This is a genomic window from Mucilaginibacter sp. P2_D11, from assembly GCF_056404435.1.
Genome location: NZ_JBFUEA010000023.1, coordinates 1 through 57,671 on the forward strand (window position 1 = coordinate 1; position 57,671 = coordinate 57,671).

The following is a 57,671-nucleotide window of genomic DNA, read 5'->3' on the forward strand; positions in this document are numbered from 1 at the left end:
TCCCTTTAAAAGTGGACCTCAACCAAGGCATAGTCAGTGTGTGCACCAGGCCTGGGCAACTCTTTTACAGTTACTATCAAGGAATGATCAATAATAATATTGAACACCTTTCTATATTGAACCGGATAAAAAACGTTTTGCTAAAGATTGTATTCAAACTTATTCATTCGGACACCCTGTTTAACCAGGAAATCTTCATGAAAAACAAAGTCTCATGGCAAAAACATTTGCATATGTCATAGTAATCAGAATGACGACTATGATTTTTTATGCTTTCCCCCCAATTCCGGTGTCCTCACCGGAATTACTTCGGCTGATGCATAATCAACTCGTTGATGATTGCCTCCACCTCTTTAGCCGGCATTTTCTCTACCAAATAAGAATGCCCATCGCCGTTATCGTCCCAGGTGTTGTTGCCGGCATCGGCTACTTTTATGCGGCCCAACATCAGGCTGTAATAGAGTCCGAAGCCGCGTACGGCTACTAAAACTGCTGTTTCGTCCCAGCTTTTGCGGCCGATGCTGTCTTCTTTGGCCATAGGGATACAGATGCGGAACGCATCCTTTACCGGCGAGTTCATGATGGATTGGTTATGTATCAGCGGCAGGCCCACCTTTATTTTTTCGCCAATTTCAAAGCCGCTTAAAATTACAGGTGTTGGCCAGTTATCGAAGGTATTCTGGCTGGCGGCGGCATCTTTCATTACATTGAATTCCCATCCCTCGGGGAACCTGCCGGCCATGCTTACCAGCCGTTTTACTTTTTTAGCTACCAGTTCGCGACCGTTAAGTTTGGAAAACTGGTCGGGGCCGGATTTTAGTAAATCGCTCATATTGGTTAAAAAACCAACGGTTACTATGGTTACCGTTTTATCAGATTGTGAGGCCAATATTTTGCGGTAAAGTTTTACGGCATCCCAGGCTTCGGTATTGGTTTTCAGTTTGTGGGGGTATTTGGCCAATACGGTATCTGTCCAGTGCTGCCAGTCGCGCAGGTCCAGGGCTTTGCCTTTAGGTACGCCGATGGGGATATCAGGGCGTTTGAAATAGGTGTTGAATACGTTTAGCACTCCCGCTACGCCGGGGTAATTGGTGCTGGCCATGGTAGCTAGTATGTTGGCCTCGCCGTTGTCGGCAAAGGCATGCAGCATGGTTAGGGCGCCCACGTCGTCATAATCGGGTCCCATATCGCTGTCGAAGATAATAGCTTCGGGTATCTGGGCAACGTTTTGGGCCTTTGCAAACGTGGCAAGGCCGAAAATAAGGGCGATAAACAGGATGATACGGCGCATATCGGTTTTTTACTGGTATATTGGTTCGATAATTATTCAGGACAGAACACCTGCAATTTAACGATATCCTATCCCTTAAATCAATGAAACCCGATTTAAAATTCCTTAGGGCCTTTACCTGGCTGGCCTGGTTTTATTTGCTGTGCGTAGTGGCATATGATATAGTGGATTTCAGTTATATCGATGCCGATGAGGGAAATCCCAAAACGTTGGAACCGTTAAAAGAAATACTCTTTCTAATCCTCCTTATGTATCTTGCCTACATATTGCTTTATTACAAGGAAAGGCGAATCATAATCGTTTCGTTTTATTTTTATGGCGCAACGGTGCTCGTCAGTCTGTGCAGTTCTTTTATAACAGGCCAGTATAAAATTTCTAACTATTTAGAAATAATTGGTTTCGCCATCATTATTTCGTTTATCAACTTTGCCATACAGGTTTTCAAAACGCACAACCCGCGTTTAAAAAAGCCATATAAGAATTTCGCGCGGGCCCTGATAATCTTTTTATCAGCCAAAGCGGCGGTGGGTTTGTACACGGGCGTTAAGGGGGCGTTTGATATCTTAAGCTACCGCAAAATTAGCGCTTGCATCAATCTTACAGAACTACTTATCCCCGTCGCGGTCATCGGGATACTCAACGCTACCAAAGCGCTGCAGGAGAATCCGGAAGATAGCAGCGGGCCTAATACAGTTTATGTGTAACAAAAGGGCACTGCGCCCATCTAAAATAAAATCAAAACCAACCCACCACATATGCTAAGCATACGCAACATTGTTAAGCAATACGCCGGCCACCGCGCGTTAGACGATGTGAGTTTAGAAGTAGAAAGCGGCAAGATATTCGGGCTGCTTGGCCCCAATGGCGCCGGTAAAACTTCCCTCATCCGCATTATCAACCAGATTACCGCGCCCGATTCGGGCGAGATCTACTTCAACGGGCAAAAGTTGGATCAATCGCACATCAACCGCATCGGCTACCTGCCCGAAGAACGCGGCCTGTATAAAAAGATGGAGATAGGCGAGCAGATGATATACCTGGCCCGACTGAAGGGGTTGAGCCGCGCAGAGGCGACTGCCAAACTAAAATTCTGGTTTGAGAAACTGGGGATGGAAACCTGGTGGAAGAAGAAGATAGAAGAACTATCCAAGGGAATGTCGCAAAAAGCGCAGTTCGTGGCAACGGTGCTGCACGAGCCTGATTTGATCATACTGGATGAGCCCTTCAGCGGTTTTGACCCCGTTGCGGCCGAACTGATCAAAGACGAGATACTGCAGCTGAACAAAAAAGGCGCAACCATCCTTTTCTCCACCCACCGCATGGAATCGGTAGAGGAGCTTTGCGATGCCATTGCGCTTATCCATAAATCGCGCAAGATACTGGATGGAAGAGTAAAAACCATTCGCAACTCCTACAAAAACGATACTTACCTGGTAGAGTACACCGGCGAGCATTTAGCGTTCGACGGTGCACAGCCATTCGACCTGTTGAGCGATGTGCCCGGCGATGATAACAGCCACACCATCAAACTAAAGCTGAACGGTACTACCGCCAACGATGTGCTGCAGTACCTGCTGCCAAAAACCAAGATCAACATGCTGCAGGAGGTTATCCCCAGCATGAACGAGATATTCATCGAAAAAGTAAACCTCATCAAATAAGCCATGAATAAAGTATTACTCATTATACAGCGCGAATACGTAACCCGCGTGCGCAAGAAAGCCTTTATCGTGATGATTTTTGTGGTACCTGCGCTTATTTTGGGCATGTCGGCTCTGATTGGCTTCATAGCAAAAAATAACCAGGAGTTAAGCAACGACCAATTGGTAAAGGTAATCGACGAAAGCGGTGCCTTCGCCGGAAAATTACACAATGCGAAGCATATCAAATTCGAGGATGCGACGCAGCCCGTTGCAGAAGCTAAAACAGGCCTGCAACAAGATGAAAATCTTTCCTTATTGCTGATACCGAAAGATTACGCGAAAAAACCGGTGCAGATATTATCAAAAAAGAAGCCGACATATCAGGTTACCGGAGAAGTAGAAAGGCAAATGAATGCCATCGCATCGGCAAAAAGCCTGGTCGACCATCACATCGACACTGCGCTTTTAAATGCACTTAGTAAAAACAGGATATCTGTTAATGCCATGGAGGTTACCGCTACCGGCGCCAAGGATGCCAACCTGGGTGCTACTATGGGCGTGGGCATTGCCTGTGCTATATTGATTTACCTGTCCTTATTCATTTACGGCGCACAGGTAATGCGCGGCGTTATCGAAGAAAAAACCAGCCGCATCATCGAGGTGATCATCTCCTCGGTAAAACCATTCCAGTTGATGCTGGGCAAAATCATTGGCGTGGGCCTTGTTGGCCTAACCCAGTTCGGGGCCTGGATAATACTTTCGGTAGTAACATCAAAAATTGCCGGGCATGCGTTTTCGGGGCCGGGCAGCCCAATGGCGGGGGCTATAGCGGTGTTGAGCACCATACCTTTCGGCTATATCTTAGGCTGTTTTATCTTTTATTTCCTTACGGGATACCTGCTTTATAGCGCATTATTCGCGGCGGTAGGCTCGGCGGTTGATAGCGAGACCGAAACGCAGCAATTTATGTTCCCCATTACGTTGCCGTTATTATTCACCTATATTCTATCCGTATCGGTACTATTTCAGGCGCCGGATAGTCCATTGGCGGTATGGCTTTCTATGATACCTTTTACGGCACCTGTAGCCATGATGGTGAGGATACCTTTCGGAGGCGTACCTGATTGGCAATTAGGTTTGTCGATGTTTTTTATGGTGGTAGGCTTCCTGTTCACCACTTATGTTGCCGCCCGTATTTACCGCGTTGGCGTGCTGATGTACGGCAAAAAAGCCAGCTTTAAAGAACTGGCTAAATGGTTCTTTTATAAAGAGTAATATATCTTCTGCGAGGGCGGGGGGCGTGCGATTCCCCTCTTGAGAGGGGTGGAGGGGTGTGTATAGCGTAAATGCATAACCGACACACCCCTGCAGCCGCGCTCGTCCAGCCCGCCCCCTCTCAAGAGGGGAATGGAAAATAAAAGCCGTTCTTCACCCAAACCACATCATAAATTCAAAAATCCCTGCGAAAGACCTACTTTTGCTGGGATTTTTAATTCCTACCCATGCCCGAACAAACTAACGCCCCTGCCAAACGCATCGCCGTGATGGACCTTGGTACCAACACTTTCCACCTGCTGATAGCCGAGGCCGGCGTGGATGGCTTCCACGTTATCCATCACCAATCCGAACCTGTGAAAATTGGCGAAGGAGGCATCAACAAGGGCATCATTCAACAGGCGGCTTTTACCCGTGGTATAAAAGCCATGCAGGGTTTCAAGCAGCATATCGACGAGCACGGCGCAACAGCTGTGCGGGCCATAGCCACATCGGCCTTACGCAACGCAGCCAACGGCAACGATTTTATTGCCGAAGTAAGAACGCAGGCAGGCATCGAAATAGAGATCATCGACGGCGAGCAGGAAGCGGCATTTATTTACGAAGGGATAAAAGCCAGCGGCGTGCTTACGGATAAGAACGCGCTCATTGTAGATATCGGCGGCGGCAGCGTGGAATTCATCATCGGCAATAAAAATAAAGTGCTTTGGAAACAGAGTTTCGAGATAGGGGCGGCCCGACTGATGGATAAGTTCCACAAGGTGGACCCGATACCCGTTATCTCCATCAAAGCCATGACGGCGTACCTCAACCAGCAACTGGCCCCGCTGTTTATCGCAGCAATGGAACACAAACCTGCCTTGCTTATCGGCTCCTCCGGCTCATTCGAGAGCTTTGCCGAGGTGATAGAACTGGGTAAAGGCAACCCCTTCGATCTGAAGAAGACCAAAAGCTACGAATTCGATTTCGACGATTTGTTGGGACTGATAGAACGCCTCATTAAATCAACGCATGCCAAACGCGCGGCAACCAAAGGCATCATCCCCGTGCGGGTGGATATGATCGTAACCGCCAGCCTGCTCACCATCTACGTAATGCAGAAACTGGGCTTGGATGATATCTGGATGTCTACCTATTCTTTAAAAGAAGGCGTAATGGCGGGAATGCTTGCATAGCCAATTCCTTAACAGCATAGAATCCTCTTTTATAAAGTGGCTGTTTTTGGTAGATGATGTCGAACATGCCGCTCCACGCCATTTCTAAAATTGGGTTAAGCACCAGCACCTGCTTGCCCGCAGTCTTGCGGATGCGTATCTCCTGGGTTTGGTAGCCCAAAAAACTCACCACGATGCGTTTTGCTGATGTAGGAACACGTAAGGTAAATGTGCCGTCTTTTAAAGTTTGCGTGCCAATTTTTGTACCCTTTACAACTACGGTTGCGGCTGGTACAGGCAACTTATCGTCTTTAGCCCTTACTACGCCGGTAATGGTGATGTGAGCAACGGTATCTCGTGCTACCAACCCTGCGGTCACTATTTGCCTGTCGGCGAACTGCTCGGTTTTGGGCTGAGCTTGGGCTTCTGCTTTTAATATTGGGAACAGTACGCTGAGCGATGCCGTAGCAACCAATCCTTTCCACGAGAATTGCTTCCTGTTTTGCATATCAAGCTGGTTGTTGATAGCCGTAAGTTTAGGACCGCTTATCCTTCCGCAGGTATTGCTGTGCGTGATGATGTAGCCGATGATATCGGCATTACTCATCATAGTAAAATCCATGACGGTTTTGCAGCAGCTTTGGCAATGGCGGCCTTGCGCTACGGGTGTCATCTGCTGCCAGTCTTCATGGCAGGGGGTAGGGATGCTGATGTGTTTGAGGGGCTGCATAGTTTTTTTTAATTGGTAAATGCTGAATCGATTAGAACAAGTGTTTGATTTTATACCACCAGCGTTTGTAAAAAGGGGCCTTACGCACAACCATATAACCGACTGTAACCACCTGGTTTTCTGTGAACATCTGCGGATCTAAAGCTGCATCGTAGCGCAATAGAAGTGGATTGAATTTAGCTCGGCTTGTTATATAACCTAAAAAGCTCAGTTCTATCGTATCGGTATTGGCCGGTATTTCAAGTGTGTACGCACCGTTAACAGACGCGGTTGTTTTGATGCTTGTGCCTTTGACGGCGATTGTTGCTCCCGGTATGGGCAGACCATCATCTTTGGCAGTTATTATCCCTTTTATAGTAATAAGCCTCGCGGTAACGGCCGCAGCAATCTTGCCTAACATTGCCGGTGCAACAGGCCCTTGTTCGGTACTGGGTTGCGATTGTGCCTTGGCATGAATGGCAGGGAACAGCACGCTGAGGGATGCCGCAGCAATCAATCCTTTCCACGAGAATTGCTTCCGGTTTTGTATATGAAGCTGATTATTGATAGTGGCAAGTTTAGTATCGTCAATCCTCCCGCAGGTATTGCTGTGCGTGGCGAGGTAGCCGATGATATCGGCATTGCTCATGGCCGTAAAGTCCATAACGGTTTTACAGCAGCTTTGGCAATGGCGGCCTTGCGCTACGGGTGTCATCTGCTGCCAATCTTCATGGCAGGGGGTAGGGATGCTGATGTGTTTGATGCCTTGCATGAGGTCGTGGTTTGTAATTTGATGAATCCGTTCACTTAAAATGGGTTGATGGCTGCGATGATATGTTTGGCCTTATGCACCAGCCAATACCACCAGCGCAGGTAAAAGGGTATTTTCTTACCGTTAATGTTTTTGCCATTAATGGTAAAAATTGCCCCTCCGGTAATAGATTGTTTCCTTATTGGTTGATAGCCAGCTATATGTATGTCGTCTAGCACAGTGGGTGCTATTTCCAGGTTAATATCGAGGGTTTTTGTCTCCCGGCCGATAACGATTTCTACCGATTTGTAGCCTACAGATGATATCCTGAGCGTATCCGCGCTATTGAGCTTTTTTAATTTAAAGCTGCCGTCGGTCGCAGTTTGTGTGCCTGTTGATGTGCCCTTCATCATAATGCTGACACCCGGAATGGCTTGCCCATCTTCCATTCCGGTTACTCTACCTTCGACGGTAACGGAGCCTGATTTATTACCTCCTGTCAACTTGCCACTAGGGAATGAGGCATAAGGCAACGGCACGTTATTCGCCAGAGTTTGCGCCCGGGCATCCATTGCCGGGAATAGCATACTAAGCGAAGCGGCTGCAAGCAAGCCTTTCCATGTGAATTGCCTGTTATCTTCAGCCTGCAATTGATAATTTATGCCGGCCAGTTGGGTATCGTCAATCCGTCCGCAGGTATTCTTATGCATAGCCAGATAGGCAATAATCTCGGCATTGCTCATCACGGTAAAATCCATAACGGTTTTACAGCAACTTTGGCAATGCCTGCCTTGCGCTACTGGTGTCATCTGCTGCCAGTCCTGGTGGCAGGGGGTAGGGATGCTGATGCTTTTGATGGGCTGCATAATGTTCCGGGTTCAGGCTAAATTAAAATACTCGTTTTATGGCATGCCACCAGCGTTTGTAGAAAGGCACATGAAGGTGTGTAACTACCACATCGCCCGTCAACGTTCTCGGTTCTAACGCAATCTCTATTGGTTGTTGACTTAGCGAACTGATTGCCATTTCGATGTTTTGATAGCCGATATAGCTGATTACCATTGTTTTGGAAAGCAGCGCGCCGCGTAAAATAAAGGTGCCGTCGACAGCAGTTTGTACCCCCTCGCTCGAACCCTTTATCCTCACGTTAACGCCGGGCAGAGGCAGCTTGTCATCTTTATCTATAATCCGGCCTTTTACGGTCATTATCTGCGAAGAATCAGCTACCAGCAAGTCATCCTTCTTCTCCCGCAAAAGCGGGCCATGTTCGGTTTTGTGAGGTTGCTTTGCCTGTGCTTTCATATTAGGAAGCATACAGATGATTGATGCTGCCGCAATGATACCTTTCCAGGAAAAACGCGAAGTTGTTTGGTTAACAGGCGCGCTATTTAATGCCGTCAGTTGTGATGCCGCGAACCTGCCGCAGGTTTTTCCATATGTGCTAAAATAAGAAAGGATGTCTTCGATAGGCATCGCGGTAAAATCCGTAACCGTTTTACAGCAACTTTGGCAATGCCTGCCTTGCGCTACGGGCGACATCTGTTGCCACTCTTCATGGCAGGGGGTAGGGATGCTGATGCTTTTGATGGACTGCATATCTGCTGGTTTTAAAGCAGGATGCAGCAGGAGCTACTTTTCCATAAATTTTTTATAGATTTTTTGCGGCAAACAAATTCATCAAGTGCTAAAATGCCAGCATGCAGGTTGAAAAGCCAATTATCAGCACCAAGCCCGCGCTAAGCAAAAACTCTTTATGGTAAATAAATATGGCAAGTATCAAACACAACGCCACGTGTATGGCGATCAGGAAGGCCAGGCCAATAACATTGTATTGCCCTTGAGCTACAAACCTTAGGTAAATAGTGTAACCAATTAGCACGGCGATGTTGAGGCCAGCAATTACCATACTTGGCTTTCCTGATGGTTCTTCTATTTCTTCCATATCATATTCCACTCATTTTACTTAACACGCCTGCACAAGTAGAAAAACCAATAACTAATACCAAAACACCACTTAATAACCACTGCATTCGCTTTGGCCCGGTTAGGGTTAATATCATGCAAACAATAACATGGACAACAATCGCGAAAGCATCAAAAATGATTCCTCCGGGAGATAAGGCCGACATCAAGGTATATGCTATCAACACACCTAAATTGATGCCGACTATTTTATAGCTTAATTCTTGTTTGGGTATAAGGTCTTTCTCTTCCATATCATTAAAAAGTTGCTGCCATTTCTGTCCTTAGTTGCTCGAGGTATTCGCGCTTATCGTCGCGGTAAAAAATATTCATGGTTTCGAAGGGGATGATCTGCATGTCCTTGTTTACAATGTGCACGCAGGATTTTTTGATGGCGCGCACATCAAAGTTCTGCGCATCTATAAAATTCATGATAATCACCCTAAAGAGGTTATCGTAACCCAGTTGCGGTGCATCAATCTCGGGCAGGCAGCACATTATGGAGTGCAGGTGTTCCTTAGCCTTATCTACCGAATTACCTGTGCTGAACATATTAAGCAGGTGCCCTTTCAGTTGCTCGTCCTGCTCGTAAACGATGGTGTTTTTGGAGTTGTCCAGCAAATCATCAGGGTTTATCATCCGCGTAAGCGGGAAAACCTGTCCGCCCAGCTTTAGTGCATAGCCCATTACCAGCGCATCCGGGTTGCAGGGTACGGGTATCAAATCATTCGCGTTGAAAACATTGGTTTGTTCCAGTATGGCGCTGCGCACCTCGGTCATGGTGTAGCGGTCGGTCGCGGGGTTAAAGTTCTCCAGGCGGCCTGCTTGTTGCGTCGGCTGGAAAGTTACGCCGCGGATGCAAGGCTGCTGCAAAGCGTATTCTATAATTTTGCCAATCTCGTGGGTGTTCAATCCCTTTTGCAAAGTGACCACCAGCGTAGTAGACAGGTTATGTTTATTGAGGTTTTCGATGGCTTTTGCCCGTACATCGCGCAGATCCTCGCCGCGTAATTTGATCAGGGCTTCCGCCTCGAACGAATCGAATTGCAGGTATATCTCAAAATCGGGCTGGTAGGTGGCAAGGCGTTTTACGAATGCCTCGTCTTTAGCTATGCGGATGCCGTTGGTGTTCAGCATCAGGTGTTTAATAGGCTTGGTTTTGGCAATATCCAGTATCTCGAAGAATTGCGGGTGTACGGTTGGCTCGCCGCCACTTATCTGTACCACATCGGGCTGACCCTCGTTGGCTACCACTACATCCAGCATCTGCTCAATCTCTTGTAGGGTACGGTGCCTGCCATAGTGGGGCGACGACATAGCGTAGCAGGTAGGGCAGGCAAGGTTGCATCGGTCGGTAACCTCAATAACGGTTAAGCAGGAGTGCTGCTCGTGATCGCGGCACAGGCCGCAATCGTATGGGCAACCATAATGCGTTTCGGCGTTGAACTTTAAAGGCATCTCGCTGCGCTTGGCGTAATTGCGGCAGTTTTTATAGTACTCTATATCGGTAGCTATCAGCACCTTTTCGAAACCGTGCTGCCGACAGTTTTTTAGCATATAAACGTTGCTATCCTCAAAAACAATCTTGGCATCAACCCGGCGCAGGCAGGTTGAGCAGATGCTCAGCGTAAAATCATAATAAATATACGGGCGTTCAGGCATAGGTGCTTACGAGTTTTGAGGGATGCAGAAATACTTTATAATAATACAAAATCCCGCCGATACATGCCAACTGAATTACAGAGAGTCCAAAGTTGAAAAAATAAGCAGGCTTAATAAATTCTATCAACAACCTGAACACCAGGTAGCTGGCCATAAATACTTTGAAGCGCGCGCCGTTGGCGAACTGTTGCCTGCGCTCGATTAGTCTCAATACCAGCCACAGCATCAGCCAGAATAATATCTCGTATAGGTTGGTAGGGTGCCTGCGTATGCCATCACCAAAGTTGATGGCCCAGGGCAGCCCGCTGGCAATGCCGTAGGTGCCATCTTCCAGTCCCGCAAAAAAGCAGCCCGTGCGCCCGATAAGCATGGCCAGTATGAGCGGGTACACCATCAAATCGCCGGAGGATACTGTAACGCCAATTTGCTTTTTGGTGAGCTCAACGCCAATCAACCCGCCCAGCATGCCGCCTACGATGGTTTTGTTGCCCATGAAATAAATGAGGCTAAAGTGCGATAGCAGCGCGGGGTTCTCCAGCACGCCTATGATATGGCTGCCCAAAAACGCACCGAAAGCTGCCCCAATGAAAATGATGAGCCGGTTATTGGCGCTGATGGCATCCTGCGTATGCTTACGTAGATGAGCGTAATACCGGTAACCGATAAAATAGGCCAGCGTTTCGCATACAAAATGGACGGGGATATGAGCGGAACCGAGGGGGATATTGACAGGGAAGTGCAAATCGGATAACGTTTAGCGTTTTTTAAAGGTAGCAATTACCCAAATATCAAACTAAAATTAATTTTACTGCCTGCGCTTTGTATATTGCTGTGCTTTTTACGTAGCCCAAATGAAAATCACCATTATCTCCGCTGCATTGCTATCCGTAGCCGTGCTTTCCGCGCAAGCGCAAAAAAAATCGCCTTACGATACCGTTGCCACCAACTACCAGCCGGCAGCTATTTTTTCTACGCTGCCTTATACCCAAAATGGCAATGAGGTACATTCGCCCAATGGCGAGCCGGGACCTAAATACTGGCAAAACCGGGTTGATTACCAGTTGGATGTGAAGCTGGATACCGTGGCCAAAACCATCAGCGGATCGGCCAATATCAGCTATACCAATAACAGTCCCGATGCGCTGCAATACCTATGGCTGCACCTCGATCAGAATACCTACCGCAAAGAGGCCCGCTCTAACTTTGTGGTTACGGCTTTTGCCGCGCCGGGCCATACCGAGGGCTACCAAATCGAATCGGTATCGATGCTGCAAAACGGCAAGCTTACTAAACTGGCTTATGTAATTACGGATACGCGGATGCAGGTGCGCCTGCCATCGGCGGTTACCCCGAAGGGAGGCAAGATAAATTTCGTGGTGAAATACCATTATACCATCCCCGGCAGTTTTGGCGGGAGGACGGATTACGTGGATACCAAAAACGGCAAGATATACGAGATAGCCCAGTTTTACCCACGCATGTGCGTGTACGATGATATGCGCGGCTGGGATACCGCGCCTTTTTTGGGCAGCGGCGAGTTTTACCTGGAATATGGCGACATAGACTATAAAGTAACCCTGCCTGCGGATATGATCGTAGCCGGCAGCGGGGAGTTGCAGAACCCTGCCGAAGTACTGACCGCAAAGCAGATAAGCCGCCTTACTGCCGCGAAAAACAGCGACAAAACTGTGATGATACGCACCGCTGCCGAGGTTACCGACCCGGCTTCGAGGCCCGCCGTTAAAGGCAACCTTACCTGGCATTTTAAGATGCTGAACACCCGCGATGTGGCCTTCGGTGCCTCCAAAGCTTATATATGGGATGCCGCAAGGGTGAATTTGCCGGGCGGGAAAAAATCATTGGCCATGTCGGTTTACCCTGTGGAGAGCGCAGGCAAGGAAGCCTGGGACAGGGCGACCGAATACCTCAAAAAATCGATAGAATATTTTTCCGAAAAATGGTTCGTTTACCCGTACCCCGTTGCCGTGAACGAGGCGGGCATAGCGGGAGGCATGGAATACCCCGGCATAGTGTTCGATGGCATTACCGATAGGGGGAAGGACCTGTTCTGGATAACCGCCCATGAGATTGGCCACAACTGGTTCCCGATGATCGTTGGAAGCGATGAACGCCGCTTTGCTTGGATGGATGAGGGTTTTAACACCTTTATCGATGTGTATGCCTCCGACGTGGTGAACAACGGCGAGTTCGGGCCAAAACGCGACAGCGAATATGCCGAGAACGGTGGCAACCCGGCGGATGAGATCATCCCCTTCATCAGTGACCCCGGAGCACCAACCCTGATGGCGCAGCCGGATGCCATTGCCGAGAAGTACCGCCACCCGTTTACTTACTTCAAACCGGCCTTCGGTTTGATTTTGCTACGCGAACAGATACTGGGCAAAGACAGGTTCGATTACGCTTTCAGGAATTACATCCACAAATGGGCCTATAAGCACCCGCAGCCCGATGATTTCTTCCGCTCGATGGAAAACGGGGCGGGGGAGGACTTATCCTGGTTTTGGAAAGGCTGGTTTTACAATAACTACCTGCTTGATATTGCGTTGATAGATGCCAGATATGCCGATAAAGACCATAGCAAAGGCATCAAAGTGACCGTTGCCAATAAAGAGCTAATGGTAATGCCGTTTACGGTTGAAGTGAAGTTTACCGACGGCAGCAAACAGCGCACCTATTTCCCGGTAGAAACCTGGCTGCAGCAAAAGGTAGCCACCCTTACCATACCAACCACGCAAGATGTAGAAAGCGTTACGGTAGACCCGGATAACGCTCTGCCGGATGTAAACAGGAAAAACAATTCGAAGAAGTTTTAATTGAAACAAGCGCTGGTTATGAGCAGGGGAGAAGCTGCCCCGCCGATTGTCAAAAAGCTAACGTGGCTTCAAAATCCGAAATTATTACCTATGTTTGAGCATAATATCTTAAAACAGGCATGAGCAAATTCTGGGCTTATTTAAAAACAAGGCAATTTAGAAATACCGTACTATTGGTGATATCCAGCATCATCGGGATTGTTTTAATAGCCTTTTTCGGCCTGAGTTATTACACCCGGCATGGCAGTGGTATCCCTGTACCCCAGCTTAAAGGGCTTAATGTTGATAAAGCGATGGCCACGCTGAAAGAGCAAGGCTTCAACTTTAAGATAGATTCTGTTTACGTTCCGGATCAGGAGCCCGGCACTATAGTAGAGCAGGACCCCGATGCCGGTACCAACGTAAAAGAGGGCCGTACCATATACCTCACTATGATTACCCAACAAGCGCCGGATGTTGCCCTCCCGGATATTATTAGTGATGAGAGTATCTATCGCGAAGCAGTAGCTATACTCTCTAACTACGGGCTGAAGGTTGGAGATACCACCTATCGTGACGATATTGCGCGCGACCGGGTGTTAGAGGTGAGATTTAACGGGCAGGTAATAAAACCGGGTACCAAGCTGCCAAAAGGCTCCAGGCTGGATTTGGTGCTAGGCAATGGCGAGGGCCAGGACGAAGTGGACATCCCCGAACTCATTAACCTTGACCTTGACGCAGCAAGATTTGCAATTAGCGGTGCCGGTTTAACCGTGGGCGTTATCACTTACGAAGGCTCCATTACCGATTCTACCAGCGTAGTGGTGGTATCGCAATCACCTATGAAATCTGATTCGCTAACGCAGGTGAGCAGGCATACCCCCATAAACCTTACCGTTAAACAAGGGCAAAAAACCAATGACCCAAATTGATGCGGCTACCCTGCAGCAGCGTTTACGTCACCACGAAAAATTGAACCTGCTTGATGTGCGGGAAAAAATAGAATATGCTACCTACAACCTGGGTGGGCAAAATATACCTGTAGCAAAGCTTGCAGCCCAAATCAATACGCTTGTTTACAACAAAACCGATGAGATAATCGTTATCTGTAGCGCAGGCATCCGCAGCGAAAACGCACAGCGCATTTTAACAGGCCTGGGCTACCAAAATGTTGTAAATTTAAAAGGTGGATTGATAGCTTTGCAAAAAATAAACAACCAATAAAAGAATAAACATCTCCCCAAATATCCCATGTCGAAACAGCAAAAATCTTCGGACGGCACGTTCAAAAAATTCATCATCGCGCTGGTGGTCATCATCGTCTTATCGCTGGCGGGTACAGGCGTATTCTACTACCTGCGTTATTTTGGCCCCAACGTGAGCGATAAGCAGGAGTACCTGTACATCCATACCGGGGCGGGCTTTGATGAGGTGTATAAAACCATACGCGACCAAGGCATCGTAAACGATACCACAGCCTTTGTCAAGGCAGCCCACGACATGAATTACACCACCCGTGTAAAACCGGGCAAATACCGCCTTACCGCGGGCATGAGCAACCGCAATTTTATCAATATGCTGAAGGCCGGCAACCAGGAACCGGTAAAACTGGCTATCCATAACATCAGGTTAAAGGCCCAGTTCGCGGGTTTTCTGGCCAAAAAGCTCGAACCGGATTCGGTAAGCTTCCTGCGTCTGTTGGATTCTGCCTCCTTTGTAGAGAAATACGGCTTTACCACCGAGAACGTGTACACCATGTTCATCCCCAATTCGTACGAATCCTATTGGAACACCACGCCGGATAAATTCTTTACGAAAATGTACGCCAACTACCAGAAATTCTGGACTGCTGAACGTAAGGCAAAAGCCGATGCGCTTAACCTCACACCTGCGCAGGTATCGGTATTGGCATCCATAGTAGACTCGGAGGCCTTGCACGACGACGAAATGCCCGCTATTGCCGGCCTTTACCTCAACCGCCTTAAAAAAGGGATGAAATTGCAGGCCGATCCCACTGTTATTTTCGCGGTGAACGACTTTACCATTAAACGTGTCTTAGGGCGCGACCTGATGAAAGATTCGCCCTACAATACCTATATGTATGCAGGATTGCCTCCCGGCCCAATCATGATGCCATCGGTGAACGCCATCAATTCGGTATTGGATTTTAAACCGAGCAGCTATATTTACATGTGCGCCAAGGAAGATTTCTCCGGCTACCACAATTTTGCCGATAACGAAGCCCAGCACAGGATTAATGCACATAAATTCCAGCAGGCCTTGAACGACAGGAATATCCTTCGCTAATGTTTCAGCATACCACCAAACTAAGGGTGCGCTACGGCGAAACCGACCAGATGGGCTATATGTACTACGGCAACTACGCAGAGTTCTTCGAGGTGGGCCGTGTAGAGATGCTGCGCAGCCTTGGGCTTACGTATGCAGGCATGGAAGCATCGGGCATTATGATGCCTGTGCTGGAGCTGAATTGCAAATACCTTAAACCCGCCCGGTACGACGAGGAAATTACCATCGTAGTCACCATGGCCAAAATGCCCGGCGTAAAAATCCACTTCAAATACGAATTGTATAACGAAAAGGATGAGCTGATACACATCGGCGAAACGCTTCTGGCCTTCATTAATATGAAAACAAACCGGCCCTGCCTGCCATCGCCCGAATTTATTGATAAATTGAAGCCTTTTTTTGAGTAATTTTATCCATAATGAAATGGATACACCGCTTTTTAAGCCATTTTAAGTTTTACCACTACATAACCGATTGGGCAAAATCTGTTTACATACCCGGTTTCAGGCCGTTGCCGCTTTACACGGTGGTTGTTTTTTTTATAGAAGAGATACAGCAAACATCGCTCACCAACCGCGCTGCAGCCCTTGCCTATAATTTTATGCTGGCGCTTTTCCCGGCAATCATTTTTCTGTTTACGCTGATAGCCTATATACCTGTAAGCAATTTCCAGGAGTATCTGCTCAGTTTGTTTGCCGTTATTATGCCTACCAATGCCTACCTGGCGTTCCAGTCTACCATTGTAGATATCGTGAGCATACAAAATGGCAAGTTGCTTTCTTTGGGTTTTGCCACCGCACTTTACTTTGCCACAAACGGCGTAAGCAACCTGATGCAGGCTTTCAATAAATCATCGTTGATATTAGAGACACGTACCTGGCTCAAACGGCGCGTTATAGCGCTTCTGCTCACAGTTATCATCAGTATAGCGTTGTTGATCGCTATCGTTATTATGATAGCAGGGCAGGCCGTAATAGCCTTCATACAGCATCAACTGCATAGCGAGTCGCATTTTTGGTTTTACCTTATCGCCCTTTCGCGCTGGATAATCATCCTGGCTATATTCTTCGTGAGTATCTGCATATTGTACCGTTACGGCCCATCTAACAAGCAACGCTGGAAATTTGTGAACCCCGGCTCTATCCTGGCCACCTCGCTGGCTGTTTTAACCTCTATAGGGTTTACGTATTATACCAACAATTTCTCGTCGTACAATAAGGTTTATGGTTCTATAGGTACGCTTATCGTGGTGATGATATACCTGTACCTAAATTCGCTCATCCTGCTTATCGGTTTCGAGCTTAATGCCAGCGTTGACCTTTCCAAGCGAAATATCCGCATTGTTAAGCCGCGGTACAACAGCTTCCGTGCCCCCAAAACGGCGCCTACACCCGCAAAAACTAATGCGCCGCGCAAATAAATCAATGGCGTACAGGAGTTTACAAGTAATTTAAAAAAAGTTAACATCGGGTTTGGCAATTCGGCCCGGATTTGTACTTTTGTCCCCGGAGAGCTGGCAGAGTGGTCGATTGCGGCAGTCTTGAAAACTGTTGACTGTAACAGGTCCTGGGGTTCGAATCCCTAGCTCTCCGCACTTAATATATCAAACGATTCAAAACGCCTTAAATGCATCATTTAAGGCGTTTTTTGTTTCCGGGCGCCTCCAAATTATTCAATAAATCGCATTCTTCTGGTGACCTATCAGGCAGCAAGGGCAACAGGTCACCAGAAAGTTTATAAGTCTTAACGGCAAACCGATCCGGCTAAATGGAGCACATCTGCACAAAAACTAAATGGTGTGTGATCTTACTCGTCCCTTTCAATAACAAGCGATTTATTTTAATGATTTATAAATGCCGGCCAGTATTAGTCTGCGCGTGATGAGATTTTTTTCAGGATAAGAAATTTTAAGCCCTGACAGTTTTTTCCACAACAGGAGCTGCTTGCTATCAATAGGTGCATCTAAACGCGCCTCCCATTCTGGTAAATAGCCTTTTAAACCCATAAATTGCACCATCTTAAAATCGGAAGATGAAGGGTCAATATCTTTAAAATATATCAGGGTTACTTTTTGATCTATCAGCTTATCCTGTAGCTGGCTGTTATTTACATCGCTGATACGGCTGTGCCCGTCAATGGCTAATGATGCCGCTACGCCTGCCGCCTGGCCAAGTGCCATCCAGCAGGGTTCCATCCTGATGGTAGAAAACCCGATATGGCTGCCCGATACCGGCACCGGCAAAATTAAATTACTAACCTGGCGCGGAACCATTACACCTAACGGCACGGTATAAACGGATGTAGGGTAACTAATAAATCCATCAAGATGAATTTTGCCGGGTTCGCGTTTTCTTACAGCGTGCGAATCGAGGGCGTAATGACTTGCCGTAACACTTGAGGAATGCACAGGCGGGCGTTTACCGGGCGACACTGCGGTAGCATCCTTTGCTGTAAAAAAATACATTGCTTCAAAACGGCGCCCTTCCCTTATATAAACCTGGCGTGGAAAATTGCCATTATCAATATATTCATCTTTAGCAAGCCCCCATTGCCTTGTAGCTTTGCGAAAGCTCTCCGGCAGTTCTGTGTCATTTTGGGCAAAGTAAATAAGCCCAAGTGTATAGTCTTTTAGCCGCTCGGCAAAAGCGTCCCTCCAGTTCCAGCTTGAGGTAGGCCAGGGCCAGTTTTCTTCGGGCAAATCTGTAGATATAAATGCCATGTGTTGGTTGTTACCATCTGTTTTACGGTTTGGCAGGGTCACCATATTAGTGATCTTACCAATTCCCCATCTATCTCCCGGTATCTGTGTAACACCACCGCTTGCAAGTGTTTTGCGGTTATCTGCCATCATAGCAGCGGTTACCTGCTGCATTTGGTAGCCGGTATTTCTGCCCGTCCAAACATCCTCTATTAAAGATACATACTCGTCCCGATTGTACTTAGCAGGCTTTTTGATAGTTACGCTGTTAGCCGAGTCGTTAGTAAGGCAAATTCTGTAATTATACGATTGTACCGCATTATCTGCCTGATAGGTGCTACCTTCACCTTCACCGCCCTGCCAGTGTTTGTAAACCCGGCCTGCGCCGGGCTCATTAAATTCATCCTTGCCTTCGCGGCCAACCCTAAAAGGTATTTTTGCCGCCGCGCCTAAATCGCCTTCATACGTAGCGTCTATGAACACACTCCCAATAAATTCTTCATTACTTTTTGTCTCCCTGTTCAATACAGTTATGCGGGTTATTTTGCCATTTGCCACCTCAATATTTTGTGGTTCTGCATCAAACTGACGCATTGTTAGCACTGTAATTTTTTTACTGTACTCCGCTAGCATCTCTCCAAATATTTTCTCCGCAACTGATGGTTCAAAATGATAACCATCGCTGCAAGCTTTAACCTGTTCAGATTCAGCGCCGTACCTATCTGTATAATACTTTTTAACGCGAGTTACAAACTCGGTAAACAAACCCGTGGTTACGCCACGGGTAGCAATATCGGTTGCCCCCAGCCCATTGGCAGGCAGGCCGCCAACATGAGCTGTACGCTCTAGTATAACGGATGTTTTCCCCAGCCTGGCGGAAGATATAGCAGCCATGATGCCGGCAGGTGTACCGCCAACAATTACCAGGTCGTATTTTTGGCTTTTAATGGCAGCTACGCTTAACTTTGCCTTAGTGGCCAGATTAAAACCCAAAAAGATAACCAGTAAAAGCCTTATTTTAAAATTTAGTATATACATGATGCCGAATGTTATTTAGAGGTTTTTTTTACAGGAATAAACAAAATTGCATCGGCAATGATAGCCCCATCCGCATTTTGATTTGATATCTGCACGTAAGCCTTTTTCCCGCGCGGCAGTTGATACTCACCCAACGATACCCATTCGCCGGATGTTTGGCCCTGCACTTGTATATCCGCCTGGTTTATAACTTTTTCTATCTCCTTTTCCCCATCATAAATAACTATCATCGTTTTAGCCGCAGCGTTTTTAACCTTCGGAAAATAAGAATAGACATGATAAGTTCCACCTTTAACGATTATTGGCATAAACCGCACAGAGGCGGCCGAAGCAGCTTTAGAGGTGTCTAAAAGGAATGATGGGCCGTAACCGCCATTTTTACCCATTTTCCAATCGCCGGTTATTTGCACTTGATTGGAATCCTCATTATCAACTAACAATTCCGGCACACTTTTATCTGCAAGGGGGTCGGCTTTTAGCATGCGCTGTACCGCCGCAATGTTTACACGCTGCACGGGTATCTTTTTATCGATCGCCTGGCAAGCGGCTACCGCAGCAGATTGCGCGAGTACCATAAATACGGGTTCCATCCTGATAGAGCCGTAAGCAATATGAGTAGCCGATAAACATACCGGCACAAATAAATTATCGGCCTCTTTTTCTTTTGGAATTATTGCCCTGTAGGAAATTGGATATGGCCCAAAACCACCTACCTCCACATTGCCTTCGTTTTTCACCTCCCCATTTACAACTAGGCGGTCGCAATTATGCGAATCCATTGTATAAGCCGCCATGCCAACCCCGTCAGTTGCTACCTCTTTTCCCTGGCAATAGTGTTGGGTCATTACCAGTTCACCAATCATACGCCGCGCTTCGCGGATATAGAGTTGCGGTGTCCAGTTATGGCTATCGGTAAACTCATCCTTCGGATACCCCCACTTTTGCATTTCATCCCTGATGTTGGCCGGGATGCGGGGATCATTCCCAACAAAATATAAAAGTCCTTTTGTGTAATCTTCATGAGCTTTCCATAGTACGGCCCTTTTGTTATAATCAGCATCCGGGTATTCCCAGTTCATCCCAATCATATCGGTAGAAAAACCGCCTTTATTATTTATGTCTGTTTTGCCATTGGGCATTATACTCCAAATAAACACATCGCTTAGCCCTTTCCAGGGCTTTTTTTCTTTCAGGCGTATTAACAGCTCATATTTCTTAGGATCGTAATTTTCGGGCTTGGTTATAGCAATGCGATTTTCGGGCACATTGGTTAAGGTGATACGGAAATTATAAGCTTGTACCTTTTTATCGCCCGCTCCTGTTGTTTGTAATTGCTGATTGCCTACGCCCCATAGTAGTCCGCTTTTGGCGTCGCCGGATACTATATATGGATCAATGCCCCCTGGAAACTGGTGGCCATCCATTAATTCTACACCATTAATGGTTTCATTATACTGGCTATTAGCTTCCCGCCCAACGCTGTAGGCAACACCTGCCATAGCCATCAAATCACCTTCATAAGTACAATCAATAAACACCTTAGCCTTTATTGAGCTATGGTTAGCGGCAGCAGGCAGCGTAGTATTTTCCACAACTATTTCCTGCAGTTTATTTCCAGCCTTATTTACTTTGATAATGCGGTTATTATACATAACGCTAAAACCCGCCCGTTTTACGTAATCATTAAATATGCCTTCTGCTACTTTGGGTTCAAACACCCACTGCTCAAACTTTTTGTAATGATCGCCAACACGGCGGTAAAAATCGCGGGCAAGGCCGGTAACTACATATTTATTGCCAATATCAGTGTAGCCCAAACCGCCGGATGTCATCCCACCTAAATGTTTACCAGGCTCTATCAGTATAACAGTTTTCCCCATTTTTTTTGCCGTGTACGCCGCAATTACCCCTGCGGATGTGCCGCCGTACACGCATACGTCTACCTCAATATCAGGCCCTTTTAGCGCATGTGCGCACGGCACAACAAAAAAGCTTAGGGCAATTACAAGCAAGACTATGGCTCTTTGATGTTTTTTCATAACTAATTGTTTATTAGAAGAACACTTAAAATTCAATAGTAAAAGAAACGGCCTGCTGCTATAAATATCAGCAGGCCGTTTTAAACATTATCCTACGGTTTAGTAACCAGGGTTTTGTGTGAGCTTAGGATTGGTAACGATCTCGATATTAGGGATAGGCCACAAGTAATCCCGGTTAACATTGAACAGCCTGGTTTCTATTACGCGCATATCTGCCCTATTAGGTACATTGGTATAATTTGCAATGCCGTTAGCATCAATAACAGGGGCGCTAGCCAATAACCCTTTAGGTATGCGGCCATAAAAAGGCCCGGTCATCACCTGTGCCGCTATTTTCCATCGTCTGATATCAAATAAACGCAGCCCCTCCATCGCAAATTCGTACATCCGTTCTTTATGTACAACAGACCGGAGTTCGGCCTGTGATAAGCCTGATGGGATTGCCGGCATGTTTACGCCCGGCCTTTGCCTTACGCTGTTAATAGCAGCGTAAACGCTTGCATCTACCGTACCGCTTTCTATTTTAGCCTCCGCATAGGTTAGCAATACTTCGGCGTACCTTACCACGATAATGTTCATTTCTGAATTGGCTACATCTACCTTGTCCGTCAGGTCAACATATTTGCGCCAGCAATATCCCGTAAACGTGGCAAATGCGTTCAGAGCGTCCTGGTTATCCACCCTTGTTGCAGGGCTGGTGTTATAATTCCAGCACTTCAGGCTGTCTTTATGGGTTTCAAATTGATAATTGAAATAAACCGAACCGGGTAGGGCTACAGTAAAACCAAGCCTCGGATCGCGGTTCAAAAATGGTTTAGCGGGGTTATACAGCGGCGATTGATCAATCGTTAATCCATCGGTACATTCGTAGGAATCCACAAGTGATTGTGATGGTACTTTGTTAGACGTGCCCTGCCCGTTCCTGGATAACAGGTTGCGGGGTACCGAATGTGTTTTTTTTGCAGTTTTTAAATACTGCAGAGAAAAAATGATCTCTTTTGAATTTTGACCGTTATAAGTGAACAGGTCGCTAAAACTGGAATGCAGTGCATAAGTATTTAAATCCATTACCGCTTTGGCAGCCGCAGCGGCAATGTCCCATTTGCCATTAAACAATGCTGCGCGGGCTTTTAAAGCAAGTGCAGCGCCTTTAGTTGCGCGGCCAACATCAACTGCGCCATAAGTTACCGGCAGGTCTTTTGACGCATCTTCCAATTCGGCCAGTACAAAAGTTAATACCTCGTCTTTGGTGTTTCTTGGTACCTGAGCCTCGCTTAGCGCCAGCACTTTGGTTACAAGCGGAACGCCGCCGTAAAGTTCTATCAGGTTTTGGTAGGCGTAAGCTCTTCCAAACCGCGCTTCTGCAACCGATCTGGCAAAAATTGCCGGTGTTGTTACAGATTTTACCTTCTCTGCATTATCCAGTATAAAATTACACCGGGCAATAAGTTTGTAAAAAGAGCTCCACAGGTTCAAACCATAGTCGCTATTACTATCCTGGTTCCCTCTACCTATAGCCTGCAGGCCGCTTGTATTACGGTCCCAGTTAATATCAGTCACCGCGTCTATCGTCATATTATAGGGCATACCATCGCTCGGGCTAATGGCCATTGAACTGTATATACCATTCACGGCTAGCACCAGTTCGTCCTGGCTGGTAAAGAACGATTGATTTGAGGGGCCCGATAAGGGCACTTTGTTCAGGTAATCTTTTTTACAAGCTGTGCTTGCAAACACCAGTATCGTGATTAATAAAAAATACTTTATATGCTTTTTCATCTTTAAAAAATTAAAAATTAGCGCTTAAACCAAAACTGTAAACTTTAACCTGCGGATAAACGCTTACCGTTCCAACAGGAGATTCTACATCAAAGCCATCCCAGAAATTATCAAGGGTGAACAGGTTTGATCCGTTTACATACAACCGCAGCTTTTTGATCCCGGCCAAACCGGAGATGGAAGCCGGGAAGGTGTATCCTAACTGGATATTTTTAAGCCTCATGTAAGAAGCATCTTTCATCCAAAAGCTTGAGTTTTGCTCGTTGTTTGATTCACCGAAGGCAAGCCGCGGATACTTGGCATTAGGTGTAGCGGGTGTCCACCGGTCTTTATTAGGTTCCAGAATGGTGCCGCCCAAATTACCTACGCTAAATGGCATAATACCCGGGCCGAAAAGGTAAGAGTTACCCTTTCCAACGCCTTGTAACAGAAAGCTCAGATCGAGGCCCTTGTAAGAGCCGTTAAAAGCAATTCCGAATGTGTATCGTGGAATGGTGCTCCCCAAAACCACCTTGTCATTATCGTTAATAATACCGTCGTTGTTCTGGTCTTTATACTTAAGATCGCCGGGGGCTACTGTACCGAATTGTTTTGCGTGGCCGGCTACATCCTGCGCGTCTTTAAAGAAACCTTCAGCTTGTAAGCCGTATATCGAATTGGCCGCGTATCCTTCCCGGTAAACCGACAGGCCTGTTTGATTTTTTCCGCGCAGATCAACTACTTTATTGATAACATCTGAAAGGTTAACGTTTATACCATACTTAAAGTCGCTTACATTTCCCCGATAACCTACACCTACTTCCCAGCCTTTGTTACTTACCACCCCGGCATTTTGAGCTGGAGCATTTAAGCCAATAATTAAAGGGATGTCCAACTGTAATAAAATATCTTTTGTTTTCCGGATATAATAGTCGGCAGTGATGGTAAAGTTGGAGAATAAGACCGCGTCGATCCCGATATCAGACATTTCTGTAGTTTCCCAGCTGATATCCGAATTAGCCAGGTTATTTAGCGCAGCTACACCTACAACTTGTTTTCCCAGCACACCCGACCCAAGATCTACCGATGTGGTAGATGGATATGGATAACCACTAGCAATATTTTGGTTGCCTAAACGGCCCCATGATGCCCTGATCTTTAACTCATCAACCACCTTTTTTAGAGGTGCCATAAACTTCTCCTGTGATATACGCCAGCCTGCAGATGCCGAAGGAAAAAAACCGTATCTTTTTCCTGTAAGAAAACGCGAAGAGCCATCGTAGCGTCCATTCACTTCTAACAGGTATTTTTGCTTGTAGTCATAGTTTATCCTGCCAAAGAATGACTGGAGAGCCCATTCTTCCGACGAGCCGGATGTCTGCTGATTTACGGCTGAGCCTGCATTGATCACCGGATAATTAGGTAAGATATAAGTATCGCGGAATGCACTTATAACATCATTGTGATAGTCTTCCTGCGAAGCGCCAACCAACACCCTAAACGTGTGGAGGCCAAATCCTTTATCTGCTGTTAGTGTGGCCCGTATGTTATTATAAATGGAGCGGTTGTTACTTTCGGTTAAGGAGGTTAAAGCTGGTGATTTATATCCTATTGATCCATCGGGATAATACGTTTGAATTGATTTGTTAAAATTCTTGCCTATAGCTTCGCCCAGTTTCGGCGCTATCGTAAACTCGGCAGTTAGCCATTCAACGGGGTGATAATTTAGGGAAGCATTAATAATTCCGGATGGACTGGTGGTTTGGTTTGTTCCACCAACTATACCTGCAGCAACAGGATTCAGCCCGTTCCAGCCAATGCCCCATGTACCGTTAGAATTTCGGTCTAACTGGTTGGCGGGAATGCCATCCATGTAGTTAAATACATTACCGGTACCTATTGCCGGTTCTCTGGTGATCCCGTTAACAAACTGCAGATCAAACTTCATGCTTAATTTCCTCGAAAAAGTGATGTCTGTATTGTTACGAACGGTGTATCGCCTATAATTTGAATTTTCAATAATCCCTTTTTGATCAAAATAACCTATTGATGTAAACACACGAATGTTATCGGAACCTCCGTTGATGGTTAAAAAATGGCTTTGCTGAAAACCCGACCCTGTCAATACCTGCTTTTGCCAGTCGGTATTGGGATATTTATCTGAACTTACGCCATTCTGAGTTCGATATTGCTCGATCAGGTCATTAGGATACAACTGCGTTCTGCCAACATTGGTGTAGGCCTCATTCATCAGCAGCATGTGATCAAGTCCGCTAACTACATCTGGCATATTGGTTGGCCTTTGCCATCCGGCGTAGCTGTTGTAATTTATACTTATTTTTTTACCCGATCCGCGTTTGGTGGTTATTAAAATAACGCCGTTGGCCGCGCGTGAACCATAAATGGAGGCCGACGCTGCATCTTTTAAAATGGATATCGATTCAATAATGTTCGCATCTATATTGTTCATAGTGCCCTCTATCCCGTCAATAAGTACCAATGCGTCAGCATTACTGGTTGTTCCTACCCCTCTTATCCTGATGACTGCTGCATCGCCACCCGGCCTTCCCGAGTTTTGCACAACTGTTACACCAGGCGCTATACCAGCTAAAGCAGCGGATGTTTGGCCAACCGGGCGGGTGGCGAGGTCCTTGCCGGGTATTACCGAAACGGCGCCTGTTAAATTCACTTTCTTTTGCGTGCCGTAACCCACAACAACTATCTCATTTAGTGCTGATGACTTTTCTTTAAGCTGAACGTCAATAGCACTTCTTCCATTTACGTTTATTTCTTGTGTGGTGAAACCCAAATAGCTAAAAATGAGGGTGCCATTCCCATCCGGGATAGTTATGGAATAACGCCCATCATTACCAGTAGTTGTACCAGCGGCTGACCCCTTTAGTTTTATATTAACACCGGGCAGCGCGGCCCCAAGGGTATCGGTCACCTTGCCACTAATTAAAAGTGGTGGTAACGGTATCGCCACATCTTGTACAGATTTAGGTAAGCGCCTGATAACAACTGTTTGCTGACTGATGGAATAAGTTAATGGCTGACCGGAAAAACTATAGGCAAGCGCCTCTTCAAGCGAAACATTCTTAAATTGTACATCCACAGGCCTTGTGCCCTTCATCATCTCATCGGTGTACAAAAAATTATAATTCGTTTGTTTCCGAATCTCTTTCAAAACGTCCTCAAGCGAGGCATTTTCTTTTTTAAGCGTCACCTTTTGAGCATCCGCGGCAAGGCTTATTTGCAGAAGCATGGTAATCAAAAAAGCAAATGTTAAATTTATTCGCATAATGATCTTTCTTTTATTTGCAGAATTGCAGCCAAAGAGCTTCAAAATTGCAACGTTGGGCATTTTGTTTGGCGCATAAGCAGGGAGCTTATACCCGGTTTGAGTAAAAAAATTCATACATTTGAATGTTTGGTTTTTAATTGGTTAATAGGTTGTTAGTCGACGATTTATATGCTAATTCCAGACATTTTGAGGTTCCGCCGGCCAGCGGAACCTTCATATTTTCCAGAGCGCATTGCTGTGTTGTTTATGGCATAACTATTATTCTTTTCTTTCCTAATGCTCCCGGGTCATTTTCGATTTTAAAATGTACAGATCCTGTTAGTTGCAGCATGTGCAATACCTGTTCTACATCTTTAAATTTAGATATGGTGCCTACAAATACTTCTTGTGTAACATCCCCTTCGTATTGAATATTGATATCGTACCAGCGCGATACCTGGCGCATAATACTTCCGATATTTTCATGAGAAAAAGTGAAATAGCCATTCGTCCAGGCGATAAAATCTGGAGCGTCTACATTTAAAACGCGGATGTTATCCCGTAGCCTTGCCTGTTGCCCCGGTTTTAAAAGCTGCGACGAATTGGTTTCAGCGTGGATTACTTTTACGCTGCCTTCCAATAATGTAGTGTTAACGGTTGCCTCATCGGCATACGCGTTAATATTAAAATGGGTGCCTAACACCTCAACGGTTTGGCGGGCTGTAACTACCTTAAACGGAATGCGGCCGCCAGGATGCCCGGCAACTAAAGGGCCCGTAAGCTTTGCCACCTCAAAATAGGCCTCACCTGTTAGTTCAACTATACGCTCGGTAGCCAAAAACGCTGCAGGGAATTTTAATGATGAAGCAGCATTGAGCCAAACCTTAGTGCCATCAGATAAAGTGACTTTGTATTGCCCACCGCGCGGTGTAGTAATAGTATTATATAATGCCTGTGCGCCAGGCTTTAATGTATTTGATGCATCGTACACAATGTTACCCGCTGTGGCCTTACGGATATCAATATTAGCCTGCTTTGCCAACACGCCGTTAGGTGCCGATCCTAACATGATACTTGAGCCATCGGCAAGGATGAGCATGGCCTTGTTACCGCCCGGAAGCACTTTATGACTGTTTGAAATCGGCTTTGCCCTAACAACAAGTTTCTGTTCGGGGTTTGGCGAAGACAGGAAATAGATGACGGTAAAAACGCATAAGAAAAAAATAGCGGCTACAGATGCCATCTTTTTAAAAGAGGGCCATAATTTTATAACTTTCTTATTTTGCTGAGTCCCGTTATGCAACCCATCAATAGTTTCTTCGATGCGGCGAGACAAGCCTGCGTACTGCCCGGTTTCACCTTCCTGCTTGCTTTGGGTAATAAATTGATACTTATCAATTATGTGCTGTACCTCATTTAAGGGCGCGGTGTTCAGCCACTCCATAAATAATTCATGCTCCTGCTCGGTATGCCGGTCGGCTACGTATTTTTCCAGGAACTCGTTAAGCGATTTTTCGTCCATCATTATTGTAGAGACGAACGAACCCAACAAAAGAACCCCTCAAAAAAATATTTTTTTAAGGATAGCCGGTATTAGAAAAGAAAATCCTCTTTTGGCCAGGGAATAAATGCTACAGATCGAAAGGAGTGAGAAACAAGGCGAGAAACAAGGTGAGCTCGGCGTGTTTTTGCAGGTAAGCTTTTATAAAATGCAAGCCGGTGTACAGTTGTTTTTTTACTACAAACTTAGATATATGCAATTTTTGGGCGATCTCATCAAGGCTAAGATCTTCTTTGGTGCGCATTTCTACTATCAGTTTCCTTCGTTCGGGCAAAAGATTTATGGCGTCCTGAGCTATTTGGTAATACTCCCCATAAATAATGTTTGATTCTAGTTCTTCCGCTGTTTCTTCCTTACCATCGGTAATCAATGACAGCACTCTTTCTCTGGTTTGATTCCTCCTTATCTCATCAAGCAGAAGGTTCTTAGCACAATGGTACAGGTAAGCTTTAAAGCAATTTATGGAATTTAACGATGTACGATGCTCCCAAATTTTTATAAACACGTTATGTACAACATCTTCGCTTGTTTCCTTAGACTTGGTAAACAAGTAAACATATCGGTAAAGAATATGCAAATATCGGGAATAAAGGACACTAAAGGCAGTGCGGTCACCTCCAATAATACGTAGTATTAGTGCCCGTTCATCGTCATGCGCGGTCATTTAAATAATCAGGTTTGTAATTGGTAAGCAAATGTAATAATAAATAGGACGTACGTACTTAATCGTCCAGCATTTAACAAATTATTCTTTCTTCGCAGTTCGTACAAAGTCTGGTGTGAAACATATCATGTTGGTTCCTAATTACATCCCCGAAAAGCCCGGTTAAGTTAAATGAATTAAAAGCATATACAACTAGAAGAATTGAGGGCATTTACCAAACTACCTTAACAATCTGAGGTCGGCGATATAGATATATGGAGAATATTCTGCTATGCTTGAATGAAGAAAGCCAACCATTTTTATCAAAGATTTTATCAATTTTATGAAATTTCGACCCTCTTGAAATTAAAGAGTCCCACAATAATAAAACAAGTCACCAATTTTTCAATTGATGGCTTGCGCTCCACAGAATGGGCTCGAACCACTTACTTAAAAGTACCTATTACCTTCAATCCATTCATACATTTGTTCGAAAAAAGGCCTATCGGAATCGCATTATTCTATAAATCCCGCTGGGATTGCAACCAACTAAGTGCGGGCCCGGCTCTCTCATATCTTTTGAATAACCAAATTCAATAACCAGGTCAATTATCCGCATCCAGATGTCAACTGATTTACTTGTCCAGGCTATCATTTCTTTTAACCTATTTATCATTACCGTTAAGGAAGTACGTTACGTTTTGGTAATGCCAAACCTACTTGATGATTCGTCAATACTCTCTTTGTTCTAATGAACGTTTTGGCTAGCGGTAACCGATTAGATACCTCAAACAAATAGCATGAGGCAATCTATTGCTAATCAATTGATAACCTATGAGGTACAATCCACTCCCGCTCCATGTTCAAACTGACCAAGGTATTCCAGGTCAGACGGAGCACTTTTTTTAGTCGAGCCTTAAAAAGTCATTAAATGATACTTTGGATATTGGGGATGGGTGTCAAGGAATTCAATAATAACCTTTACGACTTGGAAAAAAGTGCTAAAAGACTGTCTTTCCAGATATTCATCATCCTCTTAAAGTTCATTGCGGCAGCAGCCAGAATCACATTGATGTTATCGCCTTTAATTCCTTTGTAAAAGTTACGGCTTAGGCGGTAATCTGCTTTCAAATGACCAATCTTAGGCTCGATGGAGGCTCTTTTGGCGAAGCTTTCCTTTAATTTAGTTTTTCGATAGTCTGTTAGTTTGCTGCTGAAAGTTTTGGGGGGATATGGATAGCAGTTCCCTGCACTTTTTTCCCTCCCCGTTAGCCCCGGTCAACGAAGACTTCTTTGAGTTTATGGCCGGTGAGCCTTTGCAGCTGTTCCAGCGTGGCATCCAGCGTATGTCCGTCGTAATCATTCCCTGCGATGTTCAGCGCCCCGATGATTACGCCACTTTTGGCTCACCAACTGCTCAAAATTGATATAGCCTACTTTTGATTGCGTACTGGCTATTGTACAAGTAAAAAGCATTACTGCCGCAATTAACGTGACTTTAAAAAGTTTTTCATTTTTTTATTGTAATTGCTTTTGTAAATATACGCATAGAAGGTAAGTGAGAGGGGCGAGTAATTTATCACCTCACAGATAAATAAAACCCTCAGAAATTCTTGTAAATAACCTTTTTTCGTACATTGAACCTTTATTTACCTCAATTCGTAAAAAGCTTTCTTGACACCAATGGAATACGGCATTTGTAATCTTGCTATCGTGCCTATGCGCGCCGAACCGAGCGATCGCAGCGAAATGGTTTCGCAGCTTTTGTTTGGCGAGGCTTTTGAAGTTACGGAGTACAATAACAAATGGGCCAAAATATTGACTGCGATTGATGGCTATGCAGGCTGGATAGACCGGCTGCAATTTGCCCCCCTTGGGCATATCGCCCACAAAGATTTGCTCCGCCAGCCGGCACCATTGACTTACCGCGCCGTTACGCAGGCCTGGAAAATTCAAGATAACTCTATCGTTTACCTTTCTGCGGGCAGTTCGCTGGCGTTTTTGCAGGGCACCACCAGCTATGTGGGCAATCAAAAATTCGAGATAATAGGCGAGATAGGCGACACCGATCATATTGCCAACATTGCGCGCTCCTATTTAAATGCACCCTATTTATGGGGCGGCCGCACGCATTTTGGCATAGATTGCTCGGGCTTTACGCAGGTGGTTTACCGGTTGTGCGGTCACATTATTAAACGGGATGCATCTATGCAAGCAACTGAAGGAAAACCGGTAGAGAACCTTGCCCAAACCAAACTAGGCGATTTGGCTTTCTTCAACAACCCCGACGGTAAGATTACGCACGTAGGCATCATCCTGAACAACGGGCAAATTATCCACGCATCGGGCAAGGTGAAGATAGATATGATTGATAACGAGGGGATATGGTCTGAAGAACTGAAGCGCTACACGCACAAACTTAACTCAATAAAACGCTACTTCTAAAAGTCGATTTTCCAGCGCATGATGGTTTTATCGTCGCTTACGGATAGCAAGTCATCACCGTTCCATGCCAGTTTATTGATAGAGAGCACGTGCGAAGGATAGCCTTTTTCGCGGCTGATAATTTTGCGTAACCTGAAATCTGCGGCGTCCCATATTTTTATGCTTTTATCCATGCTGGCCGTAGCAAAATAGGGGCGGGTAGGGTGGAAGGCAATGTGATTTACCGCAAACAGATGTGCCGGAATGTTCTGGATGAGCGTATAAGTTTTGTTATCCCATATCTTCACCTGGGCATCCCTGCCGCCCGAAACCAGGTAGTCGCCGGTTGGTGCATACTGCAATGAAAATACAGCCATGGTGTGTCCTATAAGCGCCTTTATAGGGCTATAATCCTCAGTGTCGTAAATAACCACCTTAGTGTCCCTGCAGCCAAAAGCAACCCTGTCTTCCGCCGGATCAACGCTTATACAGCGGACGGTATCGTGCGAAACCTGGATGGTGTGAAGCGGTTCCATAGTTTTAAGGTTCCATACAGATACGGTGCCATCTTCTGATGCGACCAGCAATTCATCTTTTTTGGCTATCGATTTTATATCGAATATCGGCTTGATATGCTTGCGCAGCCGATGGGTTATCTTTTGCTCGATGAAATTGAAAACCAGCACCTCGCCACTGCGCAAGCCAGCGAACATCAAGGCGTAACCCACCGGGCAATGGATAGCATAAATAGAGGCAGGCACCGGGAACATCACCTTGATAAATGCGTTATTCTCCAGGCTCCATTCCACAAGCCCCTTGTCGTTACCGCCCGTAAAGAATATCTCCGGCTTTTGCGAAAGCTCCAGCGTAAATATCGGGTTGCTATGGCCGGTGAAATCTGCGGTTTTTATTGCGTGCATTTGGTCGATAGTCGATGGACCATAGTCCATAGCCGAGATCCTATCTATGGACTATCGACTATGGGCTTTGGACTTATTTATGTCTTTCCTCTAAATTTTTAGCTATCCGTTCCAGGGTTAGGTGCTTTTCGCGCAGCAAAACCAACAGGTGGAACATGAGGTCGGATGCTTCGTTGATTAAATCCGTTTCGGTTTCGGCGAGGGCGGCAATCACAGTTTCTACACCTTCTTCACCAACCTTTTGGGCTATTTTATTGAGGCCCTTTGCCCGTAATTTGTTTACGTATGAGCCCTCAACCGGGTTAGCATACCTATCAGCAATGATGCCTTCCAGCTGCATAATGAAGTTTTGGTTATATTCTGTTTGGAAACAACTGCGTGAGCCGGTGTGGCAAGTCGGCCCATCCGCGCTAACTTTTATCAGTAAGGTATCGTTGTCGCAATCTATATGCATGGTTTTTACATGCAGGTAGTTTTTGCTGGTTTCGCCTTTGGTCCACAGGCGGTTTTTAGAGCGGGAGAAAAAGGTAACCACATTTTCGGCCACGGTTTTATCGTAGGCTTCCTGGTTCATGTAACCCAGCATCAGCACCTCAAGGGTATGCTCGTCCTGTATAATAACGGGTACTAGCCCGTCTGTTTTATTGAAATCGATGTTCATGTTCTCGTTGTTTTGTCACCGCGTCATTGCGAGGAACGAAGCAATCTCCCGATATGCAAATCCGCTCTGTAGAGCTTAGAGATTGCTTCGTGCCTCGCAATGACGCGTGGGGTGAAGGAGGGGAATTACACCCTCACTTCTATATTATTCTCTCTTAAAACCGTCTTCAAATCGGGTATCAGTATCTCGCCATAGTGGAATACCGAAGCTGCCAAAGCGGCATCAACGTTAGTTCGCTGGAAAACGTCCACAAAATGCTGTACCGAGCCTGCGCCGCCCGAAGCGATAACAGGGATATTCACTGCATTGTTTACCTGTGTTAATAGTCCGTTATCGAAACCTGCCTTAGTGCCGTCGTGATCCATAGAGGTGAGCAGTATCTCACCTGCGCCACGGCTTTCGGCTTCCAGTATCCATTCCAATGTTTGTCTGTCGGTTGGCAGCCGACCACCATTGAGGTGCACGATGTTTTTATCGCCCATTATGCGTGTATCTACCGCTACTATCACAAACTGAACGCCAAATGCTTTGGCTAATTCGTCTATCAACGCCGGGTTGCGTACGGCTGCAGAGTTGATGGAGATTTTATCGGCTCCGGCATTCAGCAGGGCATCGGCATCGGCAATTTCGGTAATACCACCGCCAATGGTGAAGGGTATATTGATTTGCCTGGCCACGGCCTTTACCAGTTCTACCAGGGTTTTACGTTTTTCCACCGTCGCACTTATATCCAGGAAAACCAGTTCGTCGGCCCCTTGCTGGGAATAGTTCCAGGCAAGTTCTACCGGGTCGCCCGCATCGCGCAGGTCTACAAAGTTAACGCCCTTTACAGTGCGGCCGTCTTTAACGTCTAAACAGGGGATTATTCTTTTAGCGAGCATGGGTTTTTTCAGTACAGGCTTGTAAAACCATGTCATTGCGAGCGCAGCGCGGCAACCTCATAGGACATTCGAGATTGCACAGTGGTGACTTAGGACTATGAGGTTGCTTCGTCGTACCTCCTCGCAATGACATATTTATTAAATCAGATGGACATTAACGACTCCAAATTCCAGTTCTTTACTTCTTCGATGCTGATATGCCCTTCGTAGATGGCTTTGCCAACCACGCACGATTCTACTTTGATGCGGCTTAATTCTTCTATATCAGCCATGGAGCTTACTCCGCCCGAGGCGATAAGCTTGATAAACGGCGAATGATCGAGCAGTTTTTCGTACAATTGCACGCCCGCGCCGGCCAGTTTTCCGTCCTTATCGATATCGGTGCATAAGAAACGGAAGAAGCCCAATGAGAGGCATTTATCCACGTAATCCATCAGTTTCAGCGGCGAACTTTCCATCCAGCCGGAGTATTTGATCACCTCGTCCAGCACATCTATGGCAATAACCACCTGGTCGCTGCATTTATCGCGGCCGCAGATGGCTTTGCTCAAATCATGCAAAAAAGTAGGGTTGGTGATGGCCTGGGTACCAACAATAACGCGGTGTACGCCGGCATCTATCAGTTCCTTTACCTTATCAATGCTACGGATACCACCGCCATATTGCACCTGCATATCTGTTTTGCGTATAACGTCAAACAGGTATTGCTGGTTGCTAAAGTCGTTCTTGGCCCCGTTGAGGTCGATGATATGGATAAAGTTGGTACCATTGCTTTGGTACCGTTCTATCATTTCTTCCAGGGTAACATCATACTCGGTTACCTGGCTATAGTCGCCTTCGCGCAGCCTTACAACTTTTTTGTTTAAAATATCAATGGCGGGGATTATATACATTGCTTTTAGATTTGTGAAAAGTTTGTCAATAGTTGTTCGCCGTAAGCGCCGGATTTCTCGGGGTGAAACTGCACGCCATAAAAATTATCCCGCCAAATTGATGCCGAAAATGGGTGGATATAATTTGTTGACGATAAAGTGTATAATGGGTCATACTCAATAAAGTATGAATGTACAAAGTAAAAGTGTGATCCTGTTGGAATATTTGCAAAAAGTGGGTTTTCTTTTTCGGGGAACACCTGGTTCCAGCCGGTATGCGGAACCTTAAAGCCATCGGTTTGCGGAAACTTAAGCGTTTTAAGCGGGAAGATATCAAGCAGTGTGCTGTCGCCTTCTTGGCTGTAACTGGTGAGTAGTTGCATGCCCACGCAGATGCCCAAAGTAGGCTTTTCCAATGCTTTTATGGCAGGCACCAGCCCGGTACTTTCCAGCTTGTGCATGGCAGCCCCCGCGTGGCCCACGCCGGGGATAATGTAGCGGTCGTACTTTTCAAAATCAGCTTCTGTGCTGATCATGCCATAGGCAATGCCCAACCGCTCTAAAGTAGCAGTAAGAGAGAAAATATTGCCGGCGCCGTATCTTATTATACCTATCATGTTTTTAGATAATCAAGAGTCAAGATGCAAGAATCAAGAGAGCTCAAATATCTTGTCTCTTGATTCTTGCATCTTGATTCTATTCTACAAAAGTCCTTTTGTAGACGGTAAAACCATCTTATTCACATCCCTCTTTACCGCCATTTTTATGGCTTTGGCAAAGGCTTTAAATATAGCTTCTATTTTGTGATGTTCGTTTTGCCCTTCGGCTTTTATATTAAGGTTGCTTTTTGAGGCATCGCTGAACGATTTGAAGAAGTGGTAGAACATCTCCGTAGGCACATCGCCTACCTTTTCGCGTTTAAATTCTGCATCCCAAACAATCCAGTTACGGCCACCGAAATCGATAGCGGCTTGCGCCAGGCAATCATCCATCGGTAAGCAAAAGCCGTAGCGTTCAATGCCCATTTTATTGCCTAAGGCAGTGGCCATCACCTCGCCCAGGGCGATGCCGGTATCTTCTATGGTATGGTGCTCGTCTATATGCAGGTCGCCTTTGGCGGTTATTTCCAGATCCATGCTGCCGTGGCGGGCAATCTGATCCAGCATATGGTCGAAGAAATGCAAACCGGTTGATACTTTGGCTTCGCCGGTACCATCCAGGTTTAGTTTGATATAGATATCGGTTTCCTTGGTGGTACGGCGGTGCTCGATAACGCGTTCGCCCAATTTAAGGAACTCGTAAATGTCTTTCCAATCAGTAGTTTGCAAGGCGACAACGCCGGCAATGTCATTGTCTACCTCCGGTTGAAATTCCCCATCGCCCAGGCCCGATTTATTGTTAATCCAGATAGCCTTCGCTCCTAAATTCTTTGCAAGCAAAACATCGTTCTTGCGATCGCCTATAGTGAAGGAGCTTTTAAGGTCGTATTTTCTATCGTCAAGGTATTGGGTGAGTAAACCGGTTGCAGGTTTACGGGTAGGGGCGTTGTCTTTGGCAAAAGTGCGGTCGATGGCCTCGTAACTGAAATGCACGCCCTCGTTTGCAAAGGTTTTGATGATGAGGTTATGCACCGGGTAAAAGGTATCCTCGGGGTAAACCGAAGTGCCTAAACCATCCTGGTTGGTTACCATCACCAGTTCGTAATCCAGTTCTGCAGCAATTTTTGGCAGGTATTGCAGTGCGCCGGGATAAAAGGTAAGCTTGGCGAAGGAATCTATCTGCTCATCGGGTGTTTCGTTGATGAGGGTACCGTCGCGGTCTATAAAGAGTATTTTTTGCAGCTTGCTCATTTGTATTGCTGTAAGGTTTCTATCAGGGTGTTATTTTCTTCGGGCGTACCTACGGTGATGCGCAGACAGCCTTCGCAAAGCCCCACGTTGGTACGGTTGCGTACGATGATGCCTTTATCTACCAGGTAATTGTAAATGCCGGTTGCGTTGGTGGTTTTTACGAGGATGAAGTTGGCATCCGATGGATAAATATCCAGTACGAAGGCCATTTCCTTTAGTTTAAGTACTAATGTATCACGCTGGGAAAGGGTCACCTTAATCCAGTCGTTTACTTGTTGTATATTCTGCAGAGCCTGCAGCGCCAGTTGCTGCGAGGCCTCATTTACGTTGTACGGCGGTTTCACGCGGTTCATCACCTCAATGATCTCCTCGCTGGCGAAAGCCATGCCCACTCGCAGCCCGGCTAATCCCCATGCTTTGGAGAGCGTTTGCATTACCACGAGGTTAGCGTATTCAGTCAATTCCTGTATAAAGCTTTTTTGGCGACTGAAATTGATATAAGCTTCATCCACCACCACAATACCGTTGAAGTTGGCCAGCAGGGTTTCTATATCCTCGCGGTTTATAGAGTTACCGGTAGGGTTATTGGGCGAGCAGATAAAAATGAGTTTGGTATGCGCGTCAATCGCTTCGGCAATGCCTTCCAAATCCAGCTGGTACTCTTCGGTAAGCAGTACTTTTTTGGTCTCTACATCATTGATGTTTGCCGAAACCTGGTACATGCCGTAAGTAGGGGGCACGATGATAACGTTATCCACGCCCGGGTTACAAAAACTGCGAAACAGGATATCGATGGCTTCATCGCTGCCATTACCAACAAAAATATTGCGCACCGGCAGGCCTTTTATCTCTTTCAGGCGAAGCTTTATGGCATGCTGCATCGGATCCGGGTAGCGGTTATAAGCAGCAGGCAGCGGCGAACCGAAAGCATTTTCGTTCGCATCCAAAAACACGCTGGCCTCACCCTGGAACTCGTCTCGTGCGGACGAGTAGGGGGTTAGGTTTTTGATGTTTTTGCGGAGTAGGGTATTTATATCGAACATTGTAATGGTATTCTAAATTATCAAACCCGTCATTGCGAGGTACGAAGCAATCCTCGGCAGGCAGGGCGGATTTGCAGAGCGGCTCTGCTTGCCGATGGTTGCCGCGCTATCGCGCGCAATGACGTTATTATTTATTAAGGCGGACTGACACTGCATTCCTATGTGCATGCAGCCCTTCCATATCGGCCAGTATCTCTACCGCCGGGCCTATGTTTTGTATGCCCTCCTCGGTTAAAAACTGGAAGGTGATCTTCTTTACAAATGAATCTACCGACACACCAGAGTAAGCCCTTGAATAGCTGCTGGTTGGCAGCGTATGGTTGGTGCCCGACGCATAGTCGCCAACGCTTTCCGGTGTTAAATTACCCAGGAATACCGAGCCGGCATTGATAATCTTCGGTGTAATGGTCGACCACTTTTCGGTTGCCAGTATCAAGTGTTCAGGCGCGTACTCGTTGCTGAAATCCATCGCTTCGGCTAACGTGTTGGTGATAATAATGTAAGAGTTATCTATCGCCTGCCTTGCAATCTCGGCACGCGGTAAAACGGCTAATTGTTTTTCAACTTCTTTTAAGGTTGCATCGGCAATGGCCTGCGAAGTGCAAACTAATATGGACTGGCTATCTATCCCGTGCTCTGCCTGTGCCAGTAAATCAGCAGCAATGTAGGCTGGCTTTGCAGTTTCATCGGCTATTACCAATACCTCAGATGGTCCCGCAGGCATATCAATGGCGGTGGTAGTAGTCGATTGTATAATGGTTTTAGCCTTGGTTACGAATTGATTACCCGGGCCGAAGATCTTATCTACTTTACTAATGGTTTGCGTACCGTAAGCCATTGCTGCAACCGCCTGCGAGCCACCAACCAGGTAAACTTTATCAATGCCCAGCATCAGCGCCACATAGGCGATAAAGGCATTTACCTTTCCATTTTTCTGCGGAGGCGAACAAACTACAATTTCGCCACAGCCTGCTATCCTGGCCGGGATGCCCAACATTAAAAACGTAGATGGCAAAACAGCTGTGCCGCCGGGGATGTAAAGGCCAACTTTTTCTATCGCACGTAATTCGCGCCAGCAGGTTACGCCGGGCATGGTTTCCACCTTATCCTCTGTTTTTAGCTGTGCCTTGTGGAACTTGTAGATATTGGCATAAGCCGTTTGCAAAGCTTCCTGCTGATCTGGCGATACCGCAGCGGCAATTTCCTGCAGTTCGGCTTTGCCTAGATATAATTTATCCAACTCAACTTTATCAAACTTTAGGGCGTAATCCAGCAGGGCACTATCACCGTTTTGCTTTACGTTTTCTATCACGCCTTCTACCAAAGCGCGAATTTCATTCGCCGGATCGACATTGCGCTGAACGAGTTTAGCTATTTCGGCCTTACCTAAATCCGTGTAATTAAAAATTTCCATCTCCGTAAGAGTAACGTTTAGTTGGCTGTTTGCAGTTGGCAATTTAGTTTGAAGTTAGCGCTTAGTAGTTCGCATTGTTTTTCTGCAAACTGCCCACTACTATCTGGCAATTTTTAACTGCCCACTGCTAACTGAAAACTGCCAACTATAAAATAATCTTCTCTATCGGCATCACTACAATGCCTTGCGCGCCGGCTTGTTTTAGCTGGCTTATGCGGTCCCAAAAGTCGCGCTCGGGGATAACCGTGTGTACTGCTACCCATTCCGGCTCGGCCAATGGCACTACCGATGGGCTTTTTACGCCCGGCAACAGCGCGGTCACCGCCGCCAGGTTGTCTTTTAAAACGTTCAATACTACGTATTTAGTTTCCTTAGCACGCAATACCGACTGGATGCGCTGTATCAACTCCTGTATCAGGTCGTCGTTTTCCCGGCCTTTGCTGCTAATCAGTACGGCTTCGCTGCTCATCACATCGGCAAAAGGCTTCAACCCGTTGCTTTTTAAGGTGCCGCCGGTTGATACCAGATCGCAGATGGCATCGCTGAGGCCCAGGCCCGGCGATATCTCTACCGAACCCGAAATGGTGCGGATATCAGAGGTGATACCTTCCTTTTTAAGGAATTTTCCAAGAATTACAGGGTAAGTGGTAGCAATAGCTTTGCCGTTTAAGTCGGCCAGGGTAGCTATGTCGTTATTATTCGGCACAGCTATCTTTAGCGAGCATTTGCCAAAACCAAGGCGTTGCAGGTAAGCAACATCAACTTCGGTTTCTTCTATCACGTTTTCGCCTACGATGCCCAAATCGGCAATGCCATCCTGAACGTATTCGGGGATGTCGTCATCGCGCAGAAAAAGGATTTCTAAAGGGAAATTGGATACGGGGGAGATAAGCGAGCTCTTATAATTTTCAAAATTAAGGCCGCAATTCTTTAATAATTCAACGGATTTTTCGTTGAGCCGACCCGATTTTTGGATCGCTATTTTTAGTGTTTTCACAAAATGAGTTTAAGGTACTATAATAAAATGGGGCTGTTATTTCGCGTAGAAACATACATTATCTATTCATCACCGGGCGGTGATGGTGCAAATGCAGATGATGTTGTTTGTACAAGTCCATTTTTGTATAGTAATACTATAGATTAGCGGTGCAAATATAAACACACGATTGTTAAATCAAAACTTTAACACGATTTTTTACAGGATTAAGGGATTTGAGGATTTTACAGGATTTTGTCACTGATTCCACAATTGTTAAATAGATTTTGAATCAGCGGAATCATTTAATCATTAAAATCAACGGTTCAGACCCCTCTCATCACACTCATATATTGCTCCATCCGCAAACTGTTTTATCAATTTAAGGTTTTTGCGTTGTTGAATCTCCTTTAAGGTCATTACTTCCGGGTTTTCCAAGGGCTTGAACCAGATGAGGTAGAAATGTGGGGTCTCATAAAACTCCTTGATATCTTCCTTAAAGAATTTGTGCGGCACCAGGTACGATGATAGTCCCGAGAAAAAGTACACCGCCTCGTGCGCATCGGTGTAGATGATTACCTGCGGATCGAACATTTTCTTATCCATCGTGCGCAGGTAATTGGCCATTTCCGATTCCTGCCAGCTGTTATCCGTGTAGCCTGGGTTGCCGTACTCGTCTTTCACCTGGTCGCTGTAGCGGACATAGTCTATCAAAAACTCCTTGCCTATAAAGCCAAGCATCAATATAGTAAATACGGAACCAATAATAAGGCGGGAGTGGTTTATGCGGATACTTTTTAGCCATAGCAGCACCCAACTGGTGTAACCCCAAAGCGCGGTGATAAATAAAGGCGAGAGTAAACGGCTGTTGATACGCTCATATCGCGAAAAGGTACTCGACAAGATGATGAACAAACCGTACACCAGCGAAAAGGTGATTGCTAAATTTTCGTAGCTATTTAAATGCCTGCGATAAAAATTATAGGCCAGCGAAGCGATGAAGCCTATAAGGATTACGGATGCAAGAGGTATGGAAAGCACATACAGGCTGGGAGGGATGCCCATCCAATCGCACATTACGTTGCCGAAGTAGTAGACATTTTTGATAAATGGCGTGATGGATGGCTCGCGCGGGCCGGTTACCGTTCCCGATAGGAATGCATTGTAAACCAGGTTACTCACCAGCAGCGATATACATATAAAGCCGTATATCAATATGTGTATTATCTTCTTTTTAATGGTCAGCGTCCTATCCAGCAATAGCAACAGGCCGCCTGTGCCTACTATGGTGACGGCTGCATAGCGGGTTACGCAGCCTACAGCGGCTATTGCTGCGGCTATTATTAGCCACTTGCCTGCGTGGGTATTGAGGTACTCCTTAAAGGCGATAAGGAAGAAAAGCACTTCGAGTATGAACAGCGTTTCCGACCATAAGTAGGTGTATATCTGCAGTAAACCGGGGCTCAGTACTATGGCGGCCAGCATCAGCCATTTATATAATTGCGATGCAGGTACAAAGCGGTTCATGATCCAGCCGCTGGTATATAATAAGGAAGCGTATAATATACTATTGAGTATGGCACCGAAAGCCACAGGGTCGATGCCGGTAGTTATGCGTATCGTCCCCAAAAAAAGGGGGTAAAATACCGGGAAATCTACGATGGGGATATGGTTAAAGGTATTCAGCGTGCCATTTTCCGCCAGGCTACGCGCAGCGCTGGTGTACATGATAGAATCGGGCGAGATACCGATGCCACTGTAGCTGGTAAATACGCAAATGATAAAAAAAGCCGCCGCGCAAGCCAGCAAGCTGTCGTAATCTTTTAAGGATTTAGATAATGCCATTACCGTGTTAAAGGATAATTCGGAAAAATTGTTTTTAACCTTACAACTATTTGGTTTTGAATTTGCACGTACACTATCCGTTACCTGCCTATTTTACCCGATAAAAATCGGTGCTTTTCCGAGAAAATCGTAAAAAAATAGGTGCCTTTTATTCCGCTACGCTACCTTAATGGAGAACAGCTGTCAAACTGAAAAAACAGGGGTACACTAAGCTACGCTATCTGGTCCAGCACTGTTGCTATCGGCTGGTCGCTGTCAATCAAAATTCCGGTAACGCCTGCCGAGGTGCCAGCCTCTACGTCGCGCTCGCGATCGCCGATGAAATAGGATTTCGACGGGTCGAGGTCGTACTTGGCGATGCCTTGCAACAGCAGGCCCGGTTTTGGTTTGCGGCAATCGCAGTCGCCGGTAAAGTTGGGGTGGTGGGGGCAAAAGAAAAAGTCGGTTATTTCTACCCCATGCTCCTGGTAAGTTTGTTTAAGCAGGGCGTGCATTTTGCCCAGTTCGGCAAGGTCGTACCAGCCTTTTGCAATACCGCCCTGGTTGGTGGCTACCAATAAAAGGTATCCCTTATCCTGAAGCGTTTTTAAGGCATCAAAATTATCCAGGATGTGGAAATCTTCTACCCGGCAAACATAGTCGCCCATCTCTTTGTTCAGTACTCCGTCTCTATCTAAAAAAATCGCTTTATTCTTGCCAGGCATATATTATATGATGTTATGTGCTTTGGGCAAAATTACTTTAATAACTTTATTTACTATGTGTGCATATGAAACAATCAAAAAAAATTTGAAATTTCATATATAATGTACATGATTTTTGTCGACTTAATAATAAATTAACGTTAAAATGTATTTTTTTTAATAATATTTAAAAAATTAGTAGGGGTTTTCTAAGAATATTATAATTCGTTAACTTCGTTATTACCCGAATTACAAAAAATCGGATAATACGATGGATCAAACCGATGGCAACCAGCAGGGCCTTTACCGGCCGGAATTTGAACACGATTCTTGCGGAACTGGGTTTATAACCAATATAAACGGACATAAATCATACCATATTATTGATGATGCGTTGACCATGTTAGAGAACATGGAGCACCGCGGCGCATGCGGCTGCGACCCTTTATCGGGCGACGGCGCAGGTATCTTAATCCAGCTCCCCCACGAATTTTTTATGGAAGAATGTGCTAACCTCGAAATTAACTTGCCCGAACCGGGCGAGTATGGCGTAGGTATGATATTCTTGCCCAAAGAGCCCGCCTTGAAAAAGGCATGCCGAGTAATTATTACTAATGCGATAGAAAAGATGGGGCTGCATAAGCTCGGCTACCGTAAGGTGGCGGTCGATTCTGCAGCTATAGGCGAAACCGCCCGCCAGGCCGAGCCTGATGTGGAGCAATTGTTCGTCTCCCGCCCGCACCATATTACCAATGCCGATGATTTTGAGCGCAAGCTGTATATATTAAGGCGTTACATCAACAAAACCGTAAACGAAACGGTGCCTGCCGCCGGTGAGTATTTTTACTTTACATCGCTAAGCTGCAAAACCATTATTTATAAGGGCCAGGTAACTACCTACCAGTTACGCCAGTATTTCACTGACCTTAACGATCCGCGTATCGCATCTGGCTTTGCCATGATACACTCGCGTTTCTCTACCAATACGTTCCCATCGTGGAAACTGGCACAGCCATTCCGCCTGATAGCGCACAACGGCGAGATAAACACGCTTACCGGTAACTTAAACTGGTTTTATGCCGGTTTGAAATCCTACGTTTCCAGCTACTTCACGGCCGAAGAAATGGAGATGCTGCTGCCGGTGATTGATAACAACCAGTCGGATTCTGCCTGTTTGGATAACATCATCGAGATATTGCTGCACACCGGCCGCTCGTTGCCGCACGTAATGATGATGCTGATACCAGAGGCCTGGGATGGCAACGAACAGATGGACCCGGTTAAAAAGGCCTTCTACGAATTCCACGCTACTTTAATGGAGCCATGGGATGGCCCTGCCGCCATTACCTTTACCGATGGTAAACTGGTAGGCGCCCTGTTAGACAGGAACGGCTTGCGCCCATTGCGTTATGTGATCACCAACGATGGCCGCGTTATTGCCGCATCTGAAGCCGGTACCTTAGCAATAGATGAGAGCACCGTATTGCGCAAGGGCCGTTTGCAGCCCGGCAAAATGTTGCTGATCGATACCGAAAAAGGAAAGATCATCACCGACGATGAGATAAAGAAACAAGTAACTTCGCAGCAGCCTTACGGCCGCTGGCTGGATAATTATAAGATACGCCTCAGCAACCTGTCTGAGCCACGTTTGGCTTTCGCCAGCTTGTCGCCCGATTCGGTTTTCCGTTACCAGCAGGTATTCGGCTACAGCCGCGAGGATATCGATACCATCATTAAACCGATGGCGCTTGATGGGAAGGAGCCGGTAGGCTCTATGGGTACCGATGTACCTTTGGCTATTCTTTCAGATAAGCCACAGCACTTGTCGAGCTACTTCAAGCAATTCTTCGCCCAGGTTACCAACCCGCCGATAGACCCTATCCGCGAGCGTTTGGTAATGAGTTTGGCTACCTTCATCGGTAACAACGGCAACCTGTTAGATGAAGATAAAATGCATTGCCATTGCGTGGTGCTCGATCACCCGATATTAAAGAACCACCAGTTAGAGAAACTGCGCAGTATAGATACCGGCTTGTTCCACGCTAAAACCCTGCAAACCTACTTCAATGCCGATGGCATGCCGGGTTCGCTGGAAAAAGGTATAGCCAGGCTTTGCCGCTACGCCGAAGATGCGGTTGACGACGGTTTTGAGGTGTTGATATTGAGCGACCGTGCCGTAGATTCTGAGCACGCGCCAATCCCGATGCTTTTAGCGGTATCAGCCGTGCATCACCACTTAATTAAAAAAGGCCGCCGCGGTGCGGTAGGTTTGGTTGTAGAAACCGGCGACGTTTGGGAGGTACACCACTTCGCCACCTTGCTGGCCTTCGGTGCTACGGCCATTAACCCATACCTGGCGCTTTCTACCATAGAAACGCTGAAGGATAACGGCAGCCTGGAAACCAACCTCGATCTGAAGACCCTTTACAAAAACTACGTAAAATCGGTTAACGATGGCTTGCTGAAGATATTCTCTAAAATGGGTATCTCTACGCTGCAATCTTACCATGGTTCGCAGGTGTTCGAGATACTGGGTATCAACAAAGCCGTAGTAGATAAATATTTCTCGGGCGGTATAACCCGTATTGGCGGTTTAGGCCTGGATGAGATTGCCCGTGAGGCGCTTTGCAAACACAAAATCGGTTTCGGCAGCTCTAAAACAGATGTTAGATTATTGCCCGAGGGTGGTATCTATCAGTGGAAACGTAGGGGAGAGGCTCACCTTTTCAACCCGGAGACCGTTCACCTTCTGCAACATGCAACCCGCAGTAACAGCTATGCTGTTTACAAAACTTACGCGGCTAAAATAAACGAGCAAACTGAGAAGCATTACACCATACGCGGCCTGCTTGATTTTGCGCACCATCGCGAAGCCATCAGCATTGATGAAGTTGAACCGATAGAGAGCATCATGACGCGTTTTGCTACGGGTGCCATGTCGTTCGGTTCTATCTCGCACGAGGCGCACAGCCTGATGGCTATTGCCATGAACCGCATTGGCGGCAAAAGCAATACCGGCGAAGGTGGCGAAGACGAGATACGCTACGATAAACTGCCAAACGGCGATTCGATGCGTTCTGCTATCAAACAAGTGGCATCAGGTCGTTTTGGGGTAACCTCAAACTATTTGACCAATGCCGATGAGCTGCAGATAAAAATGGCACAAGGCGCAAAACCGGGCGAAGGTGGGCAACTGCCGGGCCATAAGGTTGACGATTGGATTGCCAAAACACGCCACTCTACACCGGGCGTGGGTTTGATATCGCCTCCTCCTCACCACGACATTTATTCGATAGAGGATTTGGCGCAATTGATTTTCGATTTAAAGAACGCTAACCGCGCTGCCCGTATCAACGTAAAGCTGGTATCAAAAGCAGGCGTTGGCACTATAGCTGCGGGTGTAGCAAAAGCACACGCAGATGTTATTTTAATTGCCGGCTACGATGGCGGTACGGGTGCATCGCCGATTAGTTCGGTAAAACACGCCGGTTTGCCTTGGGAGCTTGGCTTGTCCGAAGCACACCAAACATTGGTGCGCAATAAACTGCGCAGCCGCGTGGTGCTACAGACAGACGGTCAGTTGAAAACTGGTCGCGATTTGGCCATAGCAGCCTTGTTAGGTGCCGAGGAATGGGGCGTTGCTACCGCAGCATTGGTAGTAGGCGGCTGTATCATGATGCGTAAATGCCACCTGAACACTTGCCCTGTTGGCGTTGCCACGCAGGATCCTGAGTTAAGGAAACTGTTTAGCGGCAAACCTGATCACGTGGTAAACCTGTTCCGTTTTATGGCAGAAGAGCTGCGCGAGATCATGGCCGAGCTGGGCTTCCGCACCATCCAGGAGATGGTAGGGCGCGTGCAGTTCCTGAAAGTTCGGGATAATATCCAGAGCTGGAAAGCCAAAAAGGTTGACCTGAGCGGCATATTGCACCCCATGAACAATACCAAGGGCATGACGCTTTATAACAGCGAGAAGCAAGACCATGGTATGGATGCCATTATCGATTGGAAACTGCTGGAGCATGCAAAAACAGCTTTAGAAGATAAAACACCGGTATTTGCCACGTTCGATGTGAAGAACGTAGACCGTACCATAGGTACCCTGCTGTCTAACGAGATATCTAAGCGATACGGCTCGGCAGGATTGCCCGATAATACCATTAACTACAAATTCAAAGGCTCGGCAGGGCAAAGCTTTGGCGCGTTCACCACCAAAGGTGTTTCCTTTGAGCTGGAAGGCGAGGGCAACGACTACGTGGGCAAGGGCTTATCAGGCGCTCAATTAGCAGTTTACCCGGCTGCGAATGCCACCTTCAACCCCGAGGAGAACATCATCATTGGTAACGTAGCGCTTTACGGCGCAACATCCGGCGAGTTGTTCGTGCGCGGTATGGCCGGCGAGCGTTTCGCGGTACGTAACTCCGGTGCTACCACCGTTGTAGAGGGCATTGGCGACCACGGTTGCGAGTACATGACCGGCGGCCGTGCATTAATCCTGGGCGAAACAGGCCGTAACTTTGCTGCCGGCATGAGCGGTGGTATAGCCTGGATATACAACCCTAACGGCACCTTTGCCGACAACTGCAATAAGGAGATGGTAGATCTGGATCCGCTATCTGTGCAGGATGAAGAGCAGATTACCGCCTTGCTTAAAAAGCATATCCACTTAACGGGCAGTAAAGTTGCCCAGGGCATCCTTAAAAACTGGAAAGAAGCATCTGCACAGTTCGTTAAGGTTTATCCAAAAGAGTACAAAAAAGTATTAGAGAAACAACAATTACAAGCTATAGGATAATCATGGGAAAACCTACAGGATTTCAGGAATTTAACAGGGAGCTTCCCCAAAAAACGCCGGTTACCGAGCGTTTGAAAAACTATAACGAGTTTGTTGGTTTGTATCCCGAAGAGAAATTGAACCAGCAAAGCGCACGCTGCATGAACTGCGGTATCCCGTTTTGCCATAGCGGCTGTCCGCTGGGTAACGTTATCCCCGAGTTTAACGATGCCGTGTATCGCAAAAACTGGGGCGAGGCATACCAGATACTATCATCAACCAATAACTTCCCCGAGTTTACCGGCAGAATTTGCCCCGCACCGTGCGAATCGGCATGCGTACTGGGCATCAATAAGCCACCGGTTGCTATTGAGGAGATAGAGAAGCACATCATTGAGGTTGCTTACTCTAAAAACATGGTTAAACCTACTGCGCCGCTGATCAAATCGGGTAAAAACGTTGCCGTAGTGGGCTCCGGGCCTGCAGGTTTGGCTGCCGCTGCGCAGTTAGCCAAGGCCGGCCACAAGGTTACCGTTTTTGAACGCGACGACCGCCCGGGTGGTTTGCTGCGTTACGGCATTCCCGATTTTAAGTTAGAAAAATGGGTGATAGACCGCCGTATCCAGATCATGGAAGAGGATGGTATCACCTTTAAATGCAATACCGAGATCGGTAAAGATATTCCAGCAGACGAGATTGTGCGTAGCCACGATGCGGTTGTTTTGGCAGGCGGATCTACCATCCCGCGTAATTTGCCTATCCCTGGCAGGGACTTAAAGGGCGTTTACTTTGCCATGGAGTTTTTAAAACAACAGAACAAGCGCGTTAGCAATACAGAAGTACAGGGCGAAGACATCCTAACCTCGGGTAAAGATGTGGTGGTAATTGGCGGTGGCGATACCGGCAGCGACTGCGTAGGTACATCTAACCGCCAGGGTGCAAAATCGGTAAGGCAGTTTGAGGTAATGGTGCAGCCACCAGAGCAGCGCACCGCGCACATGCCATGGCCAACTTACCCAATGGTGCTTAAAACCACCAGCAGCCACGAAGAAGGCGTTGAACGTTTTTGGGGCATTAATACCAAAGAATTTTTGGGCGACGAGAACGGCGAATTGCGTGCATTGAAAGTAGTGGATGTAAGCTGGGAGATTGACCTGATGGGCCGCCCGGTAAAATTCAGCGAAGTAGAAGGCAGCGAACGCGAAATACCTTGCCAGCGTGTGTTTTTGGCTATGGGTTTCGTAAACCCACAGTTCGATGGTGCTTTGCAGCAATTGAATGTGGCCCTTGACGAACGTAAGAACGTTAAAGCCAAAGAAGGCGTTTACCGCACCAACGTAAGCAAGGTGTTTGCAGCAGGCGATATGCGCCGCGGGCAATCCTTAGTGGTTTGGGCCATATCTGAAGGCCGCGAAGCCGCACGCAAAGTTGACGAGTTTTTAATGGGCCACAGCAACCTGGAAAGCAAGGATGCCGTGAACCAGTTTGAGCAGGTATTTTACTAAGCCCTAATCTTAAGCCCATCATAAAAATTAAAGCGCCCCAAAAGGGCGCTTTTTTGATTAGTTGACCTAAGCAGTTTAGTCCAGCACTTCGGTGGAGTAGATATTGATCATTTTTCGGGGCTTTTTATTGTCGGCCTCGTTCTCAGCTTTTAATTGTTTGTATTTGGGTAGCGTGTAAAGATCGGCCTGATAGGAGTAAGGCCTGCCTTTTTTTGCTGCGCCGTACAATTTGCTGTTGTTAAACATTACAATATCTTTTGCTGCGTAATTGTTCAATACATCGTTACTAACGTGCTTGTCATCCAACCAAATGCCATACATCGAGGCGTTTTTCCAGGCATTGAACTGTTTAACCGACGGGTACTTTATGGACGCAATTACATACCGCCTGGCGAAGCTGCCCAACTGCTTTTGTTTTTCTGCCGGGAGCTCGCTAAGCTTTTTGGTAACTTTGCTGCCATCTTTACGAGTGTAGTGAATAATAACACTATCGGGGCTGATATAATCGCGATTTACAACGGTTGGAGTTTGTTTTGAGGGTTTAAGTGTATCTGCTTTTGCCGTGTGCGGATTTAGAACTGACGGCAGTTCAATTTTTGCTTCAGCTTTCACACATATTACAATTGCTATTATTAGCATCAAAGGGAGCAGTGCAAACCCTTTTGCAACAGCCTTAAGTTTGGAGGTAGAATGTTTCATCATGATCAATCGTTTTTTGGTTACAGAATAATTGAAATTGCTGGCCAGCGTATAATTGGGTTGTAGCCCAACTTTGGTTAACAGCAAGTTTTGATAGCCTTTGATATCTATATTGGCTTTAATGACGCCCTCATCTGCTAAAAACTCGTGGTTAAGCTGAATGGCTTTTTTATAGAGGATAAACAGCGGGTTAAACCAGAGTATGGTTTTGAGCAATTCAATAAGGATAATATCTAATGAATGTTTTTGGCGAACATGCACCAACTCGTGCATAAGTAATTCAGGTTCGAGCCGATGGCTTAGGAATTCATCCCGGTTTACAAAAATGTATTGCAAAAAGCTATTGGGGGTGATGGATTCGTTCATTAAAACCAGCGTACCGCCATCGATAGACACGTGTTCGTTGCGCCGGGCTTTGATCAGTATAGCAATCAGATTGGTGCCAAAGCGAAGCAAAAAAATTGCGGTTATCCCTATATAAATAATGAGCAGGTAATCTTCCAATAATAAACCCTGCGGCGGAGTGATAACAACGGTTGTGCCTGGGGAGATGATTAGGTTTGCCGTATCATCATGCATAAACCCGGCGACCGGCGCAAGCCGCACTATATCGGCAACCGGGGATTCGGGCATAGCAACATTGATACTAATGAGCGGTATGGCAATACCGAATAACAGGCTTACCAATAAGAATGTGCGCTTGAATTTATGGATGGCCTCTTTCTCTAATAAAAGATGATACATGGCCAATAGCAGTGTTAAACAAAAAGCCGATTTGATGAGGTATGCTATCATTTTTTCTTTTTATTAATTTCCTGTTCAATTATTTTTTTAAGGTCCTCCAGTTCGCCGGCAGATAAATTGGTCTCACGAGTAAAGAACGACGCAAACTGCGATGCGGAGTTATTGAAGAATGTTTTGATCAATCCGTTTACATGGGTAGAGAAATAGGCCGCCTTAGCTATCAGCGGGTGATATTCCCTTGAGTTGCCGAAGAGCTTATAGCCTACAAAACCTTTGTCAGCCATTCGTTTCAGCATAGTGGCAATGGTGGTGGTAGCAGGTTTGGGTTCGCCATAGCACTCTAAAATGTCCTTCATAAAGGCCTTTTGCAGCGACCATAAATGCTCCATCAATTGTTCTTCGGCTTTAGATAATTTCATATTGCTCTACAAGTATATATTACACTCTACAAATGTAGAGTATGTGTTTAATAAAACAAGAGAAACCAAAAATTTATTTTCAGAATAGTTTTAATTGTGAAGGGAGATTATTTCTCCGAAGGATTCTTCTTACCGGCCAGCAACATCTCTATCATTTTGGTAATACGGTTAAGTCGGGTTTGCTCCTGCTTGGCAGAGAGTATCCAAACCACGTATTCTTTGCGGTGCGAATAGGCCAATTTATCGTAAACCCCGATGCTTTCGGGCACTGCCGACATGGCTTCGGCTACATCGGCGGGCAGTGTTACCTGCTTTGTTTCCGGGTTGATATACGCCGAATAGTCGTTCTGCTTAACCGCATCGTTGCGAAACTCTGACTGTTTTACCAGCACTTCCGGGCGGAAGCGGAGGGTGGTCCAGGTATCGTTGATGGCGGCGGAGGCTACCGGCCGCAAGCCGTATTCTTTAGATACATCCCATCCGCTCATCATCTCCAGATCAGTATCGATGCCTTTGTTTTTCTTAGGGTAGATAACCCACAAAACCGTCTCCGGCTTCAGTATCGGTTTGATATCTGCCAGCCCCGCAGCAAGTTCGGTGCTCATCTTTACGAATAGTTGTATGCCATCAACCGGTTTATCTATGGTAAACACCAGTGTTACTCCATCGGGTAGCGGCTCTAAGGCAGCCAAATAATCTTCCGGCGGATCTAAAACCAGCCATGTTTGGCCGGGCTTCATAAGCAGTTTTTTGGCGAGGGCGTTCATAGCTTGCTAATTTAGCAGGATTATTACCTTTTCAAATCCTCAGCTACAGATTTTTTCAAATCCGGGATCATCTTCCTGGCTTGCTTTTGCCAGTTGACCTCTTTTTTATCCCAATTGGTATAAGCCCGGTAGCTTTTGAAATCCAACGCAGTAGACCCGGTTTTATAAGGCCCGCAGATGGCGACATATTCGGCGCCTTCGTCACTATAAGCTGTATTGAATTTAAACACATAGTAGGTGTTCAGTTTTTCTGTTAGGGTGCCAAGCAGGGTAATATCGCTTGGGCTGCCATTATCATCATCCTGCCCCTCTATGTAGCTATACAACGATGTTTTGGCGAACGCGGCTTGCGTGCGGTATTTAAGCGGGGCGCGGGATAGCATCTTCTCCTGGTTAAGTGCCTCCAGTAAGCTATACCGCAGCCCAATAGAATCCAAAACGCTATTTATTACCTGTTGCTGCACCGGTAATTTATTTTGCAGGCGGGTGATTATGGCCTCGCTCAGATAATCCTCCGGGCGGCCGCCTTTTATCAAAGCAGCAGTAAAACCTGCCGTAAGCGGTTTGTTTTTAACAGCCTTCATCAGCTGTAGATAATGGTACGGGGTATTGGATAAGTTGTATATACTGTCGCGGTGCGCAAGGTATTCTTTCAGGTCCCGGTTGGCAAATGCTGTCAATTCATCAAAATGCGCGGCGACGAAGCCTGCGTACTTTGCTTTGTTGTCGGTGGTAAGCATTTCGTTGAACAACACCAGCATGCTGCCGCGGTAATTGGCGTTTTTTAGTAGCGGCGCTATCTTGCTATAGTTGGCGGTAACATAATCCAACGTATCGTATAACGGGCTAAAAAGCTGGTACAGCCCATCGGTTTCCAGGGGTTTGTAATTCGTCAATAAATCCAGATAAGTGCTGAAACCGTCTTTTATTTTGTTGTTGGCCAGTACATTAAGCGCCACTTTTTTGATGCTTTCGTTCACATCGGGCGAGACGTAAAGCTTTTTGAGTTCGGCTGCGGTGTTATCGTCATGCACCGTGCTAAGCAGGCGCAGCAATTTTCCGCGCGACCCATAGCTTGTGGAATCATCCGGGAAGCTTTTTTGCATGGCGGCGTACACATAAGGCAGCTCATCTTTGTCGAACTCGTAATAGGATAACGCGCCGATAGCCTGATCGCGCGTTACGGAATCCGCAGAAAATAAGTCTTGCGCAATCAGCTCCGCTTTTGAGGATGCGAGGTCGATAGGTGCGGTATCATGCGTTTTGATTATCGAATTATAAAACTGGTTTTCTATATCGCTGTTTATCTCTGCATTGCTTTGGTGACCGGTGATGTAGAACATGTCGCCGTTGTCGAGGAATAAGCGGAACCGTTTCCTCGTCGTGCCTTCTTTCTCCCGGGTAATAAATTCCCTCCCGGTTAGCCCGTTCACTTTGATGGTATCTACTTTGAGCAAGGTATCGGTATAAGTCACGAATTCGGGTATCAGGGTATTGTACACCGAGTCGGCATTTTTTGCACGGTAGTATTTGCTGATGTTAGCATGTTCGATGCTGTATAATGCGCCCGACGTACGGTTAACCGAGTAGGCCGTCCCTTTACCGTAAAAAAATGCGCGGTAATTGGGCGTAGAATCTTTCTCTACCTTCATGTCGTCGAAACTTTTGCTTGTGAAGTTTCCGCCTTCGAAATCATAAGTATGCAAAGCAGGCACCAGGTAAGGGGTGAATTTAAAGGAGGAGAGAAAGTCGTCGTCGGTACCCAGGGGCGTTCCCGGGCTAAGGTTTTGTTTCAGCAGCAGGTAGATGCGGTTGCCCCGGGCAAATAATTGTACGCGGCAATGATAATCTTTCATGGTGAAGGCTACATCCATGCCCGGTTCGCCATCTTTGGTTATATTTTTAGTGCTGGTGATGATAATCCCCTTTGTTTTGAATTCTTCTATGATGGATTCGAAAGCTTTTTCGGCACTCGCGAGATACAGGCCGCTTGGGTAATCGTTATAGCGAAGCAGGTAATTCTCTAGCTTTACGGTATCGGTAGCCATGTAGATCTTCATCACCATATTGCCTGCACTGGTCTGGGTTGGCAGCTCCTTTTGCATAAACTGCGGCTGCACGGGTAAATTTATACTGAACGCGCCGGTGTCCTTTGTTAACGTGATCCAATCTTTTGGGCGCTGCGGCACTGCTTTAAAGGCCTTAAATGAGTTGAAGAACCTGTCGGCATAGGCCTGGTTGAGGTTTACGAGCGTGTTGCCGGCATACAGGCAGTATAGCATATTGTTTTTGAAGAACATGCGGTAGCGCAGGCCCGTGCCTTCGCCGGTATCAACGGTTACATCGGTTGCTTTGAGCCCGTTTACAATTACTGTTTTATTAACCAGGATGCGATTGCCTGGTTTCCCTTTTAGCCCCTTGATAATCTCAGATATCACTACCTGCTGGCTCCTTGGCTTAGTGCCCGCCCCTTGCAGCAGGGCATACGCTCCTAAAAAAATATCGTTGGCTACATCCGGGTAAATCACGGTGTTCATGCCCATCAGCACGTCTGTTTGGATTGGCGCAAAAGGCAAATCCACGGAATAACCGCGGCCTTCATCGGTAAAGGTTTCCCATTTAAGCCTGGTGTAATCAGTATTGTACTTATCGGCAATATTGCTGAAATTGGCACCGACAGGTGTTAGCGTATAACCCTGCTTCCTCAGCAGCGCAATGATGCCATTATTGCCGGGCAAGTGCGCAACGCCTACTGCGGTAAATAAGCCGTCGGCAGGCATGTACTTTATCATGCTGTTTACCATTACGTTGTTGCGCACAATGAGGACAGAGTCGTCAAGCCGGTCATCACCAAGGTATTCCACTATGTTATTTAAATTGCCGGTACTGTAAACAGTTATCATGTCTTCCGTTTCCTCCAGCTGCCCTTCTTCATCATCGTCTTTCAATAAAGCGCTGAGCCTGTCTCTAAGCTCGGGATTATCTGAACTGTAGTAATCGTCGAATTGTTTGGCAGCATCCTCCAGGCCAAAAGTGTTTTTATGCATGGTACGAGCCACGCCAAACAGGTACGCATCCAAAAAGGCTTTCTTATCATCGGGTTTTTCCCGCTCGGGCGTGAGCATGGATTCGGCTTGTACAGGGTCGATATCGCCCATTGGGTAGCCGTTCTTTTTCTCGAAACGCTGGGCAAGCTTGTCGTAATCGTCTTTACTGAGCAGCCTGCGTACGCTGCGGAGGCTATCCTGCCCGCGCATGGTTACGAACATCCTTTTAATAATACTGTCGGGATGTGTTTCGAGGGCGAAAGTACCGCAGTTTTGCATGGCCAGTATCACCGAATCGCTGAAAGCGAAGGCGCGTTTGTCTTTAACATGCATGGTGCCGAAAAGGTACGAGGGCTTGCTGAGGCCTTTGCCGCTTATGCGCCAAAGCAGGTTATAGCCGCTCTCCGATTGCGAGCAGGCTTGGTGAACATTGCCCAAGAGCAATGCCGTAGCTATGAATGTAGTAAGGACTAAGGATTGGCAGGCGTTGCCGCATTTTGCGGATGTAAGGTGTAGGGGTAGTTTCATTCTGATAAACAGCTTTAGGCTTAGCTAAAACTACGCAAAAAATCTTACATCAGGCTATCCCCGGGCAATTTTGGAATAAAAATCCCAGAGAACGATGCCTGCCGATACCACGATATTGAAGGAATGCTTGGTGCCGAATTGCGGTATCTCGATGCAGGTATCTATCAATTGCATCGCTTCCTCGCTTACGCCGTTTACCTCGTTGCCAAATATCAGCGCATATTTTTCACCTGCCGAAGGCACGAAATCAGTCAGCATGGTGCTGTTCTCGGCCTGTTCTATGGCTACTATTTTATACCCCGCTGCACGGAGTTTTGCTATCGCCGCAAGCGTATCTTCAAAGTATTCCCAGGTAACGGATTGCGTGGCACCGAGGGCCGTTTTTTCGATTTCGCGATGCGGGGGTTGAGCCGTTATGCCGCAAAGATAAACCGCCGTAGCAGCCAAAGCATCAGATGTACGGAATATCGACCCGATGTTGTGCATGCTGCGCACGTTATCCAGCACCACCACTACCGGCAGCTTATCCTGCTGCTGAAATTCTGCTACAGTGGCTCGGTTAAGTTCGTCTAATTTGAGTTTGCGCATGGGATTTAAAAAAACAACGCCGCGCCAAGTGTCCACACTTGTCGCAATAACCTTGGTGAGCGTCCCCGCTCACGAGTTTTGTTAGTGTAAGCGTGGACGTTTACAAATGCTCATGTTCAAGTGTGGACACTTGAACATGCGATGTGTTCGAAACATATCCGTATGTCCGCGTCGCGAGTTGACTCACCCTCCCCACAGCTGTGGGGACTGCCCGACCCTCTCTGCTTCGCAAAGAGGGTTAGCTACACCTTTTTACCTTCTTTGCGAAGCAGAGAGGGTCGACGCACGATAGTGCCGTCGGGGTGAGTCAACGGCGCATGCAAGGCAGAATTGCTAAGCATGCGCCACCACTTCATCCAGCAAACCAACACCATTGCCGATGAGCGAGCTATAAACCGATGGCGCATAACCCACTTCTTTGGTATAGTATTCGCTTACTTCGGCACTGAATTTGTCGAAGGCATCTTTTTTAACCAGGGCTATTGCACAGCCACCGAAGCCGGCACCGGTCATACGGGCGCCGATAACGTCCTTATTGGGTTTGCAAAACTCTACTACGGTATCCAGTTCCTTACCGCTTACTTCGTAAAGGGTACTTAAAGAATGGTGCGACGCGTACATCAGCTTGCCAAATTCGGCAAGATCGTTGTTGCTTAGGGCCTTAGCGGCCAATTTTACACGGTCGTTTTCTTCAACCACATGGGTAGCGCGGTTCAATACTGTAGCATCAGTAATCAGGTGCTTATGTTTATTGAATGTTTCGGTATTTATATCGCAGAGGTATTTGATATCCAGTTCCTGTTGCAAGGCAGCCAGGGCGGTATCGCATTCCTGCACGCGTTCGTTGTATTTAGATTCGGCCAGTTTGCGGGGCTTGTTGGTGTTGATGATAGCCAGCAGGTAATCGCCCAGGTTGCTGTCTACCGCCTGGTAATCCAGCGTATCGCAATTCAGCATCAGGGCTTTGTCCTTTTCGCCGAAGGCAACCGAAAACTGGTCCATAATGCCGCTTTGCAGGCCTATGAATACATTCTCTACCCATTTGGCCAATTTTACCAACTCCAGTTTGGTATAGCCCGCATCGAACAAATCGTTTAAAGCAAAAGCGGTTACAACTTCGATAGAAGCTGAAGAAGACAGGCCCGAAGCGATGGGGATATTGCCGTAATATAGCATATCCAGGCCCTGCAATTGCTTGCCATCTTTATTAAAATGTTCGATAACACCGGTAGGGTAGTTGAACCAAAGTTCCTCCTTTTTGGCATTGCTGGATCCTACGGCAATCTCCGCAGTCTCTTTAAAGTTTACGCTTTTGAAACGGAAAACACCCTCATTATTTGGGGCCAAAAGCAGGTAAGTACCTAAGGTAACCGCGCAAGGCATAACCAGGCCGCCGTTGTAATCGATATGCTCGCCAATGAGGTTTACCCTGCCCGGCGAAAAGTATGTATATTGATGTTCTTTACCGTAGTGTGCTAAAAATTCCTGCTGTAGTTGTTCTCTCATAATGGCGTAATGGTTTAAGAAACAAATATAATGTAAAACTCACAGTTATTTTATAGGCATATCTACAGGTTTTTCAATTAATTTGTAACCCAAACGCTATAGATTATACTTTTAAACAAAACCAATATGAACCAATACCTCGTTACCGGCTACGATTATACCGACGAAGGCGCGCTTAACCGCCGCATGGGCGTGCGCCCGCATCACCTGGATGGCGCAGTTGCGCTTAAGGCAAGCGGAAACTACATTTTGGGCGGAGCGATATTAAATGACGATGGCAAAATGATAGGCTCGGTGATGGTGCTGCAATTCGAGACCGAAGAGCAATTAGAGGCCTGGAAAATGAGCGAACCTTACATCACCCAAAAAATATGGGAAAGCGTAGACGTAAAGCCGTTTAAAGTAGCGAATGTGCAGTAGGCTCAAATTCTAAAAGAGAAAACCTAAATTCTAATAGAACTAGAATCTGATAATGAAATTCTAAAGGGAAGGGTTGAGTGTATATCCGATAAATGCCCATCGCTCATCTTGCCCTTTTGTGTAGTTCACGGTGTAGCCTTTCCCGCTGCTGCGAATATCGAAAGAGATGGTTTTTATGCTTTTATCATGCGGGATAAACATCTCCAGGATGCTATCTGCCATAAATTGGATGGTTTCGGCCTCTGTGGGTTCGGGAGGAGCGGGGGCGGGAATGGTGAGGCTTGCTTTATAGTCTGCAAAGGTTTCAAAGCGCTCTTTGCCACCTATAACGTCGTCCTCATATTCCTTTGCAGCGTTAAATGCGGCTTCTTCGGCCTGCAGGCGATATTCTTCCATGGCTTTGAGTAAACCATCTGCGGAAATCTCGGGCATGCCATCGGCACCCTGGCTGTAATAACTGTTTAGTATTTCTTCCTTGCTTTTCATGCGGCGCAAAAGTACGCAGCTTTGGGCTATTT

47 protein-coding genes, 1 tRNA gene and 1 pseudogene are annotated in these 57,671 nt (G+C 46.5%); 15 read left to right on the top strand and 34 right to left on the bottom strand.

Translation table 11 applies throughout. The annotated features are described in order from the left end of the window. Positions 1 to 304: 304 nt before the first annotated feature. Complete coding sequence (locus tag AC1DXC_RS24880; RefSeq protein WP_477461884.1) at positions 305 to 1,291, bottom strand: nucleoside hydrolase; 987 nt, start codon at positions 1,289 to 1,291, stop codon at positions 305 to 307. Between the two features lie 83 nt (positions 1,292 to 1,374). Between AC1DXC_RS24880 and AC1DXC_RS24885 the strand changes: the two genes are divergently transcribed. The 4 genes from AC1DXC_RS24885 (at position 1,375) to AC1DXC_RS24900 (ending at position 5,384) form a co-directional block, all read left to right on the top strand. Then, on the top strand, positions 1,375 to 1,995 hold the full coding sequence (locus AC1DXC_RS24885; RefSeq protein WP_477461885.1) for a hypothetical protein: 621 nt from the start codon (positions 1,375 to 1,377) through the stop codon (positions 1,993 to 1,995). 51 nt (positions 1,996 to 2,046) lie between these two features. Next, positions 2,047 to 2,952, top strand: coding sequence for an ABC transporter ATP-binding protein (locus AC1DXC_RS24890; protein WP_477461886.1), 906 nt, complete (start codon positions 2,047 to 2,049; stop codon positions 2,950 to 2,952). Positions 2,953 to 2,955: 3 nt separating this feature from the next. Next, complete coding sequence (locus AC1DXC_RS24895; RefSeq protein WP_477461887.1) at positions 2,956 to 4,209, top strand: ABC transporter permease; 1,254 nt, start codon at positions 2,956 to 2,958, stop codon at positions 4,207 to 4,209. Positions 4,210 to 4,436: 227 nt separating this feature from the next. Further along, complete coding sequence (locus tag AC1DXC_RS24900) at positions 4,437 to 5,384, top strand: Ppx/GppA phosphatase family protein (RefSeq protein ID WP_477461888.1); 948 nt, start codon at positions 4,437 to 4,439, stop codon at positions 5,382 to 5,384. Here AC1DXC_RS24900 and AC1DXC_RS24905 read toward each other — a convergent pair. From AC1DXC_RS24905 to AC1DXC_RS24940, 8 genes are all read right to left on the bottom strand, one after another. Next, positions 5,338 to 6,093, bottom strand: a complete 756-nt coding sequence (locus tag AC1DXC_RS24905; RefSeq protein WP_477461889.1) for a carboxypeptidase-like regulatory domain-containing protein — start codon at positions 6,091 to 6,093, stop codon at positions 5,338 to 5,340. The genes AC1DXC_RS24900 and AC1DXC_RS24905 overlap by 47 nt on opposite strands. A 31-nt stretch (positions 6,094 to 6,124) precedes the next feature. Further along, a complete protein-coding gene (locus tag AC1DXC_RS24910; RefSeq protein ID WP_477461890.1) occupies positions 6,125 to 6,844 on the bottom strand; it encodes a carboxypeptidase-like regulatory domain-containing protein in 720 nt (239 codons plus the stop codon). 35 nt (positions 6,845 to 6,879) lie between these two features. Continuing rightward, a complete protein-coding gene (locus AC1DXC_RS24915) occupies positions 6,880 to 7,689 on the bottom strand; it encodes a carboxypeptidase-like regulatory domain-containing protein (RefSeq protein WP_477461891.1) in 810 nt (269 codons plus the stop codon). Between the two features lie 22 nt (positions 7,690 to 7,711). After that, entirely contained in the window at positions 7,712 to 8,419 is a 708-nt protein-coding gene (locus AC1DXC_RS24920; protein WP_477461892.1) for a carboxypeptidase-like regulatory domain-containing protein, read from the bottom strand. An 88-nt stretch (positions 8,420 to 8,507) separates the two neighbouring features. After that, complete coding sequence (locus tag AC1DXC_RS24925; RefSeq protein WP_477461893.1) at positions 8,508 to 8,765, bottom strand: hypothetical protein; 258 nt, start codon at positions 8,763 to 8,765, stop codon at positions 8,508 to 8,510. Position 8,766: 1 nt separating this feature from the next. Beyond that, entirely contained in the window at positions 8,767 to 9,039 is a 273-nt protein-coding gene (locus AC1DXC_RS24930; protein ID WP_477461894.1) for a hypothetical protein, read from the bottom strand. 4 nt (positions 9,040 to 9,043) lie between these two features. Then, complete coding sequence (locus AC1DXC_RS24935) at positions 9,044 to 10,447, bottom strand: radical SAM protein (protein ID WP_477461895.1); 1,404 nt, start codon at positions 10,445 to 10,447, stop codon at positions 9,044 to 9,046. Beyond that, a complete protein-coding gene (locus tag AC1DXC_RS24940; RefSeq protein ID WP_477461896.1) occupies positions 10,440 to 11,189 on the bottom strand; it encodes a prolipoprotein diacylglyceryl transferase in 750 nt (249 codons plus the stop codon). The genes AC1DXC_RS24935 and AC1DXC_RS24940 overlap by 8 nt, the downstream gene beginning before the upstream one ends. A 109-nt stretch (positions 11,190 to 11,298) precedes the next feature. On the opposite strand from AC1DXC_RS24940, the gene AC1DXC_RS24945 reads away from it, so the two are divergent. The 7 genes from AC1DXC_RS24945 (at position 11,299) to AC1DXC_RS24975 (ending at position 17,159) form a co-directional block, all read left to right on the top strand. Next, positions 11,299 to 13,281, top strand: a complete 1,983-nt coding sequence (locus tag AC1DXC_RS24945; protein ID WP_477461897.1) for a M1 family metallopeptidase — start codon at positions 11,299 to 11,301, stop codon at positions 13,279 to 13,281. 119 nt (positions 13,282 to 13,400) lie between these two features. After that, on the top strand, positions 13,401 to 14,192 hold the full coding sequence (locus AC1DXC_RS24950) for a PASTA domain-containing protein (protein ID WP_477461898.1): 792 nt from the start codon (positions 13,401 to 13,403) through the stop codon (positions 14,190 to 14,192). Continuing rightward, positions 14,179 to 14,484 (top strand): rhodanese-like domain-containing protein, encoded by a 306-nt coding sequence (locus AC1DXC_RS24955; protein ID WP_477461899.1) that lies wholly within the window; start codon positions 14,179 to 14,181, stop codon positions 14,482 to 14,484. Before AC1DXC_RS24950 ends, AC1DXC_RS24955 begins: the two co-directional genes overlap by 14 nt. 27 nt (positions 14,485 to 14,511) lie before the next feature. Continuing rightward, positions 14,512 to 15,567, top strand: a complete 1,056-nt coding sequence (gene mltG / locus AC1DXC_RS24960) for an endolytic transglycosylase MltG (protein ID WP_477461900.1) — start codon at positions 14,512 to 14,514, stop codon at positions 15,565 to 15,567. Next, positions 15,567 to 15,974 carry an acyl-CoA thioesterase gene (locus AC1DXC_RS24965; protein WP_477461901.1) on the top strand — a complete coding sequence of 136 codons (408 nt, stop codon included), beginning with the start codon at positions 15,567 to 15,569 and terminating at the stop codon, positions 15,972 to 15,974. Before mltG ends, AC1DXC_RS24965 begins: the two co-directional genes overlap by 1 nt. Before the next feature lie 11 nt (positions 15,975 to 15,985). Further along, positions 15,986 to 16,987, top strand: coding sequence for a YihY/virulence factor BrkB family protein (locus AC1DXC_RS24970; protein WP_477461902.1), 1,002 nt, complete (start codon positions 15,986 to 15,988; stop codon positions 16,985 to 16,987). A gap of 87 nt (positions 16,988 to 17,074) precedes the next feature. Then, positions 17,075 to 17,159: transfer RNA gene (locus AC1DXC_RS24975), tRNA-Ser, on the top strand. Positions 17,160 to 17,401: 242 nt separating this feature from the next. On the opposite strand, the gene AC1DXC_RS24980 is transcribed toward AC1DXC_RS24975, so the two are convergent. The 7 genes and pseudogenes from AC1DXC_RS24980 to AC1DXC_RS25010 form a co-directional block, all read right to left on the bottom strand. Further along, positions 17,402 to 19,303, bottom strand: coding sequence for an FAD-dependent oxidoreductase (locus AC1DXC_RS24980; RefSeq protein WP_477461903.1), 1,902 nt, complete (start codon positions 19,301 to 19,303; stop codon positions 17,402 to 17,404). An 11-nt stretch (positions 19,304 to 19,314) separates the two neighbouring features. Beyond that, entirely contained in the window at positions 19,315 to 21,342 is a 2,028-nt protein-coding gene (locus AC1DXC_RS24985; RefSeq protein ID WP_477461904.1) for an FAD-dependent oxidoreductase, read from the bottom strand. 99 nt (positions 21,343 to 21,441) lie between these two features. Further along, positions 21,442 to 23,121 (bottom strand): RagB/SusD family nutrient uptake outer membrane protein, encoded by a 1,680-nt coding sequence (locus tag AC1DXC_RS24990; RefSeq protein ID WP_477461905.1) that lies wholly within the window; start codon positions 23,119 to 23,121, stop codon positions 21,442 to 21,444. 10 nt (positions 23,122 to 23,131) lie between these two features. Next, positions 23,132 to 26,365 carry a TonB-dependent receptor gene (locus tag AC1DXC_RS24995; RefSeq protein WP_477461906.1) on the bottom strand — a complete coding sequence of 1,078 codons (3,234 nt, stop codon included), beginning with the start codon at positions 26,363 to 26,365 and terminating at the stop codon, positions 23,132 to 23,134. Between the two features lie 283 nt (positions 26,366 to 26,648). Then, entirely contained in the window at positions 26,649 to 27,908 is a 1,260-nt protein-coding gene (locus AC1DXC_RS25000) for a FecR family protein (protein WP_477461907.1), read from the bottom strand. A gap of 106 nt (positions 27,909 to 28,014) precedes the next feature. Continuing rightward, complete coding sequence (locus AC1DXC_RS25005) at positions 28,015 to 28,608, bottom strand: RNA polymerase sigma factor (RefSeq protein WP_477461908.1); 594 nt, start codon at positions 28,606 to 28,608, stop codon at positions 28,015 to 28,017. A gap of 960 nt (positions 28,609 to 29,568) precedes the next feature. Next, positions 29,569 to 29,769: pseudogene (locus tag AC1DXC_RS25010) on the bottom strand (transposase); the annotation flags it as partial. Between the two features lie 537 nt (positions 29,770 to 30,306). Between AC1DXC_RS25010 and AC1DXC_RS25015 the strand changes: the two are divergent. Further along, positions 30,307 to 31,032 carry a C40 family peptidase gene (locus AC1DXC_RS25015; protein WP_477461909.1) on the top strand — a complete coding sequence of 242 codons (726 nt, stop codon included), beginning with the start codon at positions 30,307 to 30,309 and terminating at the stop codon, positions 31,030 to 31,032. Here AC1DXC_RS25015 and AC1DXC_RS25020 read toward each other — a convergent pair. The 11 genes from AC1DXC_RS25020 to AC1DXC_RS25070 all read right to left on the bottom strand — a co-directional run bounded on the left by AC1DXC_RS25020 (position 31,029) and on the right by AC1DXC_RS25070 (position 42,177). Further along, complete coding sequence (locus AC1DXC_RS25020) at positions 31,029 to 31,931, bottom strand: WD40 repeat domain-containing protein (RefSeq protein ID WP_477461910.1); 903 nt, start codon at positions 31,929 to 31,931, stop codon at positions 31,029 to 31,031. The two genes, AC1DXC_RS25015 and AC1DXC_RS25020, sit on opposite strands and share 4 nt — an antisense overlap. Positions 31,932 to 32,004: 73 nt before the next feature. After that, positions 32,005 to 32,592: a bifunctional phosphoribosyl-AMP cyclohydrolase/phosphoribosyl-ATP diphosphatase HisIE gene (hisIE, locus tag AC1DXC_RS25025; RefSeq protein WP_477461911.1), complete on the bottom strand. Its 588-nt coding sequence runs from the start codon at positions 32,590 to 32,592 to the stop codon at positions 32,005 to 32,007. Between the two features lie 125 nt (positions 32,593 to 32,717). Then, the gene (gene hisF / locus AC1DXC_RS25030) at positions 32,718 to 33,473 is read right to left on the bottom strand and encodes an imidazole glycerol phosphate synthase subunit HisF (RefSeq protein WP_477461912.1); all 756 of its coding nucleotides are present in this window, start codon (positions 33,471 to 33,473) and stop codon (positions 32,718 to 32,720) included. Between the two features lie 143 nt (positions 33,474 to 33,616). Continuing rightward, on the bottom strand, positions 33,617 to 34,366 hold the full coding sequence (locus AC1DXC_RS25035; RefSeq protein ID WP_477461913.1) for a 1-(5-phosphoribosyl)-5-[(5-phosphoribosylamino)methylideneamino]imidazole-4-carboxamide isomerase: 750 nt from the start codon (positions 34,364 to 34,366) through the stop codon (positions 33,617 to 33,619). A gap of 5 nt (positions 34,367 to 34,371) precedes the next feature. Beyond that, a complete protein-coding gene (gene hisH, locus AC1DXC_RS25040; RefSeq protein WP_477461914.1) occupies positions 34,372 to 34,962 on the bottom strand; it encodes an imidazole glycerol phosphate synthase subunit HisH in 591 nt (196 codons plus the stop codon). Positions 34,963 to 35,046: 84 nt separating this feature from the next. Then, the gene (hisB, locus tag AC1DXC_RS25045) at positions 35,047 to 36,195 is read right to left on the bottom strand and encodes a bifunctional histidinol-phosphatase/imidazoleglycerol-phosphate dehydratase HisB (RefSeq protein WP_477461915.1); all 1,149 of its coding nucleotides are present in this window, start codon (positions 36,193 to 36,195) and stop codon (positions 35,047 to 35,049) included. Then, positions 36,192 to 37,238, bottom strand: a complete 1,047-nt coding sequence (gene hisC, locus AC1DXC_RS25050) for a histidinol-phosphate transaminase (protein ID WP_477461916.1) — start codon at positions 37,236 to 37,238, stop codon at positions 36,192 to 36,194. The genes hisB and hisC overlap by 4 nt, the downstream gene beginning before the upstream one ends. 127 nt (positions 37,239 to 37,365) lie before the next feature. Beyond that, positions 37,366 to 38,652: a histidinol dehydrogenase gene (hisD, locus tag AC1DXC_RS25055; RefSeq protein ID WP_477461917.1), complete on the bottom strand. Its 1,287-nt coding sequence runs from the start codon at positions 38,650 to 38,652 to the stop codon at positions 37,366 to 37,368. 145 nt (positions 38,653 to 38,797) lie between these two features. Continuing rightward, a complete protein-coding gene (gene hisG, locus AC1DXC_RS25060) occupies positions 38,798 to 39,649 on the bottom strand; it encodes an ATP phosphoribosyltransferase (protein ID WP_477461918.1) in 852 nt (283 codons plus the stop codon). Positions 39,650 to 39,946: 297 nt separating this feature from the next. Next, the gene (locus AC1DXC_RS25065; RefSeq protein WP_477461919.1) at positions 39,947 to 41,473 is read right to left on the bottom strand and encodes a hypothetical protein; all 1,527 of its coding nucleotides are present in this window, start codon (positions 41,471 to 41,473) and stop codon (positions 39,947 to 39,949) included. 212 nt (positions 41,474 to 41,685) lie between these two features. Beyond that, positions 41,686 to 42,177 (bottom strand): D-glycero-alpha-D-manno-heptose-1,7-bisphosphate 7-phosphatase, encoded by a 492-nt coding sequence (locus AC1DXC_RS25070; RefSeq protein ID WP_477461920.1) that lies wholly within the window; start codon positions 42,175 to 42,177, stop codon positions 41,686 to 41,688. A gap of 250 nt (positions 42,178 to 42,427) precedes the next feature. Here AC1DXC_RS25070 and gltB point away from each other — a divergent pair, with 250 nt between their 5' ends. Continuing rightward, entirely contained in the window at positions 42,428 to 46,951 is a 4,524-nt protein-coding gene (gene gltB / locus AC1DXC_RS25075; RefSeq protein WP_477461921.1) for a glutamate synthase large subunit, read from the top strand. Between the two features lie 2 nt (positions 46,952 to 46,953). Beyond that, positions 46,954 to 48,435 (top strand): glutamate synthase subunit beta, encoded by a 1,482-nt coding sequence (locus AC1DXC_RS25080; RefSeq protein ID WP_477461922.1) that lies wholly within the window; start codon positions 46,954 to 46,956, stop codon positions 48,433 to 48,435. A gap of 75 nt (positions 48,436 to 48,510) precedes the next feature. On the opposite strand, the gene AC1DXC_RS25085 is transcribed toward AC1DXC_RS25080, so the two are convergent. The 6 genes from AC1DXC_RS25085 to AC1DXC_RS25110 form a co-directional block, all read right to left on the bottom strand. Further along, the gene (locus AC1DXC_RS25085) at positions 48,511 to 49,929 is read right to left on the bottom strand and encodes a M56 family metallopeptidase (RefSeq protein WP_477461923.1); all 1,419 of its coding nucleotides are present in this window, start codon (positions 49,927 to 49,929) and stop codon (positions 48,511 to 48,513) included. Further along, positions 49,926 to 50,297: a BlaI/MecI/CopY family transcriptional regulator gene (locus tag AC1DXC_RS25090; RefSeq protein WP_477461924.1), complete on the bottom strand. Its 372-nt coding sequence runs from the start codon at positions 50,295 to 50,297 to the stop codon at positions 49,926 to 49,928. Before AC1DXC_RS25090 ends, AC1DXC_RS25085 begins: the two co-directional genes overlap by 4 nt. A gap of 107 nt (positions 50,298 to 50,404) precedes the next feature. After that, complete coding sequence (locus tag AC1DXC_RS25095) at positions 50,405 to 51,064, bottom strand: YdeI/OmpD-associated family protein (protein WP_477461925.1); 660 nt, start codon at positions 51,062 to 51,064, stop codon at positions 50,405 to 50,407. 23 nt (positions 51,065 to 51,087) lie between these two features. Further along, positions 51,088 to 54,639: a TraB/GumN family protein gene (locus tag AC1DXC_RS25100; RefSeq protein ID WP_477461926.1), complete on the bottom strand. Its 3,552-nt coding sequence runs from the start codon at positions 54,637 to 54,639 to the stop codon at positions 51,088 to 51,090. 54 nt (positions 54,640 to 54,693) lie between these two features. Beyond that, positions 54,694 to 55,227, bottom strand: a complete 534-nt coding sequence (locus tag AC1DXC_RS25105) for an RNA methyltransferase (protein WP_477461927.1) — start codon at positions 55,225 to 55,227, stop codon at positions 54,694 to 54,696. Positions 55,228 to 55,560: 333 nt separating this feature from the next. Further along, entirely contained in the window at positions 55,561 to 56,733 is a 1,173-nt protein-coding gene (locus tag AC1DXC_RS25110; RefSeq protein ID WP_477461928.1) for a galactokinase, read from the bottom strand. A 126-nt stretch (positions 56,734 to 56,859) separates the two neighbouring features. Here AC1DXC_RS25110 and AC1DXC_RS25115 point away from each other — a divergent pair, with 126 nt between their 5' ends. After that, entirely contained in the window at positions 56,860 to 57,153 is a 294-nt protein-coding gene (locus AC1DXC_RS25115) for a YciI family protein (protein WP_477461929.1), read from the top strand. 60 nt (positions 57,154 to 57,213) lie between these two features. On the opposite strand, the gene AC1DXC_RS25120 is transcribed toward AC1DXC_RS25115, so the two are convergent. Further along, positions 57,214 to 57,639, bottom strand: a complete 426-nt coding sequence (locus AC1DXC_RS25120; protein WP_477461930.1) for a hypothetical protein — start codon at positions 57,637 to 57,639, stop codon at positions 57,214 to 57,216. Between the last annotated feature and the right edge of the window lie 32 nt (positions 57,640 to 57,671).

Bases quoted from the DNA above. Each gene is read 5' to 3' on its own strand.
- AC1DXC_RS24880 (WP_477461884.1), bottom strand. From the start codon at position 1,291: ATGCGCCGTATCATCCTGTTTATCGCCCTTATTTTCGGCCTTGCCACG.
- AC1DXC_RS24885 (WP_477461885.1), top strand. From the start codon at position 1,375: ATGAAACCCGATTTAAAATTCCTTAGGGCCTTTACCTGGCTGGCCTGG.
- AC1DXC_RS24890 (WP_477461886.1), top strand. From the start codon at position 2,047: ATGCTAAGCATACGCAACATTGTTAAGCAATACGCCGGCCACCGCGCG.
- AC1DXC_RS24895 (WP_477461887.1), top strand. From the start codon at position 2,956: ATGAATAAAGTATTACTCATTATACAGCGCGAATACGTAACCCGCGTG.
- AC1DXC_RS24900 (WP_477461888.1), top strand. From the start codon at position 4,437: ATGCCCGAACAAACTAACGCCCCTGCCAAACGCATCGCCGTGATGGAC.
- AC1DXC_RS24905 (WP_477461889.1), bottom strand. From the start codon at position 6,093: ATGCAGCCCCTCAAACACATCAGCATCCCTACCCCCTGCCATGAAGAC.
- AC1DXC_RS24910 (WP_477461890.1), bottom strand. From the start codon at position 6,844: ATGCAAGGCATCAAACACATCAGCATCCCTACCCCCTGCCATGAAGAT.
- AC1DXC_RS24915 (WP_477461891.1), bottom strand. From the start codon at position 7,689: ATGCAGCCCATCAAAAGCATCAGCATCCCTACCCCCTGCCACCAGGAC.
- AC1DXC_RS24920 (WP_477461892.1), bottom strand. From the start codon at position 8,419: ATGCAGTCCATCAAAAGCATCAGCATCCCTACCCCCTGCCATGAAGAG.
- AC1DXC_RS24925 (WP_477461893.1), bottom strand. From the start codon at position 8,765: ATGGAAGAAATAGAAGAACCATCAGGAAAGCCAAGTATGGTAATTGCT.
- AC1DXC_RS24930 (WP_477461894.1), bottom strand. From the start codon at position 9,039: ATGGAAGAGAAAGACCTTATACCCAAACAAGAATTAAGCTATAAAATA.
- AC1DXC_RS24935 (WP_477461895.1), bottom strand. From the start codon at position 10,447: ATGCCTGAACGCCCGTATATTTATTATGATTTTACGCTGAGCATCTGC.
- AC1DXC_RS24945 (WP_477461897.1), top strand. From the start codon at position 11,299: ATGAAAATCACCATTATCTCCGCTGCATTGCTATCCGTAGCCGTGCTT.
- AC1DXC_RS24950 (WP_477461898.1), top strand. From the start codon at position 13,401: ATGAGCAAATTCTGGGCTTATTTAAAAACAAGGCAATTTAGAAATACC.
- AC1DXC_RS24955 (WP_477461899.1), top strand. From the start codon at position 14,179: ATGACCCAAATTGATGCGGCTACCCTGCAGCAGCGTTTACGTCACCAC.
- mltG (WP_477461900.1), top strand. From the start codon at position 14,512: ATGTCGAAACAGCAAAAATCTTCGGACGGCACGTTCAAAAAATTCATC.
- AC1DXC_RS24965 (WP_477461901.1), top strand. From the start codon at position 15,567: ATGTTTCAGCATACCACCAAACTAAGGGTGCGCTACGGCGAAACCGAC.
- AC1DXC_RS24970 (WP_477461902.1), top strand. From the start codon at position 15,986: ATGAAATGGATACACCGCTTTTTAAGCCATTTTAAGTTTTACCACTAC.
- AC1DXC_RS24980 (WP_477461903.1), bottom strand. From the start codon at position 19,303: ATGTATATACTAAATTTTAAAATAAGGCTTTTACTGGTTATCTTTTTG.
- AC1DXC_RS24985 (WP_477461904.1), bottom strand. From the start codon at position 21,342: ATGAAAAAACATCAAAGAGCCATAGTCTTGCTTGTAATTGCCCTAAGC.
- AC1DXC_RS24990 (WP_477461905.1), bottom strand. From the start codon at position 23,121: ATGAAAAAGCATATAAAGTATTTTTTATTAATCACGATACTGGTGTTT.
- AC1DXC_RS24995 (WP_477461906.1), bottom strand. From the start codon at position 26,365: ATGCTTCTGCAAATAAGCCTTGCCGCGGATGCTCAAAAGGTGACGCTT.
- AC1DXC_RS25000 (WP_477461907.1), bottom strand. From the start codon at position 27,908: ATGATGGACGAAAAATCGCTTAACGAGTTCCTGGAAAAATACGTAGCC.
- AC1DXC_RS25005 (WP_477461908.1), bottom strand. From the start codon at position 28,608: ATGACCGCGCATGACGATGAACGGGCACTAATACTACGTATTATTGGA.
- AC1DXC_RS25015 (WP_477461909.1), top strand. From the start codon at position 30,307: ATGCGCGCCGAACCGAGCGATCGCAGCGAAATGGTTTCGCAGCTTTTG.
- AC1DXC_RS25020 (WP_477461910.1), bottom strand. From the start codon at position 31,931: ATGCACGCAATAAAAACCGCAGATTTCACCGGCCATAGCAACCCGATA.
- hisIE (WP_477461911.1), bottom strand. From the start codon at position 32,592: ATGAACATCGATTTCAATAAAACAGACGGGCTAGTACCCGTTATTATA.
- hisF (WP_477461912.1), bottom strand. From the start codon at position 33,473: ATGCTCGCTAAAAGAATAATCCCCTGTTTAGACGTTAAAGACGGCCGC.
- AC1DXC_RS25035 (WP_477461913.1), bottom strand. From the start codon at position 34,366: ATGTATATAATCCCCGCCATTGATATTTTAAACAAAAAAGTTGTAAGG.
- hisH (WP_477461914.1), bottom strand. From the start codon at position 34,962: ATGATAGGTATAATAAGATACGGCGCCGGCAATATTTTCTCTCTTACT.
- hisB (WP_477461915.1), bottom strand. From the start codon at position 36,195: ATGAGCAAGCTGCAAAAAATACTCTTTATAGACCGCGACGGTACCCTC.
- hisC (WP_477461916.1), bottom strand. From the start codon at position 37,238: ATGTTCGATATAAATACCCTACTCCGCAAAAACATCAAAAACCTAACC.
- hisD (WP_477461917.1), bottom strand. From the start codon at position 38,652: ATGGAAATTTTTAATTACACGGATTTAGGTAAGGCCGAAATAGCTAAA.
- AC1DXC_RS25065 (WP_477461919.1), bottom strand. From the start codon at position 41,473: ATGGCATTATCTAAATCCTTAAAAGATTACGACAGCTTGCTGGCTTGC.
- AC1DXC_RS25070 (WP_477461920.1), bottom strand. From the start codon at position 42,177: ATGCCTGGCAAGAATAAAGCGATTTTTTTAGATAGAGACGGAGTACTG.
- gltB (WP_477461921.1), top strand. From the start codon at position 42,428: ATGGATCAAACCGATGGCAACCAGCAGGGCCTTTACCGGCCGGAATTT.
- AC1DXC_RS25080 (WP_477461922.1), top strand. From the start codon at position 46,954: ATGGGAAAACCTACAGGATTTCAGGAATTTAACAGGGAGCTTCCCCAA.
- AC1DXC_RS25085 (WP_477461923.1), bottom strand. From the start codon at position 49,929: ATGATAGCATACCTCATCAAATCGGCTTTTTGTTTAACACTGCTATTG.
- AC1DXC_RS25090 (WP_477461924.1), bottom strand. From the start codon at position 50,297: ATGAAATTATCTAAAGCCGAAGAACAATTGATGGAGCATTTATGGTCG.
- AC1DXC_RS25095 (WP_477461925.1), bottom strand. From the start codon at position 51,064: ATGAACGCCCTCGCCAAAAAACTGCTTATGAAGCCCGGCCAAACATGG.
- AC1DXC_RS25100 (WP_477461926.1), bottom strand. From the start codon at position 54,639: ATGAAACTACCCCTACACCTTACATCCGCAAAATGCGGCAACGCCTGC.
- AC1DXC_RS25105 (WP_477461927.1), bottom strand. From the start codon at position 55,227: ATGCGCAAACTCAAATTAGACGAACTTAACCGAGCCACTGTAGCAGAA.
- AC1DXC_RS25110 (WP_477461928.1), bottom strand. From the start codon at position 56,733: ATGAGAGAACAACTACAGCAGGAATTTTTAGCACACTACGGTAAAGAA.
- AC1DXC_RS25115 (WP_477461929.1), top strand. From the start codon at position 56,860: ATGAACCAATACCTCGTTACCGGCTACGATTATACCGACGAAGGCGCG.
- AC1DXC_RS25120 (WP_477461930.1), bottom strand. From the start codon at position 57,639: ATGAAAAGCAAGGAAGAAATACTAAACAGTTATTACAGCCAGGGTGCC.